54 protein-coding genes and 1 pseudogene (1 of these 55 running past the window's edge) are annotated in these 57181 nt (G+C 68.5%); 31 read left to right on the top strand and 24 right to left on the bottom strand.

Features of this window, described 5'->3' with window-relative positions:
* From QM841_RS32690 to QM841_RS32665, 6 genes are all read right to left on the bottom strand, one after another.
* On the bottom strand, positions 1 to 1256 hold the start of the coding sequence (locus QM841_RS32690; RefSeq protein ID WP_283335152.1) for a TIGR02680 family protein. Its footprint begins 2902 nt before the window's first position; the window shows 1256 of its 4158 coding nt (coding positions 1-1256); it begins with the start codon at positions 1254 to 1256; its stop codon lies off the left edge, out of view.
* Positions 1253 to 2647, bottom strand: coding sequence for a TIGR02678 family protein (locus QM841_RS32685; RefSeq protein ID WP_280780038.1), 1395 nt, complete (start codon positions 2645 to 2647; stop codon positions 1253 to 1255). The genes QM841_RS32690 and QM841_RS32685 overlap by 4 nt, the downstream gene beginning before the upstream one ends.
* Positions 2644 to 4095 (bottom strand): TIGR02677 family protein, encoded by a 1452-nt coding sequence (locus QM841_RS32680; protein ID WP_349307438.1) that lies wholly within the window; start codon positions 4093 to 4095, stop codon positions 2644 to 2646. Before QM841_RS32680 ends, QM841_RS32685 begins: the two co-directional genes overlap by 4 nt.
* A gap of 302 nt (positions 4096 to 4397) precedes the next feature.
* Entirely contained in the window at positions 4398 to 5561 is a 1164-nt protein-coding gene (locus QM841_RS32675) for a hypothetical protein (protein ID WP_280780039.1), read from the bottom strand.
* Positions 5562 to 5743: 182 nt separating this feature from the next.
* Positions 5744 to 6865 carry a helix-turn-helix domain-containing protein gene (locus QM841_RS32670; RefSeq protein WP_280780040.1) on the bottom strand — a complete coding sequence of 374 codons (1122 nt, stop codon included), beginning with the start codon at positions 6863 to 6865 and terminating at the stop codon, positions 5744 to 5746.
* Positions 6866 to 7036: 171 nt separating this feature from the next.
* Positions 7037 to 7876, bottom strand: coding sequence for a class I SAM-dependent methyltransferase (locus tag QM841_RS32665; protein ID WP_283335151.1), 840 nt, complete (start codon positions 7874 to 7876; stop codon positions 7037 to 7039).
* A 47-nt stretch (positions 7877 to 7923) separates the two neighbouring features.
* On the opposite strand from QM841_RS32665, the gene QM841_RS32660 reads away from it, so the two are divergent.
* Both QM841_RS32660 and QM841_RS32655 read left to right on the top strand, forming a co-directional pair.
* A complete protein-coding gene (locus QM841_RS32660; protein WP_105416260.1) occupies positions 7924 to 8505 on the top strand; it encodes a helix-turn-helix domain-containing protein in 582 nt (193 codons plus the stop codon).
* A gap of 11 nt (positions 8506 to 8516) precedes the next feature.
* Positions 8517 to 8729 (top strand): helix-hairpin-helix domain-containing protein, encoded by a 213-nt coding sequence (locus QM841_RS32655; RefSeq protein ID WP_283335150.1) that lies wholly within the window; start codon positions 8517 to 8519, stop codon positions 8727 to 8729.
* 16 nt (positions 8730 to 8745) lie between these two features.
* On the opposite strand, the gene QM841_RS32650 is transcribed toward QM841_RS32655, so the two are convergent.
* Positions 8746 to 9546 (bottom strand): helix-turn-helix domain-containing protein, encoded by an 801-nt coding sequence (locus QM841_RS32650; RefSeq protein ID WP_283335149.1) that lies wholly within the window; start codon positions 9544 to 9546, stop codon positions 8746 to 8748.
* Positions 9547 to 9611: 65 nt separating this feature from the next.
* Between QM841_RS32650 and QM841_RS32645 the strand changes: the two genes are divergently transcribed.
* Positions 9612 to 10052: a DUF3224 domain-containing protein gene (locus QM841_RS32645; protein WP_283335148.1), complete on the top strand. Its 441-nt coding sequence runs from the start codon at positions 9612 to 9614 to the stop codon at positions 10050 to 10052.
* Between the two features lie 14 nt (positions 10053 to 10066).
* On the opposite strand, the gene QM841_RS32640 is transcribed toward QM841_RS32645, so the two are convergent.
* The 6 genes from QM841_RS32640 to QM841_RS32615 all read right to left on the bottom strand — a co-directional run bounded on the left by QM841_RS32640 (position 10067) and on the right by QM841_RS32615 (position 18054).
* Complete coding sequence (locus tag QM841_RS32640) at positions 10067 to 10645, bottom strand: carboxymuconolactone decarboxylase family protein (protein WP_283335147.1); 579 nt, start codon at positions 10643 to 10645, stop codon at positions 10067 to 10069.
* Between the two features lie 99 nt (positions 10646 to 10744).
* Positions 10745 to 12931: an acyltransferase family protein gene (locus QM841_RS32635; protein WP_283335146.1), complete on the bottom strand. Its 2187-nt coding sequence runs from the start codon at positions 12929 to 12931 to the stop codon at positions 10745 to 10747.
* 124 nt (positions 12932 to 13055) lie between these two features.
* Entirely contained in the window at positions 13056 to 13382 is a 327-nt protein-coding gene (locus QM841_RS32630) for a Rieske (2Fe-2S) protein (protein ID WP_280780047.1), read from the bottom strand.
* Positions 13379 to 15874 (bottom strand): nitrite reductase large subunit NirB, encoded by a 2496-nt coding sequence (gene nirB / locus QM841_RS32625; RefSeq protein ID WP_283335145.1) that lies wholly within the window; start codon positions 15872 to 15874, stop codon positions 13379 to 13381. The genes QM841_RS32630 and nirB overlap by 4 nt, the downstream gene beginning before the upstream one ends.
* Before the next feature lie 90 nt (positions 15875 to 15964).
* Entirely contained in the window at positions 15965 to 17116 is a 1152-nt protein-coding gene (locus tag QM841_RS32620; protein ID WP_280780049.1) for an MFS transporter, read from the bottom strand.
* Positions 17113 to 18054, bottom strand: coding sequence for a PAC2 family protein (locus QM841_RS32615; RefSeq protein WP_009473532.1), 942 nt, complete (start codon positions 18052 to 18054; stop codon positions 17113 to 17115). The genes QM841_RS32620 and QM841_RS32615 overlap by 4 nt, the downstream gene beginning before the upstream one ends.
* A 51-nt stretch (positions 18055 to 18105) precedes the next feature.
* On the opposite strand from QM841_RS32615, the gene metH reads away from it, so the two are divergent.
* From metH to hisG, 6 genes are read left to right on the top strand one after another with little or no spacing between them, the layout of a single operon-like run.
* On the top strand, positions 18106 to 21675 hold the full coding sequence (gene metH / locus QM841_RS32610) for a methionine synthase (protein ID WP_283335144.1): 3570 nt from the start codon (positions 18106 to 18108) through the stop codon (positions 21673 to 21675).
* The gene (locus tag QM841_RS32605) at positions 21668 to 22360 is read left to right on the top strand and encodes an HAD family hydrolase (RefSeq protein WP_283335143.1); all 693 of its coding nucleotides are present in this window, start codon (positions 21668 to 21670) and stop codon (positions 22358 to 22360) included. Before metH ends, QM841_RS32605 begins: the two co-directional genes overlap by 8 nt.
* A 15-nt stretch (positions 22361 to 22375) precedes the next feature.
* Positions 22376 to 23233: an oxygen-dependent tRNA uridine(34) hydroxylase TrhO gene (gene trhO, locus QM841_RS32600; protein ID WP_283335142.1), complete on the top strand. Its 858-nt coding sequence runs from the start codon at positions 22376 to 22378 to the stop codon at positions 23231 to 23233.
* A gap of 1 nt (position 23234) precedes the next feature.
* Positions 23235 to 24128 carry a pseudouridine synthase gene (locus QM841_RS32595; protein WP_283335141.1) on the top strand — a complete coding sequence of 298 codons (894 nt, stop codon included), beginning with the start codon at positions 23235 to 23237 and terminating at the stop codon, positions 24126 to 24128.
* A 25-nt stretch (positions 24129 to 24153) separates the two neighbouring features.
* A complete protein-coding gene (locus QM841_RS32590) occupies positions 24154 to 24435 on the top strand; it encodes a phosphoribosyl-ATP diphosphatase (RefSeq protein ID WP_009473527.1) in 282 nt (93 codons plus the stop codon).
* Positions 24436 to 24482: 47 nt separating this feature from the next.
* Positions 24483 to 25334 carry an ATP phosphoribosyltransferase gene (gene hisG / locus QM841_RS32585; protein ID WP_105416235.1) on the top strand — a complete coding sequence of 284 codons (852 nt, stop codon included), beginning with the start codon at positions 24483 to 24485 and terminating at the stop codon, positions 25332 to 25334.
* A 64-nt stretch (positions 25335 to 25398) separates the two neighbouring features.
* Here hisG and QM841_RS32580 read toward each other — a convergent pair whose 3' ends face one another.
* Positions 25399 to 26235, bottom strand: coding sequence for a thioesterase family protein (locus QM841_RS32580; RefSeq protein WP_280780054.1), 837 nt, complete (start codon positions 26233 to 26235; stop codon positions 25399 to 25401).
* A complete protein-coding gene (locus QM841_RS32575) occupies positions 26232 to 27137 on the bottom strand; it encodes a RecB family exonuclease (protein WP_283335140.1) in 906 nt (301 codons plus the stop codon). The genes QM841_RS32580 and QM841_RS32575 overlap by 4 nt, the downstream gene beginning before the upstream one ends.
* Before the next feature lie 94 nt (positions 27138 to 27231).
* Between QM841_RS32575 and QM841_RS32570 the strand changes: the two genes are divergently transcribed.
* Positions 27232 to 28086: a tRNA (adenine-N1)-methyltransferase gene (locus QM841_RS32570; RefSeq protein ID WP_009473523.1), complete on the top strand. Its 855-nt coding sequence runs from the start codon at positions 27232 to 27234 to the stop codon at positions 28084 to 28086.
* A gap of 48 nt (positions 28087 to 28134) precedes the next feature.
* On the opposite strand, the gene QM841_RS32565 is transcribed toward QM841_RS32570, so the two are convergent.
* Positions 28135 to 28629, bottom strand: a complete 495-nt coding sequence (locus QM841_RS32565) for a WKL family lipoprotein (RefSeq protein WP_283335139.1) — start codon at positions 28627 to 28629, stop codon at positions 28135 to 28137.
* Positions 28630 to 28810: 181 nt separating this feature from the next.
* Between QM841_RS32565 and arc the strand changes: the two genes are divergently transcribed.
* Positions 28811 to 30586 (top strand): proteasome ATPase, encoded by a 1776-nt coding sequence (gene arc / locus QM841_RS32560; RefSeq protein ID WP_005243005.1) that lies wholly within the window; start codon positions 28811 to 28813, stop codon positions 30584 to 30586.
* A gap of 65 nt (positions 30587 to 30651) precedes the next feature.
* On the opposite strand, the gene QM841_RS32555 is transcribed toward arc, so the two are convergent.
* Positions 30652 to 31200, bottom strand: a complete 549-nt coding sequence (locus tag QM841_RS32555) for an NUDIX domain-containing protein (RefSeq protein ID WP_283335138.1) — start codon at positions 31198 to 31200, stop codon at positions 30652 to 30654.
* Positions 31201 to 31282: 82 nt separating this feature from the next.
* Here QM841_RS32555 and QM841_RS32550 point away from each other — a divergent pair, with 82 nt between their 5' ends.
* From QM841_RS32550 to prcA, 5 genes are all read left to right on the top strand, one after another.
* Positions 31283 to 31660, top strand: a complete 378-nt coding sequence (locus QM841_RS32550) for a nitroreductase family deazaflavin-dependent oxidoreductase (RefSeq protein ID WP_283335137.1) — start codon at positions 31283 to 31285, stop codon at positions 31658 to 31660.
* A 74-nt stretch (positions 31661 to 31734) separates the two neighbouring features.
* A complete protein-coding gene (gene dop, locus QM841_RS32545; protein ID WP_007299057.1) occupies positions 31735 to 33234 on the top strand; it encodes a depupylase/deamidase Dop in 1500 nt (499 codons plus the stop codon).
* A 170-nt stretch (positions 33235 to 33404) separates the two neighbouring features.
* Positions 33405 to 33599, top strand: a complete 195-nt coding sequence (locus tag QM841_RS32540; RefSeq protein WP_007299058.1) for a ubiquitin-like protein Pup — start codon at positions 33405 to 33407, stop codon at positions 33597 to 33599.
* Complete coding sequence (gene prcB / locus QM841_RS32535) at positions 33596 to 34480, top strand: proteasome subunit beta (protein WP_037229527.1); 885 nt, start codon at positions 33596 to 33598, stop codon at positions 34478 to 34480. Before QM841_RS32540 ends, prcB begins: the two co-directional genes overlap by 4 nt.
* Positions 34477 to 35256: a proteasome subunit alpha gene (gene prcA, locus QM841_RS32530; RefSeq protein WP_283335136.1), complete on the top strand. Its 780-nt coding sequence runs from the start codon at positions 34477 to 34479 to the stop codon at positions 35254 to 35256. Before prcB ends, prcA begins: the two co-directional genes overlap by 4 nt.
* On the opposite strand, the gene QM841_RS32525 is transcribed toward prcA, so the two are convergent.
* A complete protein-coding gene (locus tag QM841_RS32525; RefSeq protein WP_280780060.1) occupies positions 35247 to 36713 on the bottom strand; it encodes a phosphatase PAP2 family protein in 1467 nt (488 codons plus the stop codon). The two genes, prcA and QM841_RS32525, sit on opposite strands and share 10 nt — an antisense overlap.
* A 73-nt stretch (positions 36714 to 36786) precedes the next feature.
* Between QM841_RS32525 and pafA the strand changes: the two genes are divergently transcribed.
* The 8 genes from pafA to QM841_RS32485 all read left to right on the top strand — a co-directional run bounded on the left by pafA (position 36787) and on the right by QM841_RS32485 (position 46229).
* Positions 36787 to 38145, top strand: coding sequence for a Pup--protein ligase (gene pafA, locus QM841_RS32520; RefSeq protein ID WP_012687833.1), 1359 nt, complete (start codon positions 36787 to 36789; stop codon positions 38143 to 38145).
* 47 nt (positions 38146 to 38192) lie between these two features.
* Positions 38193 to 39185, top strand: a complete 993-nt coding sequence (locus tag QM841_RS32515) for a helix-turn-helix transcriptional regulator (protein WP_280780061.1) — start codon at positions 38193 to 38195, stop codon at positions 39183 to 39185.
* Positions 39182 to 40162, top strand: coding sequence for a helix-turn-helix transcriptional regulator (locus QM841_RS32510; RefSeq protein WP_280780062.1), 981 nt, complete (start codon positions 39182 to 39184; stop codon positions 40160 to 40162). Before QM841_RS32515 ends, QM841_RS32510 begins: the two co-directional genes overlap by 4 nt.
* Positions 40159 to 41223 carry a 2-dehydropantoate 2-reductase gene (locus QM841_RS32505; protein WP_283335135.1) on the top strand — a complete coding sequence of 355 codons (1065 nt, stop codon included), beginning with the start codon at positions 40159 to 40161 and terminating at the stop codon, positions 41221 to 41223. The genes QM841_RS32510 and QM841_RS32505 overlap by 4 nt, the downstream gene beginning before the upstream one ends.
* A gap of 72 nt (positions 41224 to 41295) precedes the next feature.
* Positions 41296 to 41571, top strand: a complete 276-nt coding sequence (gene tatA, locus QM841_RS32500; RefSeq protein ID WP_005563470.1) for a Sec-independent protein translocase subunit TatA — start codon at positions 41296 to 41298, stop codon at positions 41569 to 41571.
* A 71-nt stretch (positions 41572 to 41642) separates the two neighbouring features.
* On the top strand, positions 41643 to 42683 hold the full coding sequence (tatC, locus tag QM841_RS32495; protein WP_280780064.1) for a twin-arginine translocase subunit TatC: 1041 nt from the start codon (positions 41643 to 41645) through the stop codon (positions 42681 to 42683).
* Between the two features lie 18 nt (positions 42684 to 42701).
* Positions 42702 to 45437: a DEAD/DEAH box helicase gene (locus QM841_RS32490; protein ID WP_283335188.1), complete on the top strand. Its 2736-nt coding sequence runs from the start codon at positions 42702 to 42704 to the stop codon at positions 45435 to 45437.
* Positions 45438 to 45539: 102 nt separating this feature from the next.
* Positions 45540 to 46229 carry a DUF4333 domain-containing protein gene (locus QM841_RS32485; RefSeq protein WP_271212587.1) on the top strand — a complete coding sequence of 230 codons (690 nt, stop codon included), beginning with the start codon at positions 45540 to 45542 and terminating at the stop codon, positions 46227 to 46229.
* Positions 46230 to 46236: 7 nt separating this feature from the next.
* Here the strand turns inward: QM841_RS32485 and QM841_RS32480 are convergent, their stop codons facing one another.
* On the bottom strand, positions 46237 to 47193 hold the full coding sequence (locus QM841_RS32480; protein ID WP_283335134.1) for a 5'-3' exonuclease: 957 nt from the start codon (positions 47191 to 47193) through the stop codon (positions 46237 to 46239).
* A gap of 36 nt (positions 47194 to 47229) precedes the next feature.
* Here QM841_RS32480 and QM841_RS32475 point away from each other — a divergent pair, with 36 nt between their 5' ends.
* Together QM841_RS32475 and QM841_RS32470 are read left to right on the top strand one after the other, a co-directional pair.
* On the top strand, positions 47230 to 48369 hold the full coding sequence (locus QM841_RS32475; RefSeq protein WP_283335133.1) for a M24 family metallopeptidase: 1140 nt from the start codon (positions 47230 to 47232) through the stop codon (positions 48367 to 48369).
* Positions 48370 to 48487: 118 nt separating this feature from the next.
* Positions 48488 to 49246, top strand: a complete 759-nt coding sequence (locus QM841_RS32470) for a polyprenol monophosphomannose synthase (protein WP_105416207.1) — start codon at positions 48488 to 48490, stop codon at positions 49244 to 49246.
* Here the strand turns inward: QM841_RS32470 and QM841_RS32465 are convergent.
* A complete protein-coding gene (locus QM841_RS32465; RefSeq protein WP_005242958.1) occupies positions 49206 to 49619 on the bottom strand; it encodes a TIGR03618 family F420-dependent PPOX class oxidoreductase in 414 nt (137 codons plus the stop codon). The two genes, QM841_RS32470 and QM841_RS32465, sit on opposite strands and share 41 nt — an antisense overlap.
* 30 nt (positions 49620 to 49649) lie before the next feature.
* Here QM841_RS32465 and dprE2 point away from each other — a divergent pair, with 30 nt between their 5' ends.
* From dprE2 to QM841_RS32445, 4 genes are read left to right on the top strand one after another with little or no spacing between them, the layout of a single operon-like run.
* Positions 49650 to 50426 (top strand): decaprenylphospho-beta-D-erythro-pentofuranosid-2-ulose 2-reductase, encoded by a 777-nt coding sequence (dprE2, locus tag QM841_RS32460; protein ID WP_283335132.1) that lies wholly within the window; start codon positions 49650 to 49652, stop codon positions 50424 to 50426.
* Entirely contained in the window at positions 50423 to 51658 is a 1236-nt protein-coding gene (cbiE, locus tag QM841_RS32455; protein ID WP_283335131.1) for a precorrin-6y C5,15-methyltransferase (decarboxylating) subunit CbiE, read from the top strand. The genes dprE2 and cbiE overlap by 4 nt, the downstream gene beginning before the upstream one ends.
* The gene (cobM, locus tag QM841_RS32450) at positions 51655 to 52404 is read left to right on the top strand and encodes a precorrin-4 C(11)-methyltransferase (protein ID WP_283335130.1); all 750 of its coding nucleotides are present in this window, start codon (positions 51655 to 51657) and stop codon (positions 52402 to 52404) included. Before cbiE ends, cobM begins: the two co-directional genes overlap by 4 nt.
* A 2-nt stretch (positions 52405 to 52406) precedes the next feature.
* The gene (locus QM841_RS32445; protein WP_283335129.1) at positions 52407 to 53150 is read left to right on the top strand and encodes a cobalt-precorrin-6A reductase; all 744 of its coding nucleotides are present in this window, start codon (positions 52407 to 52409) and stop codon (positions 53148 to 53150) included.
* 20 nt (positions 53151 to 53170) lie between these two features.
* Here QM841_RS32445 and QM841_RS32440 read toward each other — a convergent pair whose 3' ends face one another.
* A complete protein-coding gene (locus QM841_RS32440; RefSeq protein WP_283335128.1) occupies positions 53171 to 53608 on the bottom strand; it encodes a cupin domain-containing protein in 438 nt (145 codons plus the stop codon).
* Between the two features lie 240 nt (positions 53609 to 53848).
* On the opposite strand from QM841_RS32440, the gene QM841_RS32435 reads away from it, so the two are divergent.
* Positions 53849 to 54589, top strand: coding sequence for a lipoate--protein ligase family protein (locus tag QM841_RS32435; protein WP_283335127.1), 741 nt, complete (start codon positions 53849 to 53851; stop codon positions 54587 to 54589).
* Positions 54590 to 54794: 205 nt separating this feature from the next.
* Here the strand turns inward: QM841_RS32435 and QM841_RS32430 are convergent.
* The 3 genes and pseudogenes from QM841_RS32430 to QM841_RS43550 all read right to left on the bottom strand — a co-directional run.
* Positions 54795 to 55037 (bottom strand): annotated as a pseudogene (locus QM841_RS32430) (FAD-dependent oxidoreductase); the annotation flags it as partial.
* A complete protein-coding gene (locus tag QM841_RS32425) occupies positions 54932 to 55777 on the bottom strand; it encodes an SDR family NAD(P)-dependent oxidoreductase (RefSeq protein ID WP_283335126.1) in 846 nt (281 codons plus the stop codon). The gene QM841_RS32425 and the pseudogene QM841_RS32430, both read right to left, overlap by 106 nt.
* A 7-nt stretch (positions 55778 to 55784) precedes the next feature.
* Positions 55785 to 55979 (bottom strand): 2Fe-2S iron-sulfur cluster-binding protein, encoded by a 195-nt coding sequence (locus QM841_RS43550; protein WP_502943299.1) that lies wholly within the window; start codon positions 55977 to 55979, stop codon positions 55785 to 55787.
* Positions 55980 to 57181: the final 1202 nt, after the last annotated feature.

The following is a 57181-nucleotide window of genomic DNA, read 5'->3' as shown; positions in this document are numbered from 1 at the left end:
TGCCCGCGCAGCGCCGCGGTCAGCTGGTCGGTGCGCGCGTTCTCGGGGAGTGCGGTCCAGGTGATTCCCGCGTCCTCGGCGGCGAGGTGAAGTTCGTCTTCGGCGTGGGTGAGCGCCTCGACGGCGCGTGCGACGGCGTCACCGGCCTTGGCGTGTTCCTCGGCTCGCTGTTCGAGGGTCGCCTTGGCCTTGCGCGCCTTCTCGGCCTGCAGTTCGGTCGACTTCTCGAGCGTCGAGACGGCCTGCGCGAGGTCGTCGAGTTGTGTCCGTCCCTCGTATGCCGTCGACCGCTTCAGCGCGTCCAGGGTGGCATTTGCCTGGTCGAGTGCGCGTTCGGCGGCGGTGAAGCGTTCTTCGGCGGCCGCTCGACTCTCCTGGCTGCGGGCCCGGTCCGCTGCCGCCCCATGGAGGGCGGCGATACCGGATCGGACGGCCTCCAGGCGGGTAGCGAGGTGGTCGACGTCCGTACGTGCCTGCTGGCGAAGGTATTTCGCGTACACGCCGACGAAGCTCTGTGCCGCCTGGTCCGCCGCGGCCAGCCCCTCGAGCGCCCGGCCGACCTCCTCCATGTCGCTGAACGAACGGGCAGCCTCGAGGACCAGTTGCTCGTCGAGCGGTCGCAGACCGTCGGTGAGTGCCTGCGACAGTCCCTTGGGGTCGAGGTTCTTCGCGAGCTGAGGTCGCCGGAGCGTGAGGATGAGGTTGATCAGCTGGTCGTAGCGCTGGACGCCGAGCCCGAACATCCGGGCGTCGATCGCGGCGCGGTAGTCGAGCGGCCGGTCGGTGATGGAGTCGGTGCCGATCTGTTCGCCCAGTTGCTTCTTCGTGAGCGGACGGTCGTCGCTGCCGAGCAGGGAGAAGTCGACGCCGACGCGTCCGTCGGCGACGAAGTACCAGCGCGTGACCTTGTCGTTGGTGCGGGTGGCGCGCATGCCGATGCCCACGGTGACGGCCTCGGGGTCGTCCTTCGCGCCGCGGCAGAACTCCATCCAGACGTACGAGTACGCGCTGTCCTGCCCGCGGTACAGGAGGTTCGACTTCATGGTGCGTTCCTCGCCGGCGAACGGATTGAGCCGCCGGGGTTCGATCCGGCCGTCGAGGACGAACGGGAACAGCACTTCGAGGGCCTTCGTCTTGCCGGATCCGTTGGGACCGCGGAGAACGAGGCGACCGTCGGCGAAGGAGAACTCCTGATCGCGGTAGTCCCAGAGGTTGATGATCCCGGCGCGGGTGGGCCGGAAACGCGCACTCGTCATGCTGTGACTTCCTCGCTGTCGTTCGCTGAGCTCTGGAACAGGTCGATCTCGGGTGTGCGGTCGCGGATCGTGACCACCACACCCCGGTAGCGGGCGAGTGCCGGGAGTGCGAGCACACCACCCGGCACGGCCGCGGTGAGGCGTAGCCGCTCGAGCAGCGCCAGCGCCGCGCGTCCCAGACCGTCCGGGTCCGCCTGCCACCCGGCGGCGAACGTGCGCCCGAACCGTTCGGTCAGTGTCCGGACGGTGCCGGCGATCCACGCGTCCTCGATGACCGGGAACAGCCGGTCCGCGGGGGCGGGGTCCGCGGGTTCGAATCCGTCGTGGCCGGCGAGGCTGTCGAAGATCCCGGACTGCGGAATGGCGCTGTCGACCTGTTCGATCAGGTCGTCGAATCGGTCCCGCGGCAGCGGCATCCGGGCCGTCTCCGGGGCATCCGGATCCAGTACGCGATCGGCGATCTCGCCGGCGAGCAGGAGCGCGACCTGCGCGACCGTTCCCGTACCGGGGAACCGGACGTCGGACAGACGTCCGGAGGAGTCGATCATCGCGACACCCTCCTCACGCCGCTCCGCGACCAGTCCGGTGAGCAACTCGACATCGGCTGCGGTGCGGGGGAGTGCGAGTTGCATCAGCTCGTCATCGTCGAGGTCGGCGGCGTAGACCACGGGCCGTTCGACGAGAGCACGCCGGACCCGCCGCGCGGTCTCCTTCACATCGACCGGCCGGGCGGTCCCGAACTCGGAGGTGTCGTCCTCGGTCACCGCGTCCGCACCGGCGAGCAGTCCGCGGATGGACCGGAGGTGCTGCAGTGCGCGCGGCGGCCGGAACAGGGCGATGACGACGGACCTGTCGATGTCGTAGAGCGCCTCTCCCGCATCGGGATTGGCGGCCCAGCCGCCCGCGTCGCCGTCGGCGAGGGCGATCGCGCCGCGGGCGGCGAGCCAGCCGACGGCGTCGACGAACGCATCCCGGTCGGACGCGCGTTCCGTGGACAGGTCCACACCGTCGACCTGTGCGGCGTCGGCGGCCACGTGATCGGCGAGCTCGGACAGGGTGATCTGGTTTCCGGCGCGGCCGAGGGCGGCCAGCGCCAACGCGAGGTAGGCGTAGCGGTACCGGTCGAACGTGCGGTCGGTGGCCGTCTTGGCCGGGGTCCCGGCGTCGAGTCGGTCGCTCACCGTGAACAGCCGGGCGGTCGTCTCCGTGACTTCGAGTCGGTACCCGAAGAGCGTCATCAGATCGTCGCGTAATTCGGTGGCCCACCGGCGGAGCAGGGGGAGTGCGATGCGATCCGGATAGGTCTGTGTCACCAGGTGATTCGACAGAATGACGCGGGCGGCGCGCTGATACGAGTCGAGGGCGAGCGGCGAGATCTCCCGTGCCTTCACCGAACGCTCACCTGCAGTCCGTCGAGGTGCAGGCGTCCTCGGGCGGTGCGCACCACCGTCGATTCACTGTGTGGGCTGAGGGTGAGCTTCACACCGTTCTCCGATCCTGTGCTGCTCTTCACACGGCCGCTGACCGGAACCCGCGCCGTCAGCGCGGCGTTGAGCAGACTCAGCAGCACGTCGGTTTCGGCCTCGTCGAGTTCCCGCTCGTAGACCCCGCCCCGGGCCAGCGACTGGGCGGCGGCGGCGCGAAGTCGTTGTGCGGTCAGCTGTTCCTCCCGCAGGCGGCGCACGCTGCCCTCGTTGCGCTGCACCCGTGCGGGCAGGCCGGGCGACGGGGGACGTCCCGTCTCGGCCAGCGTGCGGGAGATCTCGACGGGCTGGGCCTCCCACCACGACCGCGTGTCGGGAATGATGTCGGCGTCCGGATGCACCATCGACAGGTGGCGCGGACGCCCGAGGTCGAACACGGCCTGGAACAGCGCATGCGCGGCGTCCTCGGTCGGAGTCGCGGCGAACCAGCCTGCGAGGTGGCGTAATTGGCTCTCCCTGCTGACACCGCCCTTGCGGGTCTCGGTGACGCGGCGCAGCAGCGACAGGACGGCGGCGATGGCACTCATCGTGCCCTCGCGGAGGCGTTCCGACTCGCTGAGACCGGCCTCGCTCCCGACGAACCAATGCGTCAATCCCGCCCATCGCGCGCGCCAATCGGCTTCGCGCTCTTCGATGCCGAGGAACACCCGCTCGTCGCTGGCGGCGGCCCGCGCCACCATCGTCTCGACGCCGGTGTCTTCCACGAGCGCGATGGCCGCCGCGAGTTTCGGTGCAAAGCGTGAGAGGTCGGAGCTGAACTCGCGCATGTGCGTGAGGAGAGCGTCCTTGTGGGACATGAACGTCTCGGGCGTGATCTCCGTGGTGCGGACGAGGTCGCCGAGGGTCAGGTAGAACTGGGCGGCGTGTCCGGCCATGTCCGACAGCGTCGCGTCGAGACGGTTGAGTTTCCGGTACACGAGGTCGTTGTCGGCCGCACGATTCGCGGCGGCCAGGTCGTTCATGTCGGCGAGGAGGTCGGGCAGCGCCAGGCGGGACAGCGACGCGTCGTCGAGCCGGGCCGCCAGAGCGTCCTCGACGGCTCGGAACACCTGGTAGCCGGCCTGGCTGAACTGATAGACGAAGTGCCGGTTCCGGTATTCGGCCAGCGTGGCGGCGCGGGTTCCGTCGTAGCTGCGTTCGAGCACTTCCCAGACGTGCAGTTGCTCGAGCAGGGGAGTGACGTCGCCGGCGCCGAGTTGTCCGGACGGATCGTCGCAGGCGAGACCGTCCAGAATGCGGGCGACGTCGCCGGCGTGGAGCAGGACGACGTAGTTGGCGCGGGCGTGGTCGAAGGCCCGCAGCACCCACAGGTACTCCGCGCGCTTCTCCGCCGTGGTGAAGGCGAACAGTTTCAACCGGTCGTCTCGGAGTGGGGGAGCAACCGCCGAACGCGCTGCGCGCAGCCCCGAGGGGGACCGACCGGGATCGCTGCCTGATTCACTCACCGTGACAGGTTATGCGGTCGCCCAGCCGTCGAGCGAACGCCGTGCCGACGCGCACCACCAACGCTGGAATCTGAATCGGAACCTGACGGAACGCTGTAATTTACCGAATTCAGGTGCTCGGTCGCGTATGATCCACCCTCTGTCACCGATGTTCCATCCTCACGATCAACCCGCCTCACCCCGCCGCTGCACCGATGACGGGAGGCAGGCATTCAGAGGACGAACAGCACGAAGACGATCGCCACCAGCACGAGAGCCAGCCCGACTGCCGCGGCGACGAGCCAGGACGCCCGGGACGTCGGGTCGGAAGTGGATTCGTCGCCGGACTGCGCGACTGCGCGAGGTTCCGGTGGTGTCGCGACCGCCGTTCCGCCCGACGCCCGGGCAGGGGAGGCGCCCACCGCCGCGGCCGACGCGGGGTTGGGCGTGCGCGTCGCCGGCCGGCTCGCGGTTGTCGAGGTCGAGGGCACCGGCTCGCCGACCACGGCGTCGATCACCTCGGTGACGTCGTACGACGGCGGCAGGCCGATCGGGGTGACCCTGTGAGTGGTCGGGTTGAATCCGGCGGCGCGGATGGCGGCACCGAGCGCTGCGGTCTGCTCGGGACCCGGGCCGACGACACATCGCACACCGAACTTCTCACCGACGGTGTTCGCGAACCCGTGAATGGCCGCGGAGTCCCGCGCGATCAGGCCGTCGCCCGTGATGACCACGGCATCGAGGTTGCTGGGCAGCCAGCCGAACGCCCCGAGCGCGGTGGCGATCTGGGCCGTGGGAGAACCCCCCGAGGAGAAACGAAACGCCTTGCCTGCCTCGACGCCCGAGCGGATCAGCGCGACGGTCGCGCCGGTGTCGTCGACGTGATAGATGCCGACCAGCTGCCCGGGACGCTCCGCGATCTCGGATTCGAACCAGGCTGCGGCGGCTTCGGCGTCCGAGACGAGGGACAGGTAGGACATGTCGGCGTAGTCCAGGGCGTCGCGGAGCGCCGCGACGGCGGCCGAGTCCCAGCGGGTGGGGTAGGCGGCCATGATGTCGGGGGCGCCGCCGGTCCGGCCGCCGTGGTCGGGGAGAGGTTCGCACTCCCGGAGCAGGCACCGCATCGCGCCCGCGACCAGGTCTTCGGCGCGGTACCGCGATCCGTCACCGACCGCGACACCGGCCGGGTCGCCGACGCGGGGAAGGAACCCCGACACGGTGTGGGTGTCGCCGATCGTGTGTGGCGCCGACCCGCCGAGAATTGCGGTGCCGTCCGGGCACATGTGCAGGACGGTGTCCCGGACGATGACGACCGGATCCGGGGATCCTGGATCGTTCGACGCCACCACCGCGGTGGACACGACACTGCCGATCCTGAGCCCGACTCCCATGGACATGCAAGTACCCCTATTCGTTTTGCGAACGGATCGCGACTTCCGTCAGGCCCGTTCCGACTCACTCGGTGAGGCCACAAGATGTACATCCTGCTACCCGAGCACGCTTGTGCGCGCCATCACGCGCGGCGTGGCGTGGTCGTGTTGCGCACACTCGGGCATTTTCGCCCGCGGCGAGTGATCGGTCAGGTAACCGTCGGTGCGCCGAGGGCTGTTCTCCACTCGGTCACGTTCTCGGTCATCCAATCGAGGAGGTGCTCCGCCTCCTGCGGATGACGACCGGTGCCGGCGAGAAGATCCGCGAAGGCCTGGGCCGGGGCGACCAGACGAACGTTGTCGCGGAACAGGGTGCGCTCGAAGACCGCAGCCGATCGGGGAGTGGCGACGAGGACGTTGGCGCCCTGATCGACGGGGCGTAGCTCGAGTGCGCCGGCCAGCGCCTCGCCGTGGTCGGCGTAGATCTGGACCTGATGCGCCGGCGCGTATTCGACGAACGCCGCCGCGGCGAGTGACCCGGTCACCGCGTAGAGGTGGCCGGAGACCTTCCCGAGTTTCGCGACGAACGACTGCACTCCCTCGGGTGCGAAGTAGCCGACCGTGGGGCAGTCCTTGAAACTGGAGTCACTGCTCCAGGCGCGCAGCATCTGCTGCCACCGGACGCTGGTGATGGGGCCACGGGGGAGACGTTCGAGCAGATCGCGTTCCTCCAGGGTTTCCACCACCCGATAGGTCGCGCCGGTGGACGCGCCGGACAGTCGGACGAGTTCGGGGACCGTCAGCTGACCCGAATGATCGGCGAGGGCGCGCACGACCCGGGCGGCAGGATCGCCGGTCAGCTGGGCGGCCGGACGGCCGGGGCCACGCCACGGGTCGGCGTCGGCGCCCCGGTCGCGCACCCAGATCGCAGGCCGGTCCGCCGCCAGGGAGGTGTTGCCCGTCGCATCGGCGTAGGAGAGACCCCTGGCGTCGAGTTGACGGCGAACCGGCTCGGAAAGGTAACGGGCGCAGACGAATCCGCGATCGGATCCGGACAACCCGTCGGCGAACCGGGCGGCGTCGCCCGCGAGCACCCCCCGGGCGGGGATGACGGAGAAGGACGCCACCTCGCCGTTGGGTGCGCCGACCAGCAATCGTTCCGGCGCGTCGGCGAGGGAGCGGGACTTTCCGGACGTCAACGTCCAGCCGTGGGGGAGTGCGGCCTGGAGGGTGGCGATCGCCCGGCGGTAGAGATCGATGTCGCGTTCCGGCTTGGGAAACGGCACCTTCGGCTCGCTGCCTGCGAATTCGGCGTTCTCCTGATTCGGCACGTCGTCAGTCTACTAAATCGGTCCGAGACGGAACCGGAAAATACACCGAATGATCGTGGTCGGTTCCGAGCCTCGCCGAGTGGTCGGATCCCGCCACAACTCACCACTTCCACGTGGACCGGCTCCCACGGGCACAGACGGCGTGAGGGAGTTCCACTCCGTCCGTCGGGTTCAGGGGCGTCGGGCAATCCATACGGTCCGGCTGCCCCGCACCGTCAGATCCCCGCGGTGCAGGACGCTGTCGGGGTCGTCGTCCGCGAGAAGGTGATCGAGAGTGTCGCGGTCGTCGGCGGCAAGCTGTCCGTCGAGCGCGGAGCGAATGCGGCGCAGGAAGTTCTGTGCATAGCGTCCGGTGGTGGGTGGGGCCGGGGTTGCCTCGCTGGTGAAACTGCGCTCCTCGACGTCCACGAAACCGGCCCGTTCCACATGGGACCGCCAGTTCGGGTGCGCGTTCCAGTCCAACCGCGCCAAGGCCTCGTGGCAGCGCGACTCCAGGCCAGGGCGGCCCAGGTCGAGGTCGTCCGGCAGAAGGCGCGGCAGCGCGTCCATCTCGACGACCACCAGCACGCCGCCGGTATTCAGCGCACCGTACATGTCCTGGAGCACCCGGTCGGGGTCGGCGACCTCGTGCAACGAGGAGGCTGCCCACACGACGTCCGCCGCGTCGACTGCGGGCCAGGCGACATCCAGATCGGCGTGCACGACGCTCAACCGCCCGGCCAGTCCCTGCCCGTGCGCGGCCGTGCGCAGGCACGTGAGCATCACCTCCGACCTGTCGATCGCGATCACCTCCGCCGTGGGGAATTGCCGAGCCAGGGTCAGGCTGCCGACGCCCGTGCCTGCCCCCACGTCGACGACGCGGCGCGGGGTCTCTCGGGTGCGCTGTCCGACCCATTCGGCCACGGAATCCAGGTAGGACCCGAACACCTCGGCGTCCAGGTCCAGTAGATCCGCGAGCGCCGCCTCGTGCTCGGGAGTGTGCCCGCTGTGGTGATGGGAATGCTGTGTCATGGCTCCAGGTTAGCCACATCCTGCGTTGCACGCATACACTCTTGCCTATGACGCAAGAAGTCGGGTTGGACAGCGTGATCCGTCAACGCATCAGGGGGCTTCGGCTGGCCCGCGGCTGGTCACTGGACGTGCTCGCTGCGCGCTGCTTTCTCAGTCCGTCCACGCTGAGCCGCATCGAGACCGGCCACCGCAGGATCGCCCTCGACCAACTGGTCCCGATCGCGCGGGCCCTCGGCACCACGCTCGATCAGCTCGTCGAGTCCGTCGAGGACGAGGACGTGGTGATCCGGCCGCAACCCGAACACACGCGAGGCCTGACGATCTGGCTGCTTTCCCGCGAACGCGCGCTCCACGGCGCGACCGTGGCGAAGATGCGCATCACCCCCGATCGGCCCGCCGGCCCGGAGCATGTGAGTGTGCACCCCGGCCACGAGTGGTTCACGGTGTTATCGGGGACGGCCCGCCTGCAGCTCGGTGAGCGAACCATACTTATCGAAGCCGGTGCCGCAGCGGAGTTCTCGACCATGGTGCCGCACTCCATCGGCGCCCACGACGGTCCCGTCGAGATCCTCACGATCTTCGACCACGACGGGGAGCGTGCCCACCTGCACGCCGATCACAACGAGTAGAAAGGACGGACATGTCGTCTTCCGACACAACGGGTCAGACAGAGTTTCCGGCGAGCATGGGGAAGGTCTCCCGTCGTGAGCTCGCGTCCCACGGCTATACGCGTTTCGATCAACTGACGACGGTCACCGCCAAGGAACTGTTGAATATCCACGGCGTCGGACCGAAGGCGATCCGAATCCTCGAGGAGGAACTCGCGGAGCGGGGGCTCGGCTTCGCGAAGTGAACCGAGTCCGGCCGCGCTACAGCAGGCCGTGCGTGCGCTGATAGGTAGCCGGTGGTGTCCCGACCACGTGAGTGAAGACCCGGGTCAGGTGAGCCTGGTCGCTGAACCCCAGTTCGTAGGCGAGCGCCGACCAGTCGATCCTCTCGCCCGAGTGGGCGGCGCCGGCCGCGTCGAGGATGCGGAATCGCTGGATCACCCACTTCGGGCCGATGCCGACGTACTCGGTGAACAGCCGTTGCAGGGTGCGCAGGCTGCAGCCGGCGTGTGCGGCGAGCTGGTCTGCCCGGACGATGTCGCGGTTGCACTGGGCGTCGCCCACCAGGGCTGTGATCTCCCGTCCCGTCGGATCCGGAACGGGATCGGTGCGGAGAAGGTATTGCTCGAAGGTGTCGATCATCTCCGCGCTGTCCGTGCCGGCGAGGATCCGCTCCGCGACCGGGCGATCGTCACCGGCGAGCAGATGCCGTCCGGGCTGGACGGTTCCCGAGATCGCGCCGACGCTGCCCTTCAGCAGAGGCCGGAACCCTCCGGCGTGGAAGGCGGCTCCCAGCACGTGGCCGTTCCCGGTCAGTGTTCGGTAGAACGGCGACCGGGAGATCCCGTGCACCAGCAACTGTCCGTCCTCGGCAGCGACATGAACGCGGGGCTGGGGCACCACCTGCTGTCGATGAGGCTTCGGCACCGACCACCTCACCAGCCAGTGGTAGTCGACGAACTCGGCCAAAGCCTCTCGGGGAGCGACCCGTTCGACCTCGAACCCCGGTGTGGCGGCCGTCGGGCGGACGATCGCCTCGGGGTGTCCTGGCACAGTCGACATTCGCTCATCCTAGTGTCGCGAATGTTCAAGAACGCCACGCTGCCTCGTACCTAGAGTCACGTGTCATGAGCTACTCACACACTGTACGAGGCAAGTTCTCCATCGCCGCGTGGTCGGAATCGGTAATCGTCGACATCGACGGCGAAGGCACGACCGCCGGCGACACCTACTACCCCACTCGCGGTGCCAACCGAGCGACCGTCGCGTACTCGTACTCCGGGGACATCGAGGGAACGAGCACAGTGGTCTACCTGATCGCGTACAAGGCCGATGCCGCGCCGGTGCTCGGCCTCGAGCGTTTCGAGGGCTCGATCGGCGGGCACGACGGGACGTGCGTGTTCCAGCACATCGGCAGCCAGGACCAGGGTTCGGTGTCGGCCCGGATCGAGGTGGTGCCGGGTATGGGCACCGGCGGTCTGATCGACCTACGCGGCAGCGCGGACCTGTCCATCGCAGGACCCGGCGACAGCGGCTACGAATTCGTTCTGTCGTACGACGTCGGCTGATATTTCGACGTCGCTCATGTCGTCGTGGGTGCGGCGAGGGGCTCGAGGCCACACGCCGTCGCGAAGCCCTGTGATTCGATGCCGAGCGCGGTGTTGGTGCGTGTCATGAGATTCGCCAGCGCGACGAACGCGGTCAGTTCCACCAGCGCGGCCGGGCCGAGCGCCTCGAGCAGCCTGGCCGACATTTCGTCGGTGACCGTCGGCGGGGTCTGGGTCATCGCTTCGGCGTACTCGAGCACATCCCGCTCCAGCGGGGTGAACACGTCCGACTGGCGCCAGCGGGGCACCTCGCGTGCTTTGGTCAGATCGAGCCCCTCGTTGTGGGCGTGGAAGTAGCCGAAGTCCAGGCAGAAGCTGCATCCGACCAGGCAGGCCACCGCCATGTGGGCGAACGACTTCAGGTTCTCGTCACACTGATCCCACTTCCGTGCCTGGCGGCCGACGCTGAAGCTGAAGTTCAGCACCTTCCGGTTGTGCCACGCGACCTCGACCGGTTCGGCTACCTCGCCGAGCATCTTGCGGGACATCCGCTTGACGATCGCGCCGTAGATGCCGGTCAGCTCGGCCTTCGGGATCCGGGTACTGCTGGCCATGATTCCTCCTCCGGTTGTCGTGCTCTCGACATGAGACACCGGCCACCGGCCGAATGTGACACCCGAACCGGATGTGATTGCAGGAACCGTCGCAACCGGTCAGCCCGGTGCGAGTGCCCGGTCGGCCAGCGCGGCGACGACGGGCGAGAGTGCCTGAGCGTGTTCGAGGGTCAGGTGGTTGTCGTCGCGGTACACGAGGTCGTTGCCGACGATGACGGGACAGCGCTCGGTGGTGCAGAACAGGGAGGTGAGGTCGGCGTACCGCCCGCCGCCTACGGCGGTGGCCGTGGCCTCGGCCGCGACGCCGGCGTCGTTCACCGCGACCGGCCGTGGCGGTGAGCAGGCGGTCGCGTCGTCCAGGTGGGCGGACAGACATGTCGGCACCGTCGACTGCGGATCCGGGATCGGTCCGAGGACGAGGACGGCCGCGCCCGTGGCCCGGAGTTCGGTGACCAGCCGGGTCAGGCTGTCGAGCCAGGCCTGGCCGTACACGGTGAAACCGAAATCGGCGCCGTAGCGCCGGGACATGCTCAGCACGACCAACCGGGGCCGTTCGGTCCGCAAACGGTCGACGATCTCGCCGCGCCACTGCTCGCACTCGGTGTATTCCCGCCCGAGGTAGGGGCTGGTGAGTGGGAGGTCGAGAAGCGGGCAGGTGACCTTGCCCATCGTCTCGAGCCGCCACTGTTTCTGCTCGGCGGCCGATTCGAATGCCGGGGCCCACATCGCGGCATGCGAATCTCCGACCAGCGCCACCGTCGTCGGAGACGCCACGGCCCCCGACGCGCACTCGTCCTGACCCACTTCGAGCCACGACCGCACGCAGCCGTTGACGAACACCTCCGGCTTGTCTGCCGGCGCGTCGGCGAGCGGCGGTGACAGATTCGACGGGACCGATTGCAGCCCTGCTGATTCCGCGACCGCCGCCTGCACCTGTGCGGTCATGTCGTTGACCGCGGCGTCCCGCGGATCGACTGCGGGAGGCGCCGATCCGGCCGGCGCAGAGACGGTGAGGGCCGCGGCCGCGGCTCCGTGTCCGACCGGAACCGGCCGCGCCACCAGCAGCACCAGTGCCGCACAGACAGCGATGACGGTGACGGCACCGCCGAGCACGAGGCTGCGCGAGGCCGAGCGACGCAGCGGGGCAGCGAAGCGCACGGGATTCTCGACCAGGACCAGTGTCAGGCCGGCCAGACCCGCGGACACCATGACCATCGCCAGACGGTCGGTCAGGTCGAGCGAGCGGCCGAGCACGATCGGCGCGAGCAGCAAGACCGGCCAGTGCCACAGGTACCAGGAATAGGACACCCGCCCGACCGCCCGCATCGGCCGCAGTGACAGGCTCCGCCCGACACCCAGCCGGGGCGCCGAACACCCCGCCCCGATCACCAGCACCGTGCCGACGACCGGCACCAGCGCGGCGGTTCCGGGGTAGGGCGTCGTCTCACCGAGTCGGAAACAGGCGACGACGATCAGCGCGAAACCCGTCCACCCGGCCGCGGCGGCGACCACCGACGGCAGCCGCTGCCAGTGCCGAACCGACAGGGCGACCAACCCGCCTGCGGCCAGTTCCCAGCCGCGGGCGGGCAATGAGAAGAACGCCCACGGCGGCAGGGTCCGGGTCCAGTCGAGTGAGACCGCAAACGACACTGCGGCGACCACGGCGAGCACGATCAGATACGGGGTCGTCGACGGTGTTTCGTCCGCGTCGAGGCGCCGTGACCTGCGCCGGACGAGCCAGGCGACCCCGATGATCAGCGCCGGCCACAGCAGGTAGAACTGCTCTTCCACGCCGAGCGACCAGTAGTGCTGGAACGGTGACGGGGGCGCGTCGGCGGCCAGATAGTCGGTGCCGTGCAGGGCGAACCGGTAGTTACCGACGTACAGCGCACTGGCGATCCCGTCACCGAGGACCGCGCGGGCCTGCAGAGGGGGCAGGAGCAGGGCCGAGCCGATCGCAGTGGCCACCAGCACGATGCACCCGGCGGGCAGCAGCCTGCGGGCCCGCGCACCGTAGAACTCGGCCAGCCCGACGTGGCCGGTGGTCGCGACGTTCCGCCACAGCAGGCCGGTGATGAGAAACCCCGAGACGACGAAGAAGATGTCGACACCGACGAACCCTCCGTCGATGCCGGGCACGCCCGCGTGAAAGAGGACCACGGCCAGCACGGCGACGGCGCGTAGACCCTCGATGTCCGCGCGGAACCTCGTCTCGGCCGGCTGGACACCGGCCGGAGGGCGGTTACCGGATCGGCGTCGCCGTTCCGGACTCGCGACGGTATTCACTCGACCAGCGATCTGTCCATGCGACGTGCCCCTTCAGCTGCAGCATTGAGCTCATGATGACAGCGGTGCCGAGACTTTCCCGAAAGGCACGCCGTATCAGGACACAGCGCCGGTGAGCGGCCTCTCACACGTGCACGACGACCGACCCTTCGCGAACCGACGCGGAGTAGGTGCGGACCGAGCCCACACCCTCGGATGCGCAGGCGCCCGTGTCGAAGGCGAACGCGTACTGGTGGAGCGGGCACATCACGCCGGTGGCGTCGATCTGTCCGTCGGCGAGGGGCCCGCCCTTGTGCGGGCACACCGCATCCATCGCCCGAACGGTGCCGTCCGACAACAGGAATACGGCGACCTGACGGTTCTGCACGACGTACGTCCGGCCTTCGCCCGGCGTCAGGTCGCTGACCGGCCCCACCGCGACCTCGGAAGGCCCCTCGATCAGGGCGGTCATCGGACCGGCACCTGGGGAAGCGGCAGCAGCGGGAGCGACGGAGCGAACTGTGCGGGCGATTTCGGCGCGCTGCGCTCCTTCCAGGGATCCCGGTAGCCGTCCACCGCCGTCTGGATCCGCTCGTCCAATCCCGTCACGATGTCCTCCTCGTCTCGGACCAGTAGCGCCTGAAGATGTTCGAGTCCCACCCGCGGCACGAAGTCGTACGTGCGTTCGAGCCATTTCGCGTTCTCGCGGTAGTACTGGATGAAGCGGCCGCCGAGTTCCACTACGGCTTCCGGTGATTCGACCGTGGCCAGCAGATCGCCCTTGCGGATGTGCGCTCCGGCGGCGCCGCCGACGTAGATTTCCCATCGGCCGTCGCCGACCGCGACCACACCGAAGTCCTTGCACAGGGCCTCCGAGCAGTTACGTGGGCATCCGGCGACCGCGAGTTTCAGTTTCGCGGGCGTTTCCAGGCCCTGGAACCGCTCCTCGAGCGCGATGCCGAGGCTGGTCGAATCGCCGAGACCGTAGCGGCAGAAATCGGTTCCGACGCACGTCTTCACCGTGCGCATGCTCTTGCCGTAGGCGAACCCGGACGGCATGTCGAGGTCACCCCACACCTTGGGAAGGTCTTCCTTCTTGATGCCGAGCAGGTCGATGCGCTGCCCGCCGGTGACCTTCACGAGCGGCACGCCGTACTTGTCGGCCACGTCGGCGATCTTGCGGAGTTGCTCGGGCGTGGTGACGCCGCCCTTCATCTGCGGGACCACCGAGAACGTGCCGTCGCGCTGGATGTTGGCGTGGACGCGGTCGTTGATGAACAGCGCGCCGCGCTCGTCCACCCAGTCGGGCCCCCAGATGGTGCGGAGCAGCGAGGCCAGGGGCATCTTCGCGGACGCGTCCTCCTTTGCGTCCGCGGCGAGCTCGGCGAACACCTGGGACACGGCGCGGAGATCGCGTTCCCGGATGGTCGCGATGAGTTCGGGCTTCGTCATCGGGATGCAGGGCACGTACCAGTCTGCGGAGGGGTCGGCCTCGAGTTCGCCGCCCGCGGCGCAGGCCACGATGTCGGCGACGAGTCCCTTGCACGAGCCGCAGCCCTTGCCGGCCCGGGTCTGGGCGCAGACGTCGGTGAGGGTCTTGGCGCCGGAATGGACGCACGCCACCAGATCGCCCTTGCTCACGCCGTTGCAGTTGCACACCTGCAGGTCGTCGGGGAGATCGGCGACACTCGTCGCGGCGCTCGGGGCTCCGACGTCGAAGAGCATGCTGATCCGCTCCTCGGGCAGCGGCACCTTGCCGTCGAACGCCTGCGTGAGGAAACCGGCCTTGCTGATGTCGCCCATCAGGGTGGCGCCGATCAGCTTGCCGTCGCGGACGACGAGGCTCTTGTACGTGCCGCTGCGCGGTTCGTAGTACTGGACGAACTCGTCGTCCGCCGTCTCCGGTCCCTTGACGCCCATCGCGGCCACGTCGACGCCGGCGACCTTCAGTTTTGTGGTGGTGCGCGAACCGACATACGCCGCTTCGGGATTGGAGCCGGTGAGGACTTCGGCGAGGATGACCGACTGTTCCCACACCGGGGCGACGAGGCCGTAGGTCTCCCCACGGTGCTGTGCGCACTCGCCGACGGCGTACACGGAACCCTCGTCCTCGCAGCGCATCTGGTCGTCCACCACCACACCGCGTTCGACCACCAGCCCGGCGGCCCGTGCGAGTTCGGTGTTGGGCCGGATTCCGGCGGTGACGACGACCATGTCGGCGTCCAGGGTGGAGCCGTCGACGAACGACACCCCGGTCACCAGGCCCGCTTCGTCGCGCAGCACGGCGGTGGTCCGCATCGAGGTGTGGACGCCGACGCCGAGTTTCTCGATCTCGGCGCGCAGGACGCTGCCGCCGCGTTCGTCGAGCTGCTGGTTCATCAGGTGCCCGGGGGAGTGGACGACGTCGACGGTGAGGCCCTGTGTGCGCAGCCCGTACGCCGCCTCCAGACCGAGCAGGCCGCCGCCGATCACCACCGCGGACACGTCGTCGCGGGCCTGCGCCATCTGCAGCATGCCGTTGGTGTCGGCGATGTTCCGGAATCCGAACACCCCGCGGGCCAGGCGCCCGTCGTGCTCGCGCAACCCGTCCATGTTGGGGAAGAACGTGTTGCTTCCCGTGGCGATGATGAGCACGTCGTAGTCGACGACGCGGCCGCTCTCGCAGGTGACGGTCTTCGCGAACCGGTCGAGTGCGACGGCGCGGTCGCCGGCGTGGAGTTTGACGCCGTTGGCGGTGTACCAGCCCATGGGGTTGAGGATCAGGTCCTCGTCGTCGACGGCCGCTTCGCCGGACAGAACGTGCGAGAGCATGATCCGGTTGTAGTTGCCGTAGGGCTCGTCGCCGATCATGGTGATCTCGAAACGCTCGCCGCCGCCGCGGTTCAGGATCTCCTCGACGGTGCGTGCGCCGGCCATACCGTTGCCGACGACCAGCAGCTTGCTCGAACTCGGTGTGTTGGCCATGCGTCGAGGCTCCGCCCCGGGAGTGTCGTAACGGCTGCGCACACGTTACGTGGGAATCAGGAACACCTCACAGCCCTCCCGGAAGGCGTGTCAGGCGGGTGCGCGGTCGCGGGGCATGAGCAGCGGGGCCAGCACGGCGAGGAGCAGCGCGGGCAGCAGGAAGCCGGCCGCGGGCGACACCGAGTACACCGGGGTGAGGGTGATCGGCGCGAGCGCGTTGCCCATGAACCGCAGCGCCTGCACGACGGACACCGCGCCGCCCCGGTTCGGGCCCGGCGACCCGAGCACGGCGGCGTTGACACCGACCAGGACGAACTGACCGGCGATTCCGGCCGCGAACCACGCCACGGCCACGACTGCGAGGAGAGACACGGTCCCGGCGGCCGCGACGAGAATCGCCCCGCCGACCGCGCCGATCAGGACGGCTGACCGGGCCCCGATCTTGTCGATGACCCCGCCGACGAGGCGGGCGGTGAGGATGCCTGCCACGCCGAACCCGGTGAGGAGCAGCCCGCGCTGGGTGGGGCTCAGCCCGAAGGCGTCCTCGGCGCGGAACGCGACCAGGAAGCTCAGCCCACCGAGCGCACCCCAGCCGAGGAGTGCCACCACCCCGATTCTCAGCACCGACGGGGTGAGGGCGTCGCGCAGTCGCGGGCGCGGTGCCCCCGGCTCGGCGGGAGCGCTGTCCGGAACGCCGACCAGACCCAGCACCGCGGCCACGAGGGCGATGACGAGGAACGCGAGTCGCCAGTCGACCTCCGCCGCGAGCCCGCCGACGAGCGGCGCGCTCGACGTTCCTGCGGCCTGGAAGGCGCCGAAGACCCCCAGCGCCCGGCCCAGATGCTTCTGCGGAGTCGAGGCGGCGAGCGCCGCCAGCAGCAGCGGCGTCGTGAACGAGTTCGAACACCCCTGGAGCACGCGGGCGCCGAGGAAGAGCGGCAGCGTCGGCGCCGCGAAACACGCCAGCGACGACAGCAGATAGACGCCGTACGCGATCCGCACGGTCCGCGTCTGCCCCCACCGCGCGCCCAGCGTGCCCGACACCAGCATCAGCAACGCGAACGGCAGCAGGTACGCCGTCAGCGAGCCGGCCGCGGCGGACGCACTCACGCCGAGGTCGTCCCCGATCTCGGGAAGGATCGAGGCGACGACCCCGCCGCCGAACGGACCGAGGAAACCGCCGGCGTAGAGCGCCGTGCGCTGGAGCGAGGAACGAAGCGACTCGGATGAGTTCTTCGTCACAGCCCGAAGCTGCCGGGCCCACGCCTGCGGAGATATCGCTCGAACTCGGCGGCGAGCGCGTCACCGTCGATCTTCGAGATGGCGTCGGAGATGTCGGTCTCGGCGTCGCCGCGCTCCTCGAGGGAACGGACGTACTCGCCGATCTCCTCGTCGTCCGCGGTCATCTCGGTGACGGCTTCCTGCCAGTCGTCGGCCTGGGCCGGGAGTTCTCCGAGGGGAACCTCGATGTCCAGGACATCCTCGACGCGTTGCAGCAGCGCCACCGTGGCCTTGGGATTCGGCGGCTGGGACACGTAGTGGGGCACGGCCGCCCAGAACGACACGGCTGGCACACCGGCCCGGACGCACGCGTCCTGAAGTACCCCGGTGATCCCGGTCGGACCCTCGTAGCGGGTCTGCTCGAGCTTGAACCGCTCGGCGGCCTCACTGCTGTACGCGCTGCCCGTCACCGGGACCGGCCGTGTGTGCGGGGTGTCCGCGAGCAGCGCCCCGAGGATCACCACGGTGTTGATCTGCAGCTGGTCGATCAGCTCGAGGAGGTCCTCGCAGAAGCTGCGCCAGCGCATGTTCGGTTCGATCCCACGCAGCAGAACCACGTCGCGGTCGCTGCCGGGAGGCGAGCACACCGACAGCCGGGTGGCGGGCCACACGATCTCCCGGGTGACACCGTCGACCTGCCGCACCGTGGGTCGATTGACCTGGTAGTCGTAGTACTCCTCGGAGTCCAGCTCGGCGAGCGGCTGGGCGTCCCAGGTCAACTCGAGGTGCTCGACGGCTCCGCTCGCGGCATCGCCGGCGTCGTTCCAGCCCTCGAAGGCGGCGACGAGGACAGGGTCACGAAGTACGGGCACGCCACTGTCCGTCGCACCGGCGTCCTCGGTGTCGGGGGTGTCGTCGTCGCGGCCCGCAGGCGTGACGGGGAACTCACTGGAACTCACCCACCCAGCCTACGGCCAGCATTGGTTCGCGCGCCCACTAGTCTGGACGGCATGTCTGCGCCATTTCACTCTGCCCTGCTCGATGCGTTGAACCAGCGCGTTGTCATCGGCGACGGAGCCATGGGCACCATGTTGCAGGCCGCGGACCTCACGCTCGACGACTTCCTCGGGCTCGAAGGCTGCAACGAAATTCTCAACGACACCCGCCCTGACGTGCTGAAAGACATCCACCGCGCGTATTTCGAGGCCGGGGCCGACGCCGTCGAGACCAACACGTTCGGGTGCAACCTACCCAACCTCGCCGATTACGACATTTCGGACCGTATCCGGGAACTGGCCGAGAAGGGCACCCGGCTGGCGCGTGACGTGGCCGACGAGATGGGGCCCGGACGCGACGGCATGGGCCGCTTCGTCCTCGGCTCGATGGGACCCGGAACCAAGCTGCCGACGCTGGGCCACGCACCGTTCGCGATCCTCCGCGACGCCTACGCGGAGGCAGCGATGGGCATGATCGACGGGGGAGCCGACGCGATCCTCGTCGAGACCTGCCAGGACCTGCTGCAGGTGAAGGCCGCCATCCTCGGCAGTCAGCGGGCGATGGAAACGCTGGGGTCGCGGCTGCCGATCATCACCCACGTCACGGTCGAGACCACCGGCACGATGCTCCTCGGCAGCGAGATCGGTGCCGCGCTGACCGCGCTCGAACCGCTCGGTATCGACATGATCGGCCTCAACTGCGCGACCGGTCCCGCCGAGATGAGCGAACATCTCCGCCACCTGTCCAAGTACAGCTCCCTTCCGGTGTCGGTGATGCCCAACGCCGGACTGCCGCAGCTCGGCCCGAACGGCGCCGAGTACCCGCTCACCGCGGAGGAGCTCGCCGAGGCGCTCAGCGGCTTCGTCACCGAGTTCGGACTCGGTCTGGTCGGCGGATGCTGCGGCACCACTCCCGAGCACATCCGGCAGGTGGCCGAAGCGGTCCGTCTGGTCGAGAAGGCCGAGCGGAACCCGGTGCACGAGTCGGGGACGTCCTCGCTGTACACGGCGGTGCCGTTCCAGCAGGACGCCAGCATCCTGATGATCGGTGAACGCACGAACACCAACGGCTCCAAGGCGTTTCGCGAGGCGATGATCGCCGAGGACTACCAGAAGTGCCTCGACATCGCGAAGGACCAGACCCGCGACGGCGCCCACATGCTCGACCTCAACGTCGACTACGTCGGACGCGACGGCGCCGTCGACATGGCCGCCCTCGCGAGCCGGTTCGCGACGTCGTCGACGCTGCCGATCATGCTCGACTCCACCGAGCCCGCGGTCCTGCAGGCCGGCCTCGAGCACCTCGGCGGCCGGTGCGCCGTGAACTCCGTCAACTACGAGGACGGCGACGGACCGGACTCGCGGTTCCAGAAGATCATGCGGCTCGTCACGGAGCACGGCGCCGCCGTCGTCGCGCTGACCATCGACGAGGAGGGCCAGGCACGCACCGCGGAGCACAAGGTCCGCATCGCCGAGCGCCTGCTCGACGACCTCACCGCGAACTGGGGCCTCGACGAGTCCGACATCATCATCGACGCGCTGACCTTCCCGATCTCCACCGGTCAGGAAGAGGTCCGCCGCGACGGGATCGAAACGATCGAGGCGATCCGCGAGCTGAAGAAGCGGCATCCGCGGGTGCACTTCACCCTCGGCGTGTCCAACATCTCGTTCGGTCTCAACCCGGCGGCCCGGCAGGTCCTGAACTCGGTGTTCCTGCACGAGTGCACCGAGGCCGGCCTGGACACGGCCATCGTGCACGCGTCGAAGATCCTGCCGATGGCACGGATCCCCGACGAACAGCGGGAAACGGCCCTCGACCTGGTCTACGACCGCCGCCGCGAGGGCTACGACCCGCTGCAGAAGCTGATGGAACTGTTCGAGGGCGTCTCCGCGGCGTCGGCACGCGAATCCCGCGCCCAGGAACTGGCGGCGCTGCCGCTGTTCGAGCGTCTGGAACGCCGCATCGTCGACGGTGAACGCAACGGCCTCGACGACGACCTCACCGCCGCGATGGAGGAGAAGCCGCCGCTCGCGATCATCAACGAGACGCTGCTGTCCGGCATGAAGACCGTCGGCGAACTCTTCGGATCCGGGCAGATGCAGCTGCCGTTCGTGCTGCAGTCCGCCGAGGTGATGAAGGCGGCCGTGGCATACCTCGAACCGCACATGGAGGCCACCGACGAGGACGGCAAGGGCCGCATCGTCATCGCCACCGTGAAGGGCGACGTCCACGACATCGGCAAGAACCTCGTCGACATCATCCTGAGCAACAACGGGTACGACGTGGTGAACCTGGGCATCAAGCAGCCGATCGCGACGATCCTCGACGCGGCGATCGAGCAGAAGGCCGACGTCATCGGCATGTCCGGTCTGCTCGTGAAGTCGACCGTGGTCATGAAGGACAACCTGCAGGAACTCAACGCCAAGGGTGTCGCGGAGAAGTTCCCCGTCCTCCTCGGCGGTGCCGCGCTGACCCGTTCGTACGTGGAGAACGACCTGGCCGAGGTGTACGAGGGCGACGTCAGCTACGCGCGCGACGCGTTCGAGGGCCTGCACCGGATGGACGAGATCATGGCCGTCAAGCGTGGCGGCGGACCCGACCCGGACAGCCCGGAAGCGATCGCGGCCCGCGAGAAGGCGGCCGAACGCAAGGCACGGCACGAACGGTCCAAGCGGATCGCCGAGAAGCGCAAGGCGGCCGAGACCCCGATCGAGGTGCCCGAGCGATCCGACGTGGCCACCGACATCGTGGTCCCGACCCCGCCGTTCTGGGGCAACCGGATCGTCAAGGGCGTCTCGCTGTCGGACTACTCCGGGCTGCTGGACGAGCGGGCCCTGTTCCTCGGGCAGTGGGGTCTGCGCGGGCAGCGTTCCGGCGACGGTCCCACGTACGAGGAACTGGTGGAGACCGAGGGCCGCCCCCGCCTGCGGTACTGGCTCGACCGGTTGAGCACCGAGGGAATCCTCGCGCACGCCGCCGTCGTGTACGGCTACTTCCCCGCGGTGTCCGAGGGCGACGACGTGGTCGTGCTCACCGACCCGACACCCGACGCGGAGGAACGCTTCCGGTTCACGTTCCCGCGCCAGCACCGCGACCGCTTCCTGTGCGTCGCCGACTTCGTCCGGTCCCGCACCGAGGCGAAGGAGACCGGTCAGGTCGACGTGTTCCCGATGCAGCTCGTCACGATGGGACAGCCGATCGCGGACTTCGCGAACGAGCTGTTCGCCGCCAACGCGTACCGCGACTACCTCGAGGTGCACGGTATCGGCGTGCAGCTGACGGAATCGCTGGCCGAGTACTGGCATCAACGGGTCCGCGAGGAACTCGTGCTGCCCGGCGGTCACAACGTGGCCGAGCAGGACCCGTCCGAGGTGTCCGGATTCTTCGACCTCGCCTACCGCGGTGCCCGGTACTCCTTCGGGTACGGCGCCTGCCCCAACCTGGAGGACCGCGCGAAGATGGTCGCTCTGCTCGAACCCGAACGGATCGGTGTGAAGTTGTCGGAGGAACTGCAGTTGCATCCCGAGCAGTCCACGGATGCGTTCGTGCTGCACCACCCCGAAGCGAAGTACTTCAATGTCTGATGCATTCGACGGTCTCGCAGGTGTTCTGTGGGACATGGACGGAACGCTGCTCGATTCCGAGAAGATGTGGGACGTCGCGGTCCGCGAGTTGTCGCTGCACCTCGGCGGGCCGATGACCGAGGAGACGCGGCTGAAGACGATCGGTGCGTCCAGCGCCAACGCTCTCGGCGTCATCTTCGACGCCCTCGGGCTCGACCGGGATCCGGCGGCGCTCGCCGAGGCCAAGGAATGGATGTTCACGCGCGTCGAGGAATTGTTCGGCGACGGGATCCCGTGGCGGCCGGGCGCCCACGACGCACTGCGGACCGTCCGGGCGCACGGCCTGAGGTCGGCGCTGGTGACCAACACCGAGCGCCGGCTCACCGAGCGGGCACTCGAGACGCTCGGCAGGCACCACTTCGACCACTCGGTGTGCGGCGACGAGGTGCCGGCAGGCAAACCGCATCCAGACCCGTACCTGCGGGGCGCGGAATTGCTGGGGCTGGATCCGTCGCAGTGCCTCGCCATCGAGGACTCGCCCACCGGTGCGGCGTCCGCGCAGGCCGCGGGGTGCGTCGTCCTCATCGTCCCGTGCGAGATCGCGGTGGCCGACGGCCCGGGGCGGGTGTTCCGGGACAGTCTCGAGGGCCTCACCGGTTCCGACCTCGCCGAGGTGTGGGCGCAGCGGAGTGGTGTCCGTCTCTAGGTAGTCTGGTTTCCCGTGGCTGTCCCGAAAATCGTGCTGTTCTACGTGTTCACTCCGCTCGCCGACCCGGAGGCGATACGGCTGTGGCAGTACACACTCGCCGAGGCGAACGGCCTCACCGGACGGATCCTCGTCTCCGAGCACGGCATCAACGCGACGGTCGGCGGCGACATCCACGACGTCAAGCGGTACGTGAAGGGGACGCGCAGCTACGCGCCGTTCAAGGACGCCGACATCAAGTGGTCGGACGGGCTCGGTGACGACTTCCCGCGGCTGAGCGTCAAGGTGCGGCCGGAGATCGTGACGTTCGGTGCGCCGGGCGAGCTGAAGGTGGACGCGGACGGCGTCGTCGGCGGCGGTACCCACCTGGCGCCCGACGAGGTGCATCGCCTGATCGAGGGTCGCGGTGACGACGTCGTCTTCTTCGACGGGCGCAACGGTTTCGAGGCGGAGATCGGACGCTTCCGGGACGCCGTCGTGCCCGACGTGTCCACCACGCGCGAGTTCGTGCACGAACTCGACAGCGGCAAGTACGACCATCTCAAGGACAAGGCCGTCGTCACGTACTGCACCGGGGGAGTGCGGTGCGAGGTCCTGTCCTCGCTGATGCGCTCGCGCGGATTCGGTGAGATCTACCAACTGGACGGCGGCATCGTCCGCTACGGCGAGGCATTCGGCGACACGGGCTTGTGGGAGGGGTCGCTGTACGTGTTCGACAAGCGGATGAGCATCGAGTTCAGCGATCAGGCCAAGACCCTGGGGCGCTGCAGCACGTGCGGCGGTCCGACGTCCCGGTACGAGAATCTGCCGGACGACCGGGGTCGCGAACTCGTGCTCGTCTGCGCCGACTGCACCGAGAATCGGGCGGGCTGAGGTGGCGGGGGCGCCCCTGCCGGTCCGCAACGGCCTCGGTCCCGATCGCATCCGGATGCCGGCAGGCGTCGGCACGAAGACGGTCGCCGAATTCCTGGTCGAGACGTACCCGGACGAACGCGCGCACTGGCTGTCGCTGATCGACGGCGGGGACGTCGTCGACGAACACGGCAGGGTGGTCGACCGCGGGACCCGTTATGCCCCGACGCGTTTCGTGTACTTCTACCGAGACCCCGCGCCGGAGATCCCGGTTCCGTTCGAGATCGACATCCTGCACCGCGACGACCACCTCGTGGTGATCGACAAACCCCATTTCCTCGCGACCATTCCGCGGGGCGCGCACATCACCGAGACGGCGGTCGTGCGGCTGCGGCGGGCGCTCGACCTGCCCGACCTCACACCGGCGCACCGGCTCGACCGGATGACGGCCGGCGTCCTGGTGTTCCTGATCCGGCGGGAAGACCGCAGGCCGTATCAGGAACTGTTCGTGTCCCAGCAGGTCACCAAGGAATACGAGGCCGTCGCCGGGCACGATCCGACGCTCACGTTTCCGCGCACCATCCGCAGTCGCATCGTCAAGGAACACGGGATCATGACGGCGACGGAGGAACCGGGCGAACCGAACAGTGAGACCGTCGTCGACCTGATCGAGACCCGCGACGGCCGCGCGCGGTACTGCCTGCTGCCGAAGACCGGCCGGACACACCAACTGCGGTTGCACATGTCGTCGCTGGGGTTGCCGATCGAGGGCGACAACTACTACCCGGACTTCCGGCGATCCGAGCCCGGCGACTTCTCGACGCCGTTGCGGTTGCTGGCGCGGGCCATCGAGTTCACCGATCCCCGTTCGGGTGAGGTCCGCCGGTTCGAGAGTCGCCGCACACTCGGGTGGTGACCGGTTCGGAGAGGTCCGCGGCGGCGTGAAACAATGGGTCCTCGTGAAGACCTTCGAATCCCTGTTCGCCGAGCTGACCGAGCGTGCCGCTACCCGCCCCGAGGGCTCCGGCACCGTTGCCGCCTTGGACGCCGGCGTCCATTCGCAGGGAAAGAAGATCCTCGAAGAGGCGGGTGAGGTGTGGATCGCCGCCGAGCACGAGAGCGATGAGGCGCTCGCCGAGGAGATCTCTCAGCTGCTGTACTGGACGCAGGTGCTGATGGTGGGTAAGGGCCTGAAGCTCGAGGACGTCTACCGACATCTGTGATCGGTGATCGAGACTCCTCCACCCGCTCCCGAAAGGAACCCTCCGCCATGCTGCGCGTCGCAGTCCCCAACAAGGGCTCGCTGTCCGAGTCCGCCGCCGAAATCCTCAGCGAGGCCGGTTACCGCCGTCGCACCGACTCCCGCGACCTGACCGTCCTCGACCCGTCCAACCAGGTCGAGTTCTTCTTCCTGCGCCCCAAGGACATCGCGATCTACGTCGGATCCGGTGAACTCGATCTCGGCATCACCGGCCGCGACCTCGCCCGCGACTCGGGTGCCCCGGTCGCCGAACGGCTGTCGCTCGGCTTCGGCCGCTCCACGTTCCGGTACGCCGCTCCCGCGGGCAAGGACTGGACGGTCGAGGACCTCGCGGGGCTCCGGATCGCCACGTCCTACCCCAACCTGGTGCGCGACGACCTGTCCGCACGCGGTATCGAGGCCTCGGTCATCCGCCTCGACGGCGCCGTGGAGATCTCGATCCAGCTCGGCGTCGCCGACGCCATCGCGGACGTCGTCGGCTCCGGCCGCACGCTGCGCCAGCACAACCTGGTCGCGTTCGGCGACACCCTGTGCGACTCCGAGGGTGTGCTCATCGAGCGCGCCGGCTCGCCCGACGGCGATTCCGCACGCAACCAGCTGGTCGAGCGGGTGCGCGGCATCGTGTTCGCGCAGCAGAACCTGATGCTCGACTACGACTGCCCCAAGACGATCCTCGACGACGCATTGAAGATCACCCCGGGCCTCGAGTCGCCGACGCTGTCGCCGCTCGCCGACGAGAACTGGGTCGCGGTCCGGGCGATGGTCCCGATCAAGGGCCACAACGGAGTCATGGACGAACTCGCGGACCTCGGCGCCAAGGCCATCCTCGCGTCCAACATCCGGTCCTGCCGCGCGCTCTGATCTGGTTCCACCGCAACACGATCCGCGCTCGCTCCGCCCGCAACACGGTCCGCGCTCGCTCCGCTCAGGGGCGGGCGCGGACCTGCACGGTCTGGGCGATCCGGCCGACGGCGCCGGTCTCGTCGTAGAGCACGCCCGCGCACATGCCCACTCCGTCGGGTCCGATGGAGGTTTCGGAGCTGACCCCCACCCACTCACCCTCGGGGACCCGGAAGATGTGCACGGTGAGGTCGGTGTTGAGGAACGTCCAGTCCGCCGGGTCGAGTTTCGATCCCACGCCGTTCGCGATGTCCGCGATGGAGAACAGCCGCTCGAGCGGCGTCAAGGTCTCGCCGAGAACCAGTGCGGGTCGCGGCTTCGCCCACAGCTTGCCCGGGCCCTCGCATCCCATCTCGGCGATCCACCGCCAGTCGAGGGTCGTCAGGTAGCCCGAGTTCCAGGCCTTGCCGAACTTGCCGTCCCGGCCGGTGGACCGCGGTTCGAGTGGTGGGTCGACGACGTGGACGGCGTCGCTCGTGTCGACGGTCTCCATCCGCCACGCCGAGCCCCGCGCGACGGCACGGGGACGGTCGCCGACGGTCCACAATTCGGCGACCACCAGCTCCACCCGGCGTCCCGGTCGCTGCACCCAGGACCGGACCTCGAGTTCGGCGATCGGGATGGGACCGAGGATCTCGACCACGACCCGCGTGAGACGCACGTCGTCGCGCGGCGCGCAGCGCTCGAGTGCTCGCACGAGCAGCGCGGACGGGGGAGCGCCGTGCTGCATCGTCTCCGCCCACACACTGATCGTCAGATCCGTGCTGTCGAACCGCTCGACGGTGATCTTCTGGTCCGAGTCCACTTCCGGCGCACTCAGTGCTTCCAAACCGAGTGGTACGTAATAGGACTCGGAACTCATTCGACAATCTCCTCGAAACCCGGTGCGTCTTCGGCGGGCCCCTCCGGCCATCCCGGGTAGGGAGGCGGCGTTCCACCGAACGAGGGGCACAGAGACTTATGATCACACCAGTCGCAGAGCCGGCTCGGCTTGGGTCGGAAATCGCCGGTGACCCCGGCCGCCAGAATGGCCTTCCAGATCGCCGACAGCGTGCGCTCGAACCGCAGCAGTTCGTCCTCGTCGGGTGCGTAGGTGAGGACCGTGCCGGACGCGAGGTACAGCAGTCGCAACTGCGCGGGAACGATGCCGCGGGTGCGGAGCAGGACCAGCGCGTAGAACTTCATCTGGAACAGCGCCTTGGACTCGGACATCTCGCGGGGCGCCCGGCCGGTCTTGTAGTCGACCACCCGCACCTCACCGGTGGGGGCGACGTCGATGCGGTCGACGAATCCGCGGAGCAGCACCCCGTCGGCGAGTTCGGTCTCGACGCGCTGTTCGCACGATTCGGCCTCGAACCGGGTGGGATCCTCCAGCTCGTAATAGGCGGTGACGAGGGCACGCGCCTCGTCGAGGAACGTGTCGCGCTCGTCCTCGGGGACCAGGTCGATCAGGTCGGGGGCCTCGGCGAGAATGCGCTCCCAGGACGGGAGGATCAGATCGACCGCTTTTCGCGGAACGCGTTCGGCCGCGGGCAGCCCGAACAGGGTCTCCAGCGCGGCGTGCACGACCGTGCCCTTCACCTGCGCGCGCGACGGCGCCTCGGGGAGCCGGTCGACCGCGCGGAAACGGTAGAGGAGCGGGCACTGCTTGAAGTCGCCGGCGCGGGACGGTGACAGGGCGGGGCGCCTGCGGGTGGCCGAAGTGTCGCCGGGCTGTGACGGGGAACCCTTTGTGGCGGGGGCTGGCGACTCTGAGATGCTCACACCTGGCAGGGTAGGCCCCCGGTCCGACAGTCGAGTCGGGGCGCGGTGTGGGCGTCGGACGGCGCCGGACGAACAGGCTGAGGAGTCGGTGACGATGGTGGGACGCGAAACGCGACCGAGCGGACCGTTTCGGGTGGGCGATCGCGTCCAGTTGACGGACGCCAAGGGCCGGCACTACACGGTCAACCTGGAGGCCGGCAAGGAGTTCCACACCCACCGCGGCGGCATCCTGCACGACGACCTGATCGGCACCGACGAGGGCAGCGTGGTCAAGTCGACCAACGGCACCCCATATCTCGCGCTGCGTCCGCTGCTCGTCGACTACATCCTGTCGATGCCCCGCGGGGCGCAGGTCATCTACCCGAAGGACGCCGCGCAGATCGTGCACGAGGGCGACGTCTTTCCTGGCGCCCGCGTGCTCGAGGCCGGTGCCGGGTCGGGCGCGCTGACGTGCTCATTGCTGCGGGCGGTCGGTCCGGAAGGCCGGGTCATCTCGTACGAGGTGCGCGACGACCACGCCGAACACGCGGTCCGGAACGTCGAGACGTTCTTCGGGGAACGCCCCGAGAACTGGGACCTGACCATCGCCGACGTCGCCGAGTTCGACGCCGACGCGGCGGGCGGTCAGGTCGACCGGGTGGTCCTCGACATGCTCGCCCCCTGGGATGCGCTGCCCGCGGTGTCCAAGGCGCTGGTTCCCGGCGGTGTGCTCATCGTCTACGTCGCCACTGTGACGCAGCTCTCGAAGGTGGTCGAGGCGATGCGCGAGCAGGAGTGCTGGACCGAGCCGCGGTCCTGGGAATCGATCGTCCGCGGGTGGCACGTCGTCGGGCTCGCCGTGCGCCCGGAACACCGGATGCAGGGCCACACCGCGTTCCTGGTGAGCGCCCGGCGACTCGCCGAGGGAACCGTCACCCCCAAGCCGCAGCGCCGGTCGGGCAAGGGCTGAGACACGCCTTCGGCGGCGCCCGGACAGGACGCCGCCGAAGGCGGGAGATTAGCTGCAGCCGGCGCGTGCCATGCCCAGCAGGGTGCACGTGCTCTCGTCCGACACCTTCCAGGTGCCGTCGACGTTCTCCCACGTCCACGCGGTCGGAGCGGCCGTGCCGTGCGGGCTGACGATCGCGACGTTCGCCGTCGCGGTATCGCCCTCTACCTGCACATCCGTGACCGTGAAGGACACCGGGTAGTTGGCCATCGCCGCCGTCATGGCCTCGAGATTCGGGCGACGTTCGTCGCCGTCGACGACCACGACGGTCTTCTCGTCGACCGGTCGGGCGGGGTCCACGAGGACCTGCAGCGTACCGAGCAGTTCGTCGGACGTGGGGGCGGCAACCGCCTCGCTCGCCGTAGCCGCGGACGTCGTCGCCGCGGTGTCGGATGCGTCGTCGGACGAGCAGGCCGACATCCCGAGCGCGAGGACCACCGCGCCCACGGCAACCACGGCCCTACCGATGAAAGATGTTCCGTTCAGGGGCTTGCGGATTATCACGACGAACCCTTTCGTTACACAGAACAGAGAGAAACTGCTCGACAAGTAGGTAAGGCTAACATGAGAGGTTCGGTGGCCCAGGGCGTCACGATGCCGATTCGCAATCGGCAGAATCCGTGTCACGGCGCAGAATTCGGGCAGTGCCGGTAGCGTTGATAGATCTCATTGGGAGGAGACGCACATGAGCTCGACAGAGAACCCCGATTCGGTTGCGGCCGCACGAGAGCTCGAGGCGTTGCGCGCAGAGGCGTCGGCACTGCGCAGGCAGCTCGCGGAGTCGCCGGAACAGCTTCGTGAGATGGAATCGCGAGTGGACTCGCTGTCCATCCGGAACACCAAGCTGATGGACACCCTCAAGGAAGCCCGTCAGCAGCTCATCGCCCTTCGAGAAGAAGTCGATCGCCTCGGCCAGCCGCCGAGCGGGTACGGCGTGCTGCTCGGAGTGCACGACGATCAGACCGTGGACGTGTTCACCTCCGGCCGCAAGATGCGGTTGACCTGCTCCCCGAACGTCGACGCCGAGACCCTCAAGCTCGGCCAGACCGTGCGCCTCAACGAGGCTCTCACGATCGTGGAAGCGGGCAACTTCGAGCGTGTGGGTGAGATCAGCACGTTGCGCGAGGTCCTCGACGACGGTCAGCGCGCCCTCGTGGTCGGCCACGCCGACGAGGAACGGATCGTGTGGCTGGCCGAACCCCTCGCGACCGTCTTCGAGGAGAGCGAGAGGGAGTCGATCGCGTACGACGCGGAATCGCCCACCCGCAAACTTCGGCCGGGTGACTCCCTCCTCGTCGACACCAAGGCCGGGTACGCGTTCGAGCGGATCCCCAAGGCCGAGGTCGAGGATCTGGTCCTCGAAGAGGTTCCCGACGTGCACTACGACGACATCGGCGGCCTCGGACGGCAGATCGAGCAGATCCGCGACGCCGTCGAGTTGCCGTTCCTCCACAAGGACCTGTTCCACGAATACGAGCTGCGGCCACCGAAGGGTGTGCTCCTCTACGGTCCGCCCGGGTGCGGTAAGACGCTCATCGCCAAGGCGGTCGCCAACTCGCTCGCGAAGAAGATCGCGGAGGCCCGGGGCCAGGACAGCAAGGAAGCCAAGTCCTACTTCCTCAACATCAAGGGCCCCGAGCTGCTGAACAAGTTCGTCGGCGAGACCGAGCGGCACATCCGGCTGATCTTCCAGCGGGCCCGGGAGAAGGCGTCCGAGGGCACCCCGGTGATCGTGTTCTTCGACGAGATGGATTCGATCTTCCGTACCCGCGGGTCGGGTGTCTCCTCCGACGTCGAGACCACCGTCGTGCCGCAGCTGCTCAGTGAGATCGACGGTGTCGAAGGACTCGAGAACGTCATCGTGATCGGCGCGTCCAACCGCGAGGACATGATCGACCCCGCGATCCTGCGTCCCGGCCGCCTCGACGTGAAGATCAAGATCGAACGTCCCGACGCGGAGTCGGCACAGGACATCTTCTCGAAGTACCTCGTCGAGACGCTGCCGGTGCACGCCGACGACATCGCGGAGTTCGGCGGCGACCGCACGGCCTGCATCCGGGTGATGATCGAACGGGTCGTCGACCGCATGTACGCCGAGAGCGAGGAGAACCGCTTCCTCGAGGTCACGTACGCCAACGGCGACAAGGAGGTCCTGTACTTCAAGGACTTCAACTCGGGTGCGATGATCCAGAACATCGTCGACCGCGCCAAGAAGTACGCGATCAAGTCGGTGCTCGACACCGGTGCCCCGGGTCTGCGGGTCCAGCACCTGTTCGACTCCATCGTCGACGAGTTCTCGGAGAACGAGGACCTGCCGAACACCACCAACCCCGACGACTGGGCCCGGATCTCGGGCAAGAAGGGTGAGCGGATCGTCTACATCCGCACGCTGGTCACCGGTAAGAACGCGAGCGCGAGCCGCGCCATCGACACCGAATCCAACACGGGCCAGTACCTGTAAGCCGTGCGGCACCACCTGCGCGGCGGGAACTCGAACACGGTTCCCGCCGCGCAGGCGGCTGTGTGTCAGCGGTCCCGTGTCACGAGGTAGTCCTCCAGGAGCGCCCGGGTGTCCGGCACGAACGGCCACTGCGGGTCGTGCAGATGCGTCACCAGTTCGTGGGGCGTCCACCACCAGCCCGACGCGATCTCGCTGGCCTGGTGGACGATCGGCCCGTCCCAGTGCGTCTCGTAGGCGTACAGGTGGCACCGCAGCCGCAAACCCTGCCAGTGCCCGTCCCACGCCACTTTCGCGATGGGGGTGAGGCCCACTCCGGTGATGCCCAGTTCCTCCGCCAGCTCCCGGCTCGCGGCCTCCTCCGGGGTCTCCCCGGGATCGACCACCCCGCCCGCCAGGCAGTCGTGATGTCCGGCGAACACCGTCTTCGTGTCCGAGCGTCGGTGCACGTAGAGGCGCTTTCCGTCGCCGGACCGGACGAGGACGCCGGCACTCGCGTGCCACAGCCCCTCGGCGTAGACCCGGGAACGCTCCGCGGACCCCACCGGTCGTCCAGCACTGTCGAACACCGCCACCACTTCGTCCGTGCCGGGTGGGGTGTTCGGTGCGGAATCCATGTGTCGATCCTGCCAGCACCCCGGCGGACGTCGGTACTGTCGAGGTCGGTTGCTCGTTCCGGTGCCGAAGGGGTGAGAGGTCATGGCGTTGCCGCGTTCGGTCGCCCGATTCAACCGGGTCGTCACCAATCAGGTGAGCCGTCACGTCGCGACGATCCTGCCCGGGTTCGCCATGGTCGAGCACCGGGGCCGCAGGTCGGGCAAGGCGTATCGCACACCCGTCAACGTGTTCGTCGTAGACGGCCGCTACCGGTTCGCCCTGACGTACGGTGCGCAGAGCGATTGGGTGCGAAACGTGGTGGCGGCGGGCGGATGCACCATCGTGGCGCGCCGCCGGACGGTGCACCTGTCCGACCCGAGCGTCGTCACCGACAGCACCCACTCCTGGGCTCCCGCCGGGGTCCGCACGGTGCTCCGGGCGATCTCGGCGGACCAGTACCTGGAGTGCTCGCCGGACTAGTCGCCGGGCGCGGACGGCTCGCGCGGCAGGAGTGTGCCGCCGGGTGATGTGGGTGATCGCATAGGCTCGGCAGCATGCAGCGGATCATCGGTGTCGAAGTCGAGTACGGAATCTCCTCACCCAGCGAGCCTTCGGCCAATCCGATCTTGACGTCCACCCAGGCGGTGCTGGCCTACGCGGCGGCAGCGGGAGTGCCGCGCGCGAAGCGCACCCGATGGGATTACGAGGTGGAATCCCCGCTGCGCGATGCCCGCGGATTCGACCTGGGCCGGTTGAGCGGCCCGGCGCCGGTGATCGATGCCGACGAGGTCGGCGCAGCCAACATGATCCTCACCAACGGCGCCCGCCTCTATGTCGATCACGCGCACCCCGAGTACTCGGCCCCGGAGGTCACCGACCCCCTGGACGCCGTGATCTGGGACAAGGCGGGCGAACGGGTGATGGAGGCGGCCGCCCGGCACGCGTCGAGCGTTCCCGGCGCCCCGCGACTGCAGCTGTACAAGAACAACGTGGACGGCAAGGGCGCGTCGTACGGCACCCACGAGAACTACCTGATGTCCCGGGCCACGCCGTTCTCCGCGGTGATCAACGGGTTGACCCCGTTCTTCGCGTCCCGTCAGGTGATCTGCGGGTCGGGACGGGTGGGCATCGGCCAGTCCGGTGACGAGGCCGGTTTCCAGCTGTCCCAGCGAGCCGACTACATCGAGGTGGAGGTCGGGCTCGAGACGACACTCAAGCGCGGCATCATCAACACCCGCGACGAACCCCACGCGGACGCGGACAAGTACCGGCGATTGCACGTCATCATCGGCGACGCGAACCTCGCCGAGATGTCCACGTACCTGAAGGTCGGGACGACGGCCCTGGTCCTCGATCTCATCGAGGCCGGTGTCGACCTCACCGACCTGCAGCTGGCCCGCCCGGTGACCGCCGTGCACCACATCAGCCACGACCCGACGCTGCGCGCCACCGTCGCGCTGGCCGACGGCCGGGAACTGACCGGGCTTGCCTTGCAGCGAATTTACCTGGACCGGGTCGACAAGTTCATGTCCGCCGAGGGCAACGACGACCCCCGGGTGGCCGATCTGCTGGAGAAGTGGGCGATGGTGCTCGACCTTCTCGAGCGGGACCCGATGGAGTGCGCTCACCTGCTGGACTGGCCGGCCAAGCTGCGGCTGCTCGAGGGTTTCCGGAACCGCGAGGGCCTCAACTGGTCCGCGCCGCGGCTACATCTGGTCGACCTGCAGTACTCGGACGTCCGCCTGGACAAGGGTCTGTACAACCGGCTGGTCGCCCGCGGGTCGATGGAACGGCTGGTCTCGGAGCAGGCGGTGCTCGACGCCGTCGACACCCCGCCCACCGACACCCGCGCCTACTTCCGAGGTGAGTGCCTGCGCAAGTTCGGCGCCGACATCGCGGCCGCGAGCTGGGATTCGGTGATCTTCGATCTCGGTGGCGACTCCCTGGTCCGTATCCCCACCCTCGAGCCGTTGCGGGGCAGCAAGGCGCACGTGGGGGAGTTGCTGGAGTCGGTGGAGACCGCGAAAGAACTCGTCGACGAGCTCACGAACTGACCCGTCGAGCGGTCGCGGACGGATCTGCGCCGGAACTCGCCGTCGCGTCGGCACACGTGCGGCGGCGGCGCTCGGTAGGGTGAAGGTCCGAGCGGATGATGTAGTCAGACTGCTTGGCAGGACAGGACGCTCGGAAGAAGAGCTCCCTTCACACAAGGAGGTCGGCTGCGATGGCACAAGAGCAGACCAAACGAACTGGTGGCGGCGACGAGGACGACACCCCGGGCGCTGACGGTGCCGCGGGTCAGGAACGTCGCGAAAAGCTGGCCGAGGACACCGACGACCTGCTCGACGAGATCGACGACGTGCTCGAGGAGAACGCCGAGGACTTCGTCCGGGCCTATGTCCAGAAGGGCGGCCAGTGACGGCGGATCGACCGGCATTGCGGACAGGCGACGGTGAGACGAGGCTCAGTTTCGGTTCGAATCTGAGCTCGTTCACCGAGTATCTGCGTGGTCACGCACCAGAATTGCTGCCGGAGAATCGGATCGGCCATCGTTCGCACTCGACACGGGGTGGTGACGGGATGGAGAGCGGTGATCTCGCACCGCACGGAACGACGATCGTGGCGCTCACCTACAAGGGTGGCGTCCTGCTCGCAGGCGACCGGCGCGCGACCCAGGGCAACCTGATCGCCAGCCGGGACGTCGAGAAGGTGTACGTCACCGACGAATACTCGGCGGCCGGTATCGCCGGCACCGCGGGGATCGCTATCGAGCTGGTTCGCCTGTTCGCCGTCGAACTCGAGCACTACGAGAAGATCGAGGGCGTTCAGCTGACCTTCGACGGCAAGGCCAACCGCCTGGCGTCGATGGTGCGGGGCAACCTCGGGGCGGCGATGCAGGGTCTCGCGGTCGTTCCGCTGCTCGTCGGGTACGACCTCGACGCGGACGACGAGGCCCACGCGGGCCGGATCGTCTCGTACGACGTCGTCGGCGGCCGGTACGAGGAACGCGCCGGATACCACGCGGTCGGTTCCGGGTCGTTGTTCGCGAAGTCGGCACTGAAGAAGATCTACTCGCCGGACAGCGACGAGGAGACCGCCCTGCGGGCGGCCATCGAATCGTTGTACGACGCGGCCGACGACGATTCGGCCACCGGTGGGCCCGACCTGACCCGCGGCATCTACCCGACCGCGGTCACGATCACCCAGGCCGGTGCCGTGCACGTGTCCGAGGAGACGACGTCCGAGTTGGCTCGGCGCATCGTCGCCGAGCGCACCGAAGAAGGGGGGTCTGCGCGATGACCATGCCGTATTACGCGTCCGCCGAGCAGATCATGCGGGACCGCTCGGAACTGGCGCGCAAGGGAATTGCCCGCGGACGCAGCGTCGTGGTGCTCACGTTCCGCGACGGCGTGCTGTTCGTCGCCGAGAATCCCTCCACCGCGCTGCACAAGGTCAGCGAACTGTACGACCGGCTCGGTTTCGCGGCCGTCGGCAAGTACAACGAGTTCGAGAACCTGCGGCGCGCCGGGATCGTCCACGCCGACATGCGGGGCTACTCCTACGACCGCCGTGACGTGACGGGCCGATCGCTGGCCAACGCGTACGCGCAGACCCTGGGCACGATCTTCACCGAACAGCCCAAGCCGTACGAGGTGGAGATCTGCGTCGCGGAGGTCGGGCGCGTGGGCAGCCCGAAGGCTCCCCAGCTGTACCGCATCACCTACGACGGATCCATCGTCGACGAACAGCATTTCGTCGTGATGGGTGGCACGACCGAGCCGATCGCGACCGCCATGCGCGAGTCGTACCGTGCCGACCTCGATCTCGAGGCGGCGGTCGGTATCGCGGTCAACGCCCTGCGTCGGGGTGGTGCCGGAGAAGGCGAGAAGCGCAACGTCGACGTGGCCAGCCTCGAGGTGGCCGTGCTCGACCAGTCCCGTCCTCGCCGCGCGTTCCGGCGGATCACCGGACCCGCGCTCGAACAGCTGATCCCCGCAGCGCCCGCGGCCGCCCCGGAGCCGGCTTCGGAGTCGAAGCCGGACCCCGAGACGAAGCCGGCCGACCCTCAGGTCTGAGGCCGGTATACCGCGATCGCTTCGGGCACCGTCCGGAAGTCGAACCGCAGGGCGTCGGCGACCACTTCACCGTCGGTGGCCAGTGCGACCGGCGAGCCGTCCACGCGGACGGTGAGCCGGGGCACGAGGGATCGCACGTACACCCGGCTGCTTCCGAGTGTCCCGGTGGCGGCGGCGAACAGCAGCCGCGGCCGGGACGCTTTCCGGTCGGCCCGCACGTACCGGACGTCGAGCAGTCCGCCGGTGATGGCGGGACGCGACATCGGAACCTGATCGCCGGGGGAATACCGACCGTTCCCCACGAACAACATCCACACCTTCACGGGCCTGCCGTCGATGGTGACGGCGAGCGGTGTTGCCGCGGAGAGAATCCGGATCATCGCCACACATGCCGCGGGCCACTTCCCGTACCGCGGTTGCCACTTCTCCCGCAGACGCACCGCGTCGGGATAGCCGCCGAGACTGGCGGTGTTGAGGAACGGCGCCGGCTCCGCGACATCGGTGTGGACGACGGCCTGATCGACGAGAACCGCATGCCCGGTCTCGACGGCGTTCACCGTGTCCGAGATGTCGGCGGCGCCGGCATCCCGCGCGAAGTGATTGAGCGTGCCGCCCGGGAACACCGCCAGCGGCAACGCGTGACGCGCTGCCGCGGACGCGACGGCGACCACGGTCCCGTCGCCACCGCACACCCCGAGGGCGCGCGGCTCCGTATCGGCCACCCAGGCGTCGAGTTGTTCGGCGAAATCGCGGGCGGTGTCGAGTGCGCGCACGTCGGCCTTGGGGAGAGCGGTTGTGATCTCCTCACTCGGATCGACACTGTCCGGCCCGGACTCCGGGTTGACCACCACGAGCAGATCCTCGCCGCCCCGAAGTGCCGGTGCGTCGACGGCAGGGCCCAGCTCTGCCGGTTCCTCCGTGCGCACCGCCCACCAGCGGCGGGTGCCCGACGCGACGGCCCCGCCGAGTAGCAGTCCGGCGGCAACGTCGGTCGGCCAGTGCACGCCGTTGTGCACACGGGAGTAGGCGACCGCGGCGGCGAGCGGGGCCACGACGGCAGCGGTCGCGGGCGATTCCAGGGCGACACCCGTGGTGAACGCCGCCGCCGACGCCGCATGTCCCGACGGGAACGACGAGGACCGGGGGATCGCCACCCCGCGCAGCACGTTCGTCCATACGCGGGCCGGGGGGCGCCGCCGGGGGAACAGCGGTTTGAGGATGCCGTTGGCCAGACCGCTCGCCATCATGAGGGACAGCAGTCCGCGCACACCACCGCGGCGGGCGCGCCCGCCGACCAGTCCCAGGACCGCCGCCACGAACCACCACAGGAGCCCCTTGTCGGCCGCGCGGCTGAGGAAGCGCATGGCCCGGTCTAGCCCGGAGGGACTCAGATTGGCGCTGCGGTCGAAGACGATCTCGTCGGCCCGATGGATTCGGCGTAAGTGTCGGTTCACCATCTCAGCGTATGCGCGGGGTGTCGCTGGACGGTTTTATCGCTCCGCCGGGTGATCCGCGTTGTACTGTCGAGGTGTGCAGCGACGAATCATGGGAATTGAGACAGAGTTCGGTGTGACCTGCACCTTCCATGGTCACAGGCGACTGAGCCCGGACGAGGTTGCGCGCTACCTGTTCCGGCGGGTGGTGTCGTGGGGCCGGAGCTCCAACGTGTTTCTCCGGAACGGTGCCCGCCTGTATCTGGACGTCGGCTCGCACCCCGAATACGCCACCGCCGAGTGCGACAACCTCATCCAGTTGGTCAACCACGACCGGGCGGGGGAGCGCGTTCTCGAGGAGCTGTTGATCGACGCCGAACAGCGGCTCGCCGAGGAAGGCATCGGCGGTGACATCTACCTGTTCAAGAACAACACCGATTCGGCGGGCAATTCGTACGGCTGCCACGAGAACTTCCTCGTGGCCCGGGCCGGCGAATTCTCCCGGATCTCGGACGTGCTGCTCCCGTTCCTGGTGACGCGGCAGCTGATCTGCGGCGCGGGCAAGGTCCTGCAGACGCCGAAGGCGGCGACGTTCTGCCTGTCGCAGCGCGCCGAGCACATCTGGGAAGGCGTGTCCTCGGCGACCACGCGGTCGCGGCCCATCATCAACACCCGTGACGAGCCGCACGCCGACGCGGAGAAGTACCGCCGCCTGCACGTGATCGTCGGCGACTCGAATATGTCGGAGTCCACCACCATGCTGAAGGTGGGCACGGCGGCGCTCGTGCTCGAGATGATCGAGGCCGGGGTGTCGTTCCGCGACTTCGCGCTCGACAACCCGATCCGCGCCATCCGCGAGGTCAGTCACGACGTCACAGGACGCCGCCCGGTGCGGCTCGCCGGCGGCAGGCAGGCCAGCGCCCTCGACATTCAGCGGGAGTACCACGCGCGCGCGGTGGAACACCTGCAGAACCGGGATCCCGATCCGCAGGTCACTCAGGTGGTCGACCTGTGGGGTCGCATGCTCGACGCCGTCGAGACGCAGGACTTCGCGAAGGTGGACACGGAGATCGACTGGGTGATCAAGCGCAAGCTGTTCCAGCGCTACCAGGACCGGCACGGCTTCGAGCTGGCCGACCCGAAGATCGCGCAGCTGGATCTGGCGTATCACGACATCAAACGCGGTCGCGGCGTGTTCGACGTGCTGCAGCGCAAGGGGCTGGTGAAGCGGATCACCGAGGACGAGACGATCGAGGCGGCGGTGGACACTCCGCCGCAGACCACCCGGGCGAAGCTGCGCGGCGAGTTCATCACCGCGGCGCAGGAGGCCGGACGCGACTTCACGGTCGACTGGGTGCACCTCAAGCTCAACGATCAGGCCCAGCGGACCGTGCTGTGCAAGGACCCGTTCCGGTCGGTCGACGAGCGGGTGGAGCGCCTGATTGCCTCGATGTAGCGGCGCTGTGGGAGTCCGTAACGGGCTCACCCACTAGGCTTCCGGGCGTGCCGACTTCCAAGATCGAGCGGTTGATGAACCTGGTGATCTGTTTGTTGTCCACCAGGCAGTTCCTCACCGCCGAGAAGATTCGCGAGAGCGTTGCCGGGTACGCCGACTCCGCCAGCGACGAGGCGTTCAGCCGCATGTTCGAACGCGACAAGAACGAACTCCGGGATCTCGGTGTCCCGCTCGAGACCGGGCAGGCGTCGCGCTTCTCGACGGTCGAGGGCTACCGCATCAACCGCAACGCGTATGAGCTCCCCGACATCGAACTCAGTCAGGAGGAGTCCGCGGCGGTCGCGGTGGCGGTCCAGCTGTGGGAGTCGCCGGAGTTGACGTCCGCGGCCCAGGGGGCACTGCTCAAGCTGCGCGCGGCGGGTGTGCAGGTGGATCCGGATTCGGCGGCCACCCCGATCACGGCGGTGCCCGCCCGCACCCGCGGCTCCGAACCGGCGCTCGGCAAGCTGCTGGCGGCGGTCGACGCCGGCCGCGCCGTGCACTTCCCGCACCGCGGCGCCCTCAACGAGCCGTACACCGAGCGCACCGTCGAACCCTGGGGCGTCGTCACCGCGCACGGCCGGTGGTACCTCGTCGGTCACGACGTCGACCGGGGGGCCGTCCGGACGTTCCGGCTGTCGCGGATCGGCGACGACGTGACGGAGTTCGGACCGTCCGGGGTCGTCCACAAACCGGCGGGCGTCGACCTCCGGGAGATCGTCGACCGGGTTACCGGTTCGGGGGAGGTCACCGGGACCGCCACCGTATGGGTGGCCGAGGGCCGGGCCCAGGAACTGCGCCGACTGGCGACCACGGCGGAGGAGAAGCGGGTGAACGAGCGCGCCGGCACCGTGCTCGGGATTCCGGTCCGCTCCCGGGACTGGATCGCGCGGCTGGTCGCGGGCCACGGGGCGGACGCCCTGGTCCTCGATCCGCCCGAACTACGCCACGATGTGCTGACCAAGCTGAAGGACGCCGCAGGGGAAGGGGGGACGTCGTGAGCAACAGGCTGTCGTCGAGATTGTCCCGGCTCCTCAACCTGGTGCCGTACTTCATCGCGAACCCCGGGATGAGCGCGGCCGAGGCCGCCGCCGAACTGGGCGTCACCACCACACAGCTGATGTCCGACCTCAACCAGTTGTGGGTGTGCGGCCTGCCCGGCTACGGTCCCGGCGACCTCATCGACCTCTCGTTCTCCGAGGAGAGCATCGAGGTGACGTTCTCGGCGGGCATCGACCGACCGCTGCGGTTGACGTCCACCGAAGCTACGGCCCTGCTGATTGCCCTGCGTTCGCTGGTGGAGATGCCGGGCATGGTCGATCCGTCCGCGGCGCACAGCGCGATCGCGAAGATCGAGGACGCCGCGGGCACCGCGGCAGCCCGCGCGGCGGTGACGCCGGCGTCGGAGCGGGAGGCGGTGGAAGATGTGGCGGAAGATCCCATCGCCGCCACGGTGCGGTCCGCGCTCCATCAACGGCACGCACTCCACCTGACGTACTACTCGGCGTCCCGGGACCGCGTCACCGAGCGCACCGTGGATCCGGTGCGGGTCGTGCTGGTCGACAACCAGAGTTACCTGCAGGCGTGGTGCCGGCAGGCCGAGGGAGTCCGGCTGTTCCGGCTCGACCGGATCGACGCCGCCACCGAGCTGGACGAGCCGTCCACACCGCCGGCGCAGGCTCTCGTGCGGGATTCCAACCTGGAATTGTTCAGCGGCGACGCGTCCCTTCCCCAGGCACGGTTGAACATCGGCGCCGACTGCGTGTGGGTGCTCGACTACTACCCGATGGATGTCCGGACGGTCGCCGCCGACGGCTCGGTGGAGGCGAGCATGAGTTACGGGGCGCTCGAGTGGATGGCCCGGCTCGTGCTGGGGTTCGGGTCCGGAATCAGAGTGCTCGAACCGGCCGAACTGGTCGACGAGGTGCGCCGCCGGGCTGTGGAGGCGCTGTCCGCCTACGACGCCGTCGAGGCATGAGCGGCGACGGGCGTCCGCTGCGGATCAGCGTCTTCGGTGCGGGCAGCATCGGCTGCTATGTCGGGGGCCGGCTCGCCGCGGCCGGTGCCGAGGTGACCCTGATCGGCCGGGAGCGTGTCGGGGCGGAGATCCGCGAACACGGGTTGCGGCTGACGGACCTGCACGGAGCGGACATCCGGGTCGGTGCCTCCGGCATCGCCTTCGCCACCGGCCCGGAGTCGGTGGCCACCGCCGATCTCGTCGTCGTGTCGGTGAAGTCGGCGGGGACACCGGAGGTGGGTGCCGCGCTGGCGTCGGCGATAGGTTCCGACACGGTCGTAGTCAGTGCGCAGAACGGGCTGGGCAATGCGGACACCCTCCGCGCGGCCGTGCCGGAGCAGGTGGTTCTCGCGGCGATGGTGCCGTTCAACGTGGTGCACCGCGGTGACGGGCATTTCCACCAGGGCTCCGAGGGTGACCTCGAGATCGAGCAGCATCCGGCGGTGCGTGCATTCGCGCCGGTCTTCGGCGACGCAGGGCTGCCGCTGCATGCACGTGACGACTTCCGCGCGGTGCAGTGGGCGAAGCTGCTGCTCAACCTGAACAACGCGGTCAACGCCCTGTCCGGCCTGCCGCTCCGCGAGGAGTTGTCGCAGCGGTCGTTCCGGCGTGCGGTCGCGCTGGCGCAGCGGGAAGCGCTGACTCTCCTGACCGCCCGTGGCATCGCTGTCGCCAAGCTCACACCGCTGCCGCCGCAGTGGATTCCCCGGTTGCTGACCGTCCCGGACGGGGTGTTCCAGGTGGCGGGCAGCCGGATGCTGGCCATCGACCCGCACGCGCGATCCTCGATGTGGGACGACCTCGAAGCGGGCCGGCGCACCGAAGTGGACTGGATCAGCGGGGAGATCGTGCGCCTGGCCGCGTCGTCGGGGACGGTCGCACCGGTGAACGCGAGGCTGGTCGAACTGATCCGCGAGGCCGAGGCGGGCGGGAACCGGCACTGGTCCGGGGACGCGCTGCTCGCCGAGCTGCGCTCACAGCGGGCACCCGGGAAACCGACAGGTAAACGGCAGCGCAACTAGCCGGTTTCGACCGAACCGGTGCCGTGTATGTCCGGTAGCATCGGGGTCACCTGATCTTTTGGAGGTTTCATCATGGGAGCCATGAGCCCCTGGCACTGGGCCATCGTCGCGCTGGTCGTCATCATCCTGTTCGGTTCCAAGAAGCTGCCCGACGCGGCTCGTGGACTCGGCCGTTCGCTCCGCATCTTCAAGAGCGAGGTCAAGGAGATGCAGAACGACAACAGCACGCCGGCGCCCACCGCGCAGCAGAGCGCGCCCGCCGAGCTGCCCGTGGCGGACACCACCACCGCACCGGTCACCCCTCCGGCGCCGGTGCAGCCGCAGCACACCGAGCCCAAGTCGGCGTAGCCCGAGCCGCCTGACAACCGGGGTGATTCTTCACCCCGGTTGCCTGCTGACCAAGACTAGGGCGAACAACAGTGCGAATTCCGTTCGATCCGCGCCACAGCAAGCGGAGGACCAATCCCGACGGCACCATGTCGTTGGTCGATCACCTCTACGAGCTGCGCACGCGGTTGCTCCTGTCCGTGCTGGCCATCGTGGTCACCACCGCGGTGGGCTTCTTCTGGTACTCCCACCAGATTCTCGGGATCGAGAGTCTCGGTGAGCTTCTGCGTGGGCCGTACTGTTCGCTGCCTGCGTCGAGTCGCGCCGACCTGAGCAACGACGGGTCGTGCCGTCTCCTCGCGACCGGACCGTTCGAGCAGTTCATGCTCCGTTTCAAGGTCGCGCTGACCGCGGGCATCGTCCTGGCCTGCCCCATCTGGCTGTACCAGCTGTGGGCGTTCATCACGCCCGGCCTCTACTCGAAGGAGCGCCGTTACGCGATCGGCTTCGTGGTGTCCGGTGCCGCGCTGTTCATGGCCGGAGCCGTCCTCGCCTACGTGGTCGTCGCGAAGGCGCTGCATTTCCTGCTGACGATCGGTGACAACGTCCAGATCACCGCACTCGGTGGCGCGGAATACTTCGGGTTCATCATCAACCTGCTGATCATCTTCGGAGTCAGCTTCGAGATCCCGCTGCTCATCGTCGCGCTGAACTTCGTCGGCATCCTGCCCTACGCGAAGCTCAAGGCGTGGCGCCGCGGTCTGATCTTCGCTCTGTTCGTGTTCGCCGCGATCGCCACCCCCGGGCAGGACCCGTTCTCGATGCTCGCGCTCGCGTTCGCGTTGACCGTGCTGTTCGAGGTCGCCGTGCAGATCGCCCGCATCAACGACCGCCGCAAGGCCCGTCGCACGGAACAGGAGTGGGGTGCCCTCGACGACGACGAGGCGTCGACCATCGCCGCGCCGTCGGACCTGAACGAGGCGTTCGACGTCGCCGCCACACCGGTCCCCGAGCCGGCGGGCCGGTTCCGGCGGTCACGCAAGTCCGGCAAGTCCGGCGGCGCGAACAAGAACGACGACGCGAGCACGACCGGCAGCAACACACCGGGTCAGGACTTCTCCGACACCCTGTGACAATCTGACGGGGTGGCAGTGACAACAGGTGACACGACCGGCGGCACCGAACTCGACGTGTTCTCGGCGCAGCTCGGCTTCGTGCTCGACCCCTTCCAGATCAACGCCTGCCGCGCGCTCGAGGGCGGCCACGGCGTCCTCGTCTGCGCCCCGACCGGCGCGGGCAAGACCGTGGTCGGCGAATTCGCCGTGCATCTGGCGCTCACGTCCGGTCGCAAGTGCTTCTACACCACACCGATCAAGGCGCTGAGCAATCAGAAGTACGCGGAGCTGGTGCGGCGGTACGGCAAGGACACCGTCGGGCTGCTGACCGGCGATTCGAGCATCAACTCGGACGCCCCGGTGGTCGTCATGACCACCGAGGTGCTGCGGAACATGCTGTACGCCGACTCCCCGGCGCTGCGCGGGTTGTCCCACGTCGTCATGGACGAGGTGCACTTCCTGGCGGACCGGTTCCGTGGGGCCGTGTGGGAAGAGGTGATCCTGCACCTGTCCGAGGATGTCCGACTCGTGAGCCTGTCGGCGACCGTCAGCAACGCCGAGGAGTTCGGCGCGTGGATGGAAACGGTGCGCGGCGACACGACCGTGGTGGTCGACGAGAACCGCCCGATCCCGCTGTGGCAGCACATCATGGTCGGGAAGCGACTGTTCGACCTCTTCGACACGAGGGCGCGCAGTGGGGACGCGCTCAAGGATCTGGTGGTCGACCAGGATCTGGTCCGTCACGTCAAACAGCGACAGGCTCTCGAGCGCGCCGACTCGTGGGAGTCGCGTGGCAGGGGACGCCGCGGCGGCGGGCGCGGGTTCTCCAGCGATTTCCGGCCGCTGCCCCGACCGGAAGTGATCTCCCGCCTCGACGACGAGGGACTCCTCCCGGCGATCACGTTCATCTTCAGCCGCGCCGGGTGCGACGCCGCGCTGGCGCAGTGCCTGCGGTCCCGCCTCGATCTGACGACGCCGGAGCAGGTCTCCGAGATCCGGACCATCATCGACGCCCACACCGCCGAACTACCGAAGGCCGATCTGGAGGTCCTCGGGTACTGGGAATGGCGCAAGGCGCTCGAGCGGGGCCTCGCCGCGCACCACGCGGGGATGCTGCCCGCGTTCCGGCAGACGGTCGAGGAGTTGTTCGTCAAGGGACTGGTCCGGGCCGTGTTCGCCACCGAGACGCTGGCGCTGGGCATCAACATGCCTGCCCGCACGGTCGTCCTCGAACGCCTCGTCAAGTACAACGGTGAGGCCCACGCCGAACTCACCCCGGGGGAGTACACGCAGCTCACCGGCCGGGCCGGACGTCGCGGCATCGACATCGAGGGTCACGCGGTGGTCCTGTGGCAGCCCGGGGTGGAACCCGTGGACGTCGCCGGGCTGGCCTCCACGCGCACGTTCCCGCTCCGCAGCTCGTTCCGTCCCGGCTACAACATGACCATCAACCTGGTCGATCGCATGGGAGCCGCGGAATCACGGGCCCTGCTCGAGCGGTCGTTCGCCCAGTTCCAGGCCGACCGGTCGGTGGTCGGCCTGACGCGCGGCATCGAACGCAACGAGGCCGCGCTCACCACGCTCCGCGAACGGCTGGGCGGCGAGGACGGCGAGTACTTCGAGTACGCGCGCCTGCGGGAGGAACTGAGCAACAGGGAACGGTCACTCGAACGGGCAGGTCGAACCGAACGCCGGGACGCCGCCGTCGCCTCGCTCGTCGCACTGCGGCGCGGCGACGTGATCGCGATCCCGGTGGGACGGCACTCGGGTCTGGCCGTGGTGCTGGAACCGGACCGGGACCCCACGGATCCGAAGCCGCTGATCCTCACCGAGGCGAAGTGGGCGGGCCGGGTGTCGGCCGGCGACTTCCCGGAGCCCGCACGGTCTTTGGGATCGATGCGGTTGCCGCGGCGCTTCGATCATCACACCGCACGGGTGCGACGCGATCTGGCATCGGCGTTACGCAGCACCGGAATCGTCGCGCCGGGACGCCGGAAGCGAAAGAAGTCGGGTGCTGCCACCGATGATGCCGAGATCGCGCGGCTGCGGCGCGCCATCCGGCAGCACCCGTGCCACAGTTGGCCCGACCGCGAGCAGCTGAGCCGGATCGGTGAACGCTACAACCGGCTGGCCCGCGAGACCGAGACGATGCGGCAGAAGGTGGCTGCCACGACGAACTCGTTGGCGCGCACGTTCGATCGCATCCTGTCGCTGCTCGCCGAACGCGACTACATCTCGCCGGGCGAACACCCCGACGCCACCGAACACGGCACACGGCTGAGTCGAATCTATTGCGAGAGCGACCTCTTGGTGGCCGAGTGCCTCCGGCAGGGTGTGTGGAAGGGTCTCGGGCCCGCGGAACTCGCCGCCGTCGTGTCCGCCGTGATCTTCGAATCGCGCCGTGAAGGGGACATCGTCGAAGGCGGCGGTCCGGGAGCACTACGGCACGCCCTCGACGAGACCGTGCGGGTGTGGCGGGAACTTCGGGCGGACGAGATCCGGCACAAACTGCCGCCCACCCGTGAGCCGGACCTCGGCTTCGCTGCCGCGATCTTCCACTGGGCGAGCGACAATTCGCTCGTCGAGGCGCTGATCGCGGCAGGAGATCAGGGGCGTGCGCTGTCTGCCGGCGACTTCGTGCGGTGGTGCAGGCAGGTGATCGACCTGCTCGAACAGGTCCGGTCGACGTCCCCCGATCCGCAGGTCGGCAAGGCCGCAGGTCGGGCGGTCGCGGCGATCCGCCGCGGTGTCGTCGCCGTGGATGCTGCGTGACCCGACGCCGTGTGGTTGGATTCGCACGCCGTCCGAAGGCCCGAATCCGATGGCGGGGCGTTACGGTAGGTACAAAACTTGACACGTGAGCGGGAGGCGACGATGAGCGGCCCTTACGGACCGAACGACCCGAACGGGCAATGGGCCCAGGGACAGCAACCGGGCCAGGGTAACCCTGACCAGGCCGGCGGCCAGTACGGGGCGCCGCAGTACGGTCAGCAGCCGCCCGCTCAGCCGTGGGGACAGCCGGCGCCGGGTCAGCCTCAGCAGCCCGGGCAGCCGCAGTGGGGTCAGCACCCCCAGCAGCCCGGACAACCGCAGTGGGGTCAGCAGCCGCAACCCGGTCAGCTCGGGCAGCCGGGTCCGGGACAGTGGGGTCAGCAACCCGGGCAGCCGCAGTGGGGTCAGCAACCGGGTCAGCCGCAGCAGTGGGGCCCGACCCCCGGCCAGCAGCAGTGGGGGCAGCCGCCGTCGTCGGGGAAGTCGAAGCTGCCGTTGATCATCGGCGGTGTGGTGGCTCTGCTGGTCATTGTGGGTATCGCCCTGGTGCTCGCGTTCACGGTGTTCGGCACGGACACACTCGATCAGAAGGCGGCCGAGGACGGTGTCGAGCGCATCGTCACCGATTCGTACGGCGCCGAAAACGTGTCCGGTGTCACGTGCCCCGCGGATCAGGAAGTGAAGAAGGGCAACAGCTTCACGTGCAGTCTCACCGTGGACGGTGAGAAGAAGCAGGTCACTCTCACCTTCACCGACGACAAGGGCACGTACGAAGTGAGCCGCCCCAGCTAGATGGCCGTCACGGAACCCGTACGGCGGCCACCTTTTTCATCGCCGCAGTGAGGCGGCCGACGGAATTCTCGATTCCGAGTTCCTCCGCCAGCCTGCCGAGCCGGTCCGCGTCGACCGGTTCGGCAGGCAGCGTGTCTTCGCGGGACAGCTCGACATCGGCGTCCCGCACCACCCGCACCACCGGCAGTGCCGCGTCGAGATAGTCGGCTGCGGCGGCGAATTTCGCGCGCGCACCCTTCGCCATGTCGGATTCGGGGTCGACTGCGGCGGCCCGCAGGGCGGCGAGCGATCCGTATTGCATGATCAGGCTCGACGCGGTCTTCTCGCCGATTCCCTTCACACCAGGCAGCCCGTCGGACGAGTCGCCGCGCAGCAGGGCGAGTTCGGCGTAGGCCTCACCGGCCCGGTCGGCGGGTACCCCGTACTTGGCTGCGACCTCTTCCGGCCCGAGCAGTTCGGCCTTGGCGAGGCCGCGCACCACGTACAGCACCCGCACCGGCACCGGGGCGTCCGTGACGACCTGCAGGAGGTCGCGGTCGCCGGTGACGACGATGGTGGTGTCGCGGGTCTCGGTGGCGGCCAGGGTGCCGAGCACGTCGTCGGCTTCGAGCCCTTCGGCGCCGGCGGTCGCGATTCCGGTGGCGGCCAGGACATCCAGGATCATCGGGACCTGCGGCGACAGGGTGTCGGGAACCTCTTCCTCCGCCCCGCCGGTGTCCTCGGCGACCCGGTGCGCCTTGTAGGTGGGCACGGCCTCGACGCGGAACGCGGGCCGCCAGTCGAGGTCGAGGCACACCGCGAGCCGGGACGGCTGGTGCTTGGTGATCAGTGCGGCCACCATGTCGGTGAACCCGCGCACCGCGTTGACGGATCGACCGTCGGGGGAGGTGATGGAGTCGGGTAGCGCGTAGTACGCGCGAAACCACAGGCTGGCACCGTCGAGGAGAAGCAGAGGCCCTGTCATGACCCTCATCCTGCCAAACCGGTTTAGCCTGAAGCCATGAGTTCCCTCGGCGCATCGACTTCTCGCTTCCCGACCACCATCTATGCCGACCGGATCGCTCGCGCAGGCGCACTGGCCCGCGACGCCGGACTCGACGGCCTCCTCATCACCCCCGGACCCGACCTGCGGTATCTGCTGGGTTCGCGCGCGGAGTCGTTCGAACGGCTCACCTGCCTGGTGATTCCCGCGAACGGCGACACCGCGTCCGTCGTCGTGCCGCGGCTCGAACTGGCGTCGCTCACCGAGTCGGCGGCGTCCGAACTCGGGTTGACGATCCGCGACTGGGTCGACGGGGTCGACCCGTACTCGTTGGTGTCGGGACTGCTGCCGTCGCCTGCCCGGACCGCCGTCACCGATGCGATGCCTGCGCTGCACCTGATTCCGCTGTCGGAGGCGCTCGGCGCGCTGCCGGTCCTGGCCACCGGGGTGCTGCGGGAGCTGCGGATGGTCAAGGACGACGCGGAGATCGACGCGTTGCGCCGGGCCGGTCAGGCAATCGACCGGGTCCACGCCCGCATGGGGGAGTTCCTGAAGGTCGGCCGCACCGAGGCCGAGGTGGCGGCCGACATCACCGCCGCGATCCTGGCGGAGGGACACACCGAGGCGGCGTTCGTCATCGTCGGCTCGGGGCCACACGGCGCCGACCCGCACCACGAGGTGTCCGAGCGGGTCGTCGAATCGGGTGACGTCGTCGTCATCGACATCGGCGGACCCGTCGAACCCGGCTACAACTCCGACTCCACCCGCACGTACAGCATGGGTGAGCCCGATCCGGGTGTGGCCGCCAAGTTCGCGGTGCTCGAGGAGGCGCAGGCGGCGGCCGTCGACCTGGTGCGCCCCGGCGTCACCGCGGAAGCGGTCGACGCGGCCGCCCGCGACCTGCTGGCCGCGCAGGGGCTGGCGGAGGTGTTCGTGCACCGGACCGGGCACGGAATCGGGTTGTCGGTGCACGAGGAGCCGTACATCGTGTCGGGTAACGCGATCGAACTGGCCGAGGGGATGGCGTTCAGCGTGGAGCCCGGCATCTACTTCCGCGGGGAGTGGGGTGCACGGATCGAGGACATCGTCATCGTGACCGCCGACGGCTGTGAGCCGGTCAACACCCGGCCGCACGGGCTGACGGTTCTCCCCGGCTGAGCGCCGGGAGCGTGCGGGGGCGGTGCGGCGCGGGTAGTAACATCTTCCATTTGTTCACGACCGCACTCGCCGCTGCACGTCTGCGGAGAGTCGGGATCACAGATCACGCGAAGGTGTCATGGAAAGCGTCGCCCCGAAGGTAACCGTCGTCGTACCGACCTACAACGAACGCGACAACCTGCCCAAGATCGTCGAGCTTCTCGCGGCGTCGGAAATTCCGAACCTGCATGTGCTGGTCGTCGACGACAACTCGCCGGACGGCACCGGTGAGGTCGCCGACACCCTGGCGCAGAGCGGTCCGATCCCGGTCGGAGTCCTGCACCGGACCGTGAAGGACGGCCTCGGGCGGGCCTACGTCGCCGGGATGAGCAGGGCTCTGGACGAGGGCGCGGACATCGTGATCCAGATGGACGCCGACCTGTCGCACCCCACCGAGGCCATTCCGCGGATGGTGGAGACGCTGGCGACGACGGACGCGGCCGTCGTGCTCGGCTCCCGCTACGTGGCGGGCGGCGCGGTCGCCAGCGACTGGCCCTGGCATCGCAAGGCGCTGTCGGCGTGGGCGAATTTCTACGTCAACGCGATCCTGCGGCTGCGCGTCAAGGACGCCACCGCCGGGTTCAAGGCGTGGCACGCGGACACGCTGCGGGCCATCGACGTCGACGGTGTGCAGAGCAACGGGTACGCGTTCCAGGTGGAGATGAACTACCGCACGGTGCAGCGCGGCATGACCATCGCGGAGGTCCCGATCCGGTTCGAGGAGCGCACCGACGGCGTGTCCAAGATGAGCCTCGCCGTGCAGATCGAGTCCGCGCTGGTCCCGTGGAAGCTGCGATTCAGTGGTGACGCAGCGCAGCCGAGCCGAGTACGCGGCTGACGGCGATCTCCACGACCACGCGGGTCGGGTTCACCCGGGGCTGGCGGTACCTGGCGGCGTAGCGGGCGACGGCGTCGGCGACGGACTCGGGGTCGGTCAGGACCCGGGCGGGACCCTCGAGGGTCATCCAGCGCGGTCCGTCCACCTGGCTCACCGCGCCGTATCCTCCGCGTTCGGCGTTGAGGGCCTTCTGCGAGGAGCCGTTGGTGATGACCCGCGCCAGCCCGTGCTCCTGATCCCAGGTGAAGCCGACGGCGACGACGTGCGGGGTGCCGTTCTTGCGGAGCGTGGTGAGCGTCCCGAGGTGGTATTCGCCGAGGAAGGTGAGTGCCGCGTCGGTCAGGCGGATCGGGGTGGAGGGGGTGCGGTCCATGCTCCGACGGTAATCCAGGACACTGGACTGGTGAGCCTGGGATCGAAGAAGAACAGCGGCAAGCCCGGCGACGACGGGGTGGTACTCCTCCTCGGTGGTCGCAGCGAGATCGGCCTCGAGATCGCGTCCCGGCTCGCGCCCGGCCGCACGATCGTCCTCGCCGCCCGCCGCAGCACCGAACTCGCAGCCGAACGGCAGGCGCTGCTCGCCGCGGGCGCGTCCGTGGTCGACTGCGTGGAATTCGATGCCGACGACCTGGACAGCCACGAGAAGCTGCTGCGGTCCGTGGTGGACGCGCACGGCCCGCTGTCGGTGGCGGTGCTGGCGTTCGGCATTCTCGGCGATCAGGCGCGCGCCGAGCGGGACGCACGGCACGCCGTCGCCGTGGTCCACACCGACTACGTCGCGCAGGTCGCTGTGCTCACGCATCTCGCCAGCCTGCTCCGGGAACAGCGGTCGGGGCGGATCGTGGTGTTCTCGTCCGTCGCGGGTGTGCGTGTGCGCCGGGCCAACTACGTGTACGGGTCGGCGAAGGCGGGCCTGGACGGATTCGCCTCCGGTCTCGGTGACGCCCTCCACGGTAGCGGTGTCTCCCTCCTGCTCGTCCGGTCCGGTTTCGTGATCGGCCGGATGACCGAGGGGATGTCGCCGGCGCCGATGTCGAGCACACCGGCACAGGTCGCGGACGCTGTCGTGCGCGGTCTGCACCGCGGTGCGAGCCGAGTGTGGGTGCCGGGACGGTTGCGCCCGGTGTTCTTCGTCATGAGGTTGCTGCCGCAGGCGATCTGGCGCCGGATGCCGCGATGACCGACCCGATCGTCGTCGTCGGGATCGGCGCCGACGGGTGGGACGGTCTGTCGCCGTCCGCGCGACGCGCGATCGAGGGCGCCGACGTGGTGATGGGTTCGGGGCGGCAACTCGCCCTGCTTCCGGAGTCGCCGGCGCTGCGGGTGGCCTGGCCGTCGCCGCTCGTCCCCGCGCTACCGGGCCTGTTCGAACAGCACCACGGGAGGCGGGTGTGCGTCCTGGCCAGCGGAGACCCGATGTTCCACGGTATCGGCGTCACCCTCGTCGACCTGCTCGGCGCGGAGCGGGTTCGGGTGATCTCGCACCCGTCCTCGGCCACCCTGGCGTGCGCGCGGCTGGGCTGGGCCGCGCACGAGACGCCCGTGGTCAGTCTCGTGAACCGGCCCGTGGGCGCGCTCCTGCCTGCACTCGGCGATCACACGCGACTGCTCGTGCTGAGCCGCGACGAGCACACCCCCGCTGCCGTGGCCGAGCTCCTGACGAAACACGGGTTCGGACCGTCGCGGCTCATGGTGCTGGGCGAACTGGGCGGACCCGACGAGTCGAGGCTCGACGGAACGGCGTCGGCCTGGCCGCACGAACCGGGGGCCCGGCTGAACGTGATCGCGATCGACTGCCGGGCCGACTCCGGCACCCTCCGGATGACCCGGATGCCCGGACTGCCCGACGTCGCGTTCACGGGCGACGGGCAGATGACCAAACACGAGATCCGCGCCCTGACGCTGTGCGCCCTCGCCCCGGCGGCGGGGGAGTTGCTGTGGGATGTGGGAGGCGGGTCCGGCACGGTCGCGATCGAATGGATGCGTACCCACCCCCGCTGCCGGGCCGTGACTTTCGAGCGCAGCGCGGCACGCGTCGACCAGATCGAGTCGAACGCGGCCGGGCTCGGGGTGCCGTCCCTCGCCGTGTTCGGTGACGCACCCGCAGCGTTCGAGGACGTACCACCCGCGCTGTCCACACCGGACGCGATCTTCGTCGGCGGTGGCGTCACGCAGGACGGCCTGCTCGAGGAGTGCTGGTCGCGGCTCCGGGCCGGCGGCCGGATGGTGGTCAACGCGGTGACGGCGGAATCGGAAGCGCTTCTGCTGCAGTGGTTCTCGAAATGCGGCGGGCAGCTCCGCAAGTTCCAGGTGTATCGCGGTGAGCCACTCGGCGGGTTCACCGCGTGGCGGCCGCAACTGCCGGTGGCGCAGTGGTCGGTGACGAAGCAGTCGAAAGGTGATGCGGCATGACGGTGTACTTCATCGGGGCAGGCCCCGGCGCGGCCGACCTGGTCACGGTCCGCGCGCAGCGGATCATCGCGGCGAGCCCCGTCTGCCTGTATGCGGGCAGCCTCGTCCCGCAGGAACTCCTTGCGGAATGCCCCGAGGGTGCGCGGGTGATCGACACGGCGCGGCTGAGTCTCGACGAGATCGTCGCCCTGCTGATCGAGGCGGACACGGCCGGTCAGGACGTCGCGCGCCTGCATTCGGGTGACCCGTCGATCTTCAGTGCCGTCGCCGAGCAGGTGCGCCGGCTCGAAGCCGCCGGCGTCGCGTACACCGTGGTGCCCGGAGTGCCCGCGTTCACCGCGGCGGCGGCGTCGCTGGGGCGGGAGCTGACCGTTCCCGGTGTCTCGCAGTCGATCGTGCTGACCCGCGTGTCCACGTTGTCCACCGCGATGCCGGAGGGCGAGGACCTGCGTTCCCTCGGCCGCAGCGGTGCCACGATGGTGGTGCACCTGGGTGCGCACCGGATCGATCAGATCGTCGAAGAGCTCACCGAGAACTACGGCCGCGACTGTCCCGCCGCCGTTGTCGCGTTCGCCTCGCGTCCCGACGAGATCGTGCTCCGCGGCACCCTGGCCACGATCGCCGATCAGGTGAAGGCGGCGGGCGTCACGAAGACCGCCGTGGTGATCGTCGGGAAAGTGCTTGCGGCCGAGGGATTTCCGGACAGTTACCTGTATTCCGCCACGCGCGAGCGCACCACCCACTGAGCGTGGCGCGGATCCTGATCCTCGGCGGCACCGGGGAGGCCCGAGCGCTTGCCGCCGCACTCGCGGACGTTCCGGGTGTCGACACCGTGTCCTCCCTCGCCGGCCGGGTCCGTGATCCGCGCCTGCCCGTCGGTGACGTGCGGATCGGCGGATTCGGGGGAGCGGACGGACTCGACGAGTGGCTGCGCGCGCATCCCGTCGACGCGATCGTGGACGCCACGCACCCGTTCGCGGCGAAGATCACGAGCAACGCCGCCGAGGCCGCGCACCGTCGCGGGATACCGCACGTCGTCCTCCGGCGCCCCGAATGGTCTCCGAATCCCGGCGAACGCTGGCACCGCGCCGCCGACCTCGCCGACGCGGCCACACTGCTGCCCGACCTGGGAACGAGAGTCTTCCTCACCATCGGCAGGCAGGGTGTCGACGCGTTCGCCGGCCTGCACGCACTGTGGTTTCTCATCCGCGCGATCGATCCGCCCGATGTGGCGACGCCGCCGGAGTCGACGCTGCTCCTCGCCCGCGGGCCGTTCGCGGTGACCGACGAGATCGCGCTGATGCGCGAGCACCGCATCGACGTCCTGGTCACCAAGAACAGCGGCGGCGGTCAGACCGACGCGAAACTCGACGCCGCCCGCGCACTGAGCGTTCCGGTACTGATGATCAGCCGTCCACCGTTGCCGTCGGGAACGACAACGGTGGACGACGTCGCGGGAGCGGTCGAGTGGATCGACTCGGTCACCCGATGAGGAGGCGGGCGCGGTGACCGTCAGCAGGCCGGCGCCGGCGCGTCCTCGGACAGGGGCTTGCCCTCCGGTTCCGTGTAGAACGCGAGCAGCACCAGCGGTTCGGTTCCCAGATTCGAGCCCTCGTGGACGTGATCGCTTCCGTGGTCCTCGGTGATCGCCTGACCGGCTGTCGTCACCGCTTTCGTGCAGTCCTGCAGAGTGCGGGACAGCACACCGGATTCGACGAACGCGTACACCGGACCGTCGTGGTAATGCCATCCCGTCGTGCCGCCGGGGGCGATCTCGATGCGCCGCAGCGTGAGATCGGTGCCCGCCGAGCTTCCGGCGACCGCCGGAACCGTCGTCTCGAACAGAACCTGCGCGGTCACCCCCGAGGACGGCGTGGCCTGGGCGGGGGAAGCGGACAGCACCGCGGCTACGGCACAGGACAAGGCGACCACACTCGATCTGAGGAGCATCGTGACGACCTCTCGGCGCGCTGGCCCTGCACACTGCGCGCAGGCATCCAGGGGGAGTGCCTTTCGGCGTGTCCAGGGTAGGGCTCCGGAGGGAGCGGCCGCGGGGATATCCGCGAACCCGATCCCGGTCACCTACCTCAGGGTGCTCTCGTCGACGCCCTCGGCGACACTGTAAAGGCGTGCCGGTCGCGGCGATGATGTCGTGGCCGTGGGGTTGCGGAGCGGACCGACGGGACGAGCATGACGATCGAGCAGTTGCTGACCACTCACTTTCCGGACGATCCCGTGTTGGACGCGGCGCTTGCCACGGCGCTTCTGCGTCGCACCGCGCGGGAGCCGAATGCCCCTGCGCTGATCCGCATCTACAGTCCCGCGCGGACGCTGTCGTTCGGGCGGCTGGACGCTGTTCGACCGCAGTTTCCGGCCGCCGCCGCGGCGGCGCGGCGACATGGATTCACCCCCGTCGTCCGAGGGGCAGGCGGTCGGGCGGCGGCCTACCACGAGCAGACCCTCGTCGTGGAGATGTTCTCCCGCGACACGGAGGGCATGGTCGGGGCCCGGCCCCGCTTCCAGCGCATCACCCCGCGGCTCGTCGACGTGCTGAGGAAGCTGGGTGTCGACGCTCGCATCGGACCGGTGCCCGGTGAGTATTGCCCCGGTGATTGGACGGTGAACGGCGCGGGCCGCGTCAAGCTCGCAGGAACCGCGCAGCGAATCGTCGCCGGGGCGTGGCTGTTCGGCTTCGAACTGGTGGTGTCCGATTCCGACCCGGTGCGGGCGGTGCTCACCGATGTCAACGCCGCGCTCGAGTTGGAGTTCGACCCCGGCACGGCGGCGTCCCTGGCCGACATGAATCCGGCCGTCACCCTCGACCAGGTCCGGGCTGCGGTCCTCGCCGAGTTCGGCGTGGTCCGCGAACTGACCGCAGACCCCGACATACTCGCGAAGGCCGCGACCCTGCGCGGCGCACATGTGGCGTGAGGGTCACCGCGCCGGGCGTTGACCCGTTGTCCTAATACGTTGCCGGACAGTGAAATTCACACGTCCGGCGGGGCGCGCGCGAGCATTCTGTTCCAGAGAACGCAGGCATCGGTACAAACTGTTGGGCCGCCGTTCTGCCGGGTTCCAGCGTTGTCGCAAAGCCGAGACCCAGCATCGCGAACGTGTTCACCGCGCTCACGATCAACTGGGGACCTTCGTGGTCCGCGAATTGTCGGCCGGCTTCGAGTAACGCTACACGGTAACCCCTCTCCACGAGAGGGAGAGCGGCTACGCTGCCGCCGAAACCTGAACCGATGATCACGACATCGAAGTCGAACGTGCTCACGCGGCACCCGCGACGGTCCGGGGGTGCTTGGTTCCGGTATGCCAAGCTAACCAATGAAATGGGCGTGGGATCGCACGCGCGATAGGGTGCAGGGCAGCCCATCTCCATGGTGCATGGACATCGTCCGCATCGCGGCGTAGTGCCGAGACGACGACGTCGGCGACTTTCTCGGGAGTCATAGTGCCGAGGAGCTTCTCAATCCTCGGAATCCGATCTTCAGCACCGGGGTTGCGGTCGAAGTAGGGGGTGTCGACCTTCGCAGGCGTTACCGAAGAAACACGAATGCCAGTGCCGCGCAGATCTTGTCGAAGAGACTCGGTGAACCCGCGGACGGCATAACGAGCTGACGCATAACCGACTGCCCCGGGCCAGGGAACCGTGGCAGCTGGAGTATTTATCTGCAGGATGTTACCGGAGCCCCGGGCTATCATCGGTGTCACGAATGCACGGCTGACAAAGAATGCGGCAAAGTATGGCGCAGCCATCATCTGGACTGCGTCCTCCGGATCGGTTTCGTCGAGGAACAGGAACCGGCCGGCACCAGCATTGTTGACGATGATGTCCGGAACACCGATATCCCCGAGCACCTGGTCGGCCAAGTCTTTGACCTCCGAGTACGACGTAAGGTCAGCGGGAAAATCGTGCGCTTGGCCGCCTCGAGATCGGATCAACTCGGCCGTTTTTGTCAGTGGCCCGGGTGTTCGGGCGACGAGGATCACTTCTGCGCCGGCAGCGGCGAGGGCCGCGGCGGTAGCAGCACCGATACCTGATGACGCTCCCGTCACTAGAGCTAGTTTCCCGGTCAATTTCATTGTGATGGTTCGTTTCTGATTGAGGGTCAATGGATGATCAGCTGTCGTAGCTGATGGAGATCGCGGAACTGGTTGGGCGAGATTGGCAGGTAAGAACTGACCCGCGTGCAACGTCATCCTCGCCGAGTGCATAGTTCTGCTCCATGTGAACTGGCCCGCGTGGGAGGATCGCCTTGCAGGTCGAGCAGGCGTCGCCGGTGCAGGAGTGGGGCGCCTGAGTTGTCAAGCCCATTGCTGCTGCTTCGTTTTCCGGTGAGACCGGTCGGGCCAGCCCCATACCTCGCTCGGGCTGTTCCGGAAGGGTCATTTCCACTCCGGGGAGGGGCCAGGTGGGCTTTAGAGCAGGGTGACTGTGTCGGAGGTCTTGATTGGTGCTCCTTCTGGACCGGCGGTATGGGTCGAGATCCAGATTGGGTGGTGGCGTTGTTCGCTGGGATTCCATTGCTTCTTCCAGTGACCTCGCACTGTCCAACGATGCGAGTAAGTACGTGTTGGTGTCTCGTCTTGGGTGGCCCGCACTGAGGACCGGGACCGGGAGGACGAGTACGTGACCTGTGAGGGCTTCCTGCACCGCCGGGTGGTCGCAGACTTCGTGGCAGTCACTGTTGTGGACTCGGTCTGGGTCGTTCGCTGCCGGAGCATGTGAGTGAAGGAGACGAAGACCTCGAGAATCTGCGCGGATGTCCATCCGCGGTAGTTTGTGAGGGCTTGCTGCGGGACATCCGAATCCCCGGCGCGGGTGAAGTCGTCGATCGAGTGCAGGCTCGGTGGAGTGTCGCTTTCGGGCGGGCTGAGTTCGGCTTCCGCGGTCGGGATCGGCAGGTAGTCGTGGTTGCCGAATCGGTATGCCGAACCTGCGCGGAGCTCACCTTCGTCGCCGAGGAATTCTTCTACTCCGGCTGCCGATACGAGCTGGACCGAGAGATGCGTGTCATACAGGATATTCCAGAGAAGGACGAGTCCGCCTTCGGGTCGGGCGAGATACGCCACTCCGGAAGGTGACGGCAGGTCATCGGGTGTCACGCTCACTTCGGCAGAAGTCTTGCTACCGGCGCGGATGAGCGCTGTCATTTCCTCGGAGGCGTAGTACGCGTGCCGGTCGGCAGTAGCCCCGCTCGTGCACCGATACGCGCTGTACATTCCAACCGGATCCACCGGCGGTCACTCCCGCGCTCTCGCGCGGACCCCGCGTTGTGCTACCCATTCCGCATCACTGTCGAGTCGCGCGAGTCGCACTATGAGTGGGCGGACGATCAAGTGCGGCATGGGGATAAATGATTTGACGTCCTGCCTGCGAACCTTAGGCATGCGAGTTGTTCCTTTGGTGTTGCTTGGTGGGGATCGGGACGAGCCGAATCGGGTTGGCCAGATCGAAATCGGTGCGTTCGGATCTGGCGCCGCCGACCAAGCGCTTACCGAGGCAGCCGCCAGAAT

It is taken from the genome of Rhodococcus sp. IEGM 1307 (assembly GCF_030056915.1).
Lineage (GTDB): Bacteria > Actinomycetota > Actinomycetes > Mycobacteriales > Mycobacteriaceae > Rhodococcus_F > Rhodococcus_F opacus_D.
Note: the sequence above shows the minus strand (reverse complement) of the source record. Positions and strands in the feature narration are given on the sequence as shown.

What these genes read in the sequence shown, in the direction of transcription:
- QM841_RS32440 (WP_283335128.1), bottom strand. Translation starts at nt 53,608, where the DNA reads ATGCTCCTCAGATCGAGTGTGGTCGCCTTGTCCTGTGCCGTAGCCGCG.
- QM841_RS32570 (WP_009473523.1), top strand. Translation starts at nt 27,232, where the DNA reads ATGGTGGGACGCGAAACGCGACCGAGCGGACCGTTTCGGGTGGGCGAT.
- hisG (WP_105416235.1), top strand. Translation starts at nt 24,483, where the DNA reads ATGCTGCGCGTCGCAGTCCCCAACAAGGGCTCGCTGTCCGAGTCCGCC.
- QM841_RS32485 (WP_271212587.1), top strand. Translation starts at nt 45,540, where the DNA reads ATGAGCGGCCCTTACGGACCGAACGACCCGAACGGGCAATGGGCCCAG.
- QM841_RS32480 (WP_283335134.1), bottom strand. Translation starts at nt 47,193, where the DNA reads ATGACAGGGCCTCTGCTTCTCCTCGACGGTGCCAGCCTGTGGTTTCGC.
- QM841_RS32660 (WP_105416260.1), top strand. Translation starts at nt 7,924, where the DNA reads ATGACGCAAGAAGTCGGGTTGGACAGCGTGATCCGTCAACGCATCAGG.
- dop (WP_007299057.1), top strand. Translation starts at nt 31,735, where the DNA reads ATGCAGCGGATCATCGGTGTCGAAGTCGAGTACGGAATCTCCTCACCC.
- QM841_RS32655 (WP_283335150.1), top strand. Translation starts at nt 8,517, where the DNA reads ATGTCGTCTTCCGACACAACGGGTCAGACAGAGTTTCCGGCGAGCATG.
- QM841_RS32555 (WP_283335138.1), bottom strand. Translation starts at nt 31,200, where the DNA reads ATGGATTCCGCACCGAACACCCCACCCGGCACGGACGAAGTGGTGGCG.
- QM841_RS32665 (WP_283335151.1), bottom strand. Translation starts at nt 7,876, where the DNA reads ATGACACAGCATTCCCATCACCACAGCGGGCACACTCCCGAGCACGAG.
- tatA (WP_005563470.1), top strand. Translation starts at nt 41,296, where the DNA reads ATGGGAGCCATGAGCCCCTGGCACTGGGCCATCGTCGCGCTGGTCGTC.
- QM841_RS32540 (WP_007299058.1), top strand. Translation starts at nt 33,405, where the DNA reads ATGGCACAAGAGCAGACCAAACGAACTGGTGGCGGCGACGAGGACGAC.
- QM841_RS32465 (WP_005242958.1), bottom strand. Translation starts at nt 49,619, where the DNA reads ATGGACCGCACCCCCTCCACCCCGATCCGCCTGACCGACGCGGCACTC.
- QM841_RS32605 (WP_283335143.1), top strand. Translation starts at nt 21,668, where the DNA reads ATGTCTGATGCATTCGACGGTCTCGCAGGTGTTCTGTGGGACATGGAC.
- cbiE (WP_283335131.1), top strand. Translation starts at nt 50,423, where the DNA reads ATGACCGACCCGATCGTCGTCGTCGGGATCGGCGCCGACGGGTGGGAC.
- QM841_RS32580 (WP_280780054.1), bottom strand. Translation starts at nt 26,235, where the DNA reads ATGAGTTCCGAGTCCTATTACGTACCACTCGGTTTGGAAGCACTGAGT.
- QM841_RS32650 (WP_283335149.1), bottom strand. Translation starts at nt 9,546, where the DNA reads ATGTCGACTGTGCCAGGACACCCCGAGGCGATCGTCCGCCCGACGGCC.
- QM841_RS32640 (WP_283335147.1), bottom strand. Translation starts at nt 10,645, where the DNA reads ATGGCCAGCAGTACCCGGATCCCGAAGGCCGAGCTGACCGGCATCTAC.
- prcA (WP_283335136.1), top strand. Translation starts at nt 34,477, where the DNA reads ATGACCATGCCGTATTACGCGTCCGCCGAGCAGATCATGCGGGACCGC.
- metH (WP_283335144.1), top strand. Translation starts at nt 18,106, where the DNA reads ATGTCTGCGCCATTTCACTCTGCCCTGCTCGATGCGTTGAACCAGCGC.
- QM841_RS32435 (WP_283335127.1), top strand. Translation starts at nt 53,849, where the DNA reads ATGACGATCGAGCAGTTGCTGACCACTCACTTTCCGGACGATCCCGTG.
- QM841_RS32505 (WP_283335135.1), top strand. Translation starts at nt 40,159, where the DNA reads ATGAGCGGCGACGGGCGTCCGCTGCGGATCAGCGTCTTCGGTGCGGGC.
- QM841_RS32470 (WP_105416207.1), top strand. Translation starts at nt 48,488, where the DNA reads ATGGAAAGCGTCGCCCCGAAGGTAACCGTCGTCGTACCGACCTACAAC.
- QM841_RS32675 (WP_280780039.1), bottom strand. Translation starts at nt 5,561, where the DNA reads ATGTCCATGGGAGTCGGGCTCAGGATCGGCAGTGTCGTGTCCACCGCG.
- QM841_RS32550 (WP_283335137.1), top strand. Translation starts at nt 31,283, where the DNA reads ATGGCGTTGCCGCGTTCGGTCGCCCGATTCAACCGGGTCGTCACCAAT.
- QM841_RS32475 (WP_283335133.1), top strand. Translation starts at nt 47,230, where the DNA reads ATGAGTTCCCTCGGCGCATCGACTTCTCGCTTCCCGACCACCATCTAT.
- QM841_RS32525 (WP_280780060.1), bottom strand. Translation starts at nt 36,713, where the DNA reads ATGGTGAACCGACACTTACGCCGAATCCATCGGGCCGACGAGATCGTC.
- nirB (WP_283335145.1), bottom strand. Translation starts at nt 15,874, where the DNA reads ATGGCCAACACACCGAGTTCGAGCAAGCTGCTGGTCGTCGGCAACGGT.
- cobM (WP_283335130.1), top strand. Translation starts at nt 51,655, where the DNA reads ATGACGGTGTACTTCATCGGGGCAGGCCCCGGCGCGGCCGACCTGGTC.
- QM841_RS32630 (WP_280780047.1), bottom strand. Translation starts at nt 13,382, where the DNA reads ATGACCGCCCTGATCGAGGGGCCTTCCGAGGTCGCGGTGGGGCCGGTC.
- QM841_RS32645 (WP_283335148.1), top strand. Translation starts at nt 9,612, where the DNA reads ATGAGCTACTCACACACTGTACGAGGCAAGTTCTCCATCGCCGCGTGG.
- QM841_RS43550 (WP_502943299.1), bottom strand. Translation starts at nt 55,979, where the DNA reads ATGGGCTTGACAACTCAGGCGCCCCACTCCTGCACCGGCGACGCCTGC.
- arc (WP_005243005.1), top strand. Translation starts at nt 28,811, where the DNA reads ATGAGCTCGACAGAGAACCCCGATTCGGTTGCGGCCGCACGAGAGCTC.